Origin of the sequence: Amycolatopsis thermalba (genome assembly GCF_003385215.1) — a bacterium.
Taxonomy (GTDB): domain Bacteria; phylum Actinomycetota; class Actinomycetes; order Mycobacteriales; family Pseudonocardiaceae; genus Amycolatopsis_E; species Amycolatopsis_E thermalba.
This window is the reverse complement of record NZ_PQHW01000032.1, coordinates 1-55370: the sequence shown is the minus strand read 5'-3', so window position 1 is coordinate 55370 and position 55370 is coordinate 1. Positions and strand designations below refer to the sequence as shown.

Sequence of the window (55370 nt, the reverse complement as noted above, 5' to 3'; positions counted from 1 at the left end):
TGGACGATGGTGTGAATTCCGCTTTGCGTGCCCGGGGTGAAAACCGCTGCCTTCGACACGTCGTCGCGATCACTTGTAATGTCACGCTCCGACACCCATAATTCAGCACGCCTGGCGGGAACGAGTGGCAGTGGGAAGTGCTCGGGTGTCCTGGTTGCTGTGCACCGACCCGTCGACGTGTTTTCGCGACGAGGATTCCAATTTATGCCAGGTCAAATTGATGTCGCTGCCGGACCCGTTCCCGAACTCATTCCGCGACCGCGGAAACTGACCGCCGCGAATGGGCGGCCCACCTTCCCCTGTTCTGCCTTCGGCGGATTGGAGATCCCGGTCGCGCTTGCTCCGTGGGCGGAGCACGTGCAGGGCGTCCTCGGAACAACGGAAGTGGCGGATGGCTTCCCGCCGCGCATTTCCTTCGAGCCGGCGGCGTTGCCCGCCGAGAATTACCGTCTTGCGATCCGAGCAGATTCGGTTCGGGTGGAGTTCGCGGATCCGCGAGGTGCGCTGCACGCCGTGCGAACCCTGCTCGACCTGTGGGACGGATATCAGCGTACCGCCTTGCCGGTCCTCGACATCGAGGACGGGCCGGACCTTCCTACGCGGGGCGTCTTCATCGAGTCGTTCACGGGTACCGACCGCATGGATCTGCCCGACTGGCGGGACCTCATCGACCGTTTGGCCCAGCTCAAGCTGAACACGATCGGGCTGTCGATCTACGGCTGCTGGGACATCCGGCACGGGCAACGGCCCGCCGAGTACATGTTCACCCCCTTGACCGGCTTTCCGGAGTTGGCGTCGAGTACTCGGATCACCACCTGGGACGCCGAGAAGGGCGCTGAGGTTGAACTGGAATACGTCCCGGTGATCTTCGAGAAGGACCTGTTCTCGGAAATCTGCGCCTATGCTGCGGAACGCGGCGTCGAGTTGATCCCGCACCTCGGCGGCCCCGGCCATTCCACGTTGATCCCTCGGGTCGTGCGCGTGCTGTCGGCCGTGGACTCGGATGGTACGCCGACCGGCTACGGGTACTGCGTCTCCCGGCCGGAGGCACGCAACGCGCTGGCGCGCCTGGTCCGCAATTTGGTCGACCAACACCTGCGCCCCAACGGACTTCGCCGACTCCATGTCGCCGGGGACGAGTACTATCCGATCCGCAACGTCGACCCGCGCGATCGGCAGCGGTTGGTCAGTCCGTACTGCGCATGCGAGGGTTGCCGCGACCTTTCTCCCGGACACCTCTTGATCGAGTACCTGATGCTCGTCGGAACTGTCCTCGCGGACGACGGTATCGAAATGGTCCACTGGCAGGACACGCTCGTCAGGGAAGGGGTGCTGGACGAGTACCTCGATCGAGTCGCCGAACGCGGTCTGCCCGAACCGGTGATCGTTTGGTGGAAGTACAACGATCCGGTGCCGGAGCCGCGCGCGGAGCGCACCGAGACGTGGGTGGCACCGACCACCGGGCTCTTTCCGCACCTGTTCGGACAGGATTTCACGGAGAACATCTCCACCGCGATTCGGAAAGGCGCACTCGCCGGTGCGACAGGCGTTCTCGCGTACTGGATCCCAGACCCGGCTGACCACCAGAACGTGGCTTGCCTGGCCGATCTGGCGTGGAACTCGTCGGGCTCGGCCGGCGCAGCCGGGTTCCGCCCTAGGTGGGCCAGGTATGTGTCGCCGTGCTCGTCCGCCGAAGCGGAGCAGGCTTTCTCCTTGGCGGGCACCATTACGGCTTCGTATCCATCCATGATGTACGTGGTCGACCAAGTACTTCCCTATTTCGCGGATTCCGGAGTACCGGGATCCCGGTACCCGGATGACCAGCTTCGCGCGTTTTCAGTGACGCAGCCGCCGCTCGCCGAGGCGTTGCGCCAGATCGCGGCCACGCTGCGCGAGGCGATCACCCTCATGCCGTCGGGAAGAGAGGTCAGGTTCTGGCCGAACCCGGTCCAACAGTGGCGTGACGAGACACACCGGACTGCGGCATCCCTCGAACTCTTCCTCGATGTGCTGGCTCTCACGTATCACCACGGGGACGACCGGGAAGAAACGGCGGAGGTGACCCGGAAAGCGCATGCGCTGTTGAGACACGTGAGCCGTTCGAAGCCCGCCTACCTGGCTCCGGCGGCGTTGCGCGAGCACTGGCTCTTCGTGAAGGAGATAGGGCCGTCCGTGCGGCGGCTCCGAGAGGCCCCTGGTGTCGGACCGCGTGGATCCTGGCACCCCTGGATCGTGTGAGGGTGAGGCTGTGCCGAGTGAAGGCGTCGTCTGGCTACGGGGTGGCCTGGTAGTCGACGGTACTGGTGGACCGCCGGTCGAAGGGGATGTTGGCATTCGAGCCGACCGCATCCTCGAGGTGGTTCCCGGTGGTGTTCCTCCCGGCACCGCAGGGGACGAAGTCGACTGCCGGGGCATGGTGATCACTCCTGGCTTCATCGACATCCACACCCACTCGGACGCCAGCTTCCTCCTGCACCACCAGGCGCCCAGCAAGGTCATGCAGGGTGTGACCACGGAGGTGGTCGGCAACTGCGGGTTCTCGGCATTCCCGGTTCATCCCGGCCGACGGAGCTTGCTGGAGGAGTTCCTCAAGGGCCTGGGCATACCTCGGCTGGAGACGGCGTGGGTCGATTTCGCGGGGTACGCCCGCGCTCTGGAGGACGCAGGTCCCGTCATGAACATCGCCGCGTTGGTCGGGCACGGGGCTCTGCGAATAGCCGCGATGGGGATGGGAAACACCCCTTCGACCGCGGAGGCGCGCGACACCATGTCCGTCTTGTTACGCACCGCGCTGGACCAGGGGGCATTCGGTCTGTCGACCGGGCTCACCTACGTTCCCTCCGCGTTCGCCGCGCCCGACGAACTCCACACACTCGGACGGGTGATCGCCGAGGCAGGTGCCCTCTACGCCACACATGCCCGGGTGACTGACGGGTTCGGTGCATTCGAGGAGGCGTTCGAGTTCGGCCGGCGGACAGGGGCGCGCGTGCAGTTCTCCCACATTTCCCTCAACGACCCCCGGAGCTGGGGCCGCGCTGACGACGTTCTCACGCGGTTCGAGGAGGTTGCGGGCGAAGGTGTCGACATCATGTTCGACATCTACCCCTACGACGCTTCGGCATCATCGTTGACCCAGTACTTGCCCGCCTGGCTACAAGCGGACGGGGAAGAGGCGATAGCTGTCCACTTGCGCGATGCGGCACGCCGCGAGCGTGCGCGCGCAGAACTTTCGACAGGATTGTTCGGAAGCATTCCCTGGGAATGGAGCCGGGTCCTGCTGTCGCTCACGGGGCCGGGGGATGAGGACCTGGAGGGGCTGACGGTCGAGGAGGCGGCGGACAGGGAGTCCGTGACCCCGGAGGATCTGTGCCTGCGGTTGTGCGGGCGGCACGGCAACCGCGTACAGGTGGTCCTGTTCTACCGGAGCGAAGACGACGTTCGGGCGTTCCTGCGCCACCGGATGGCTCTCATCGGGAGTGACGGTAGTGCCCTTCCGGAGTCCGCGCCTGGGCGGCCGCATCCCCGCAACTTCGGCGCTCATGCGAGATTGCTGCAGAAGTACGTGGTCGACAACCGGATGTTGAGCCTGCCGGAGGCGGTTCACAAGAGCACGCTGGCCGTTGCCGAGCGGCTCGGCCTGTCCGGCAGGGGGCGCCTGGCGTCTGGGGCGATGGCCGACATCACGGTGCTCGATCTGCCGAAGACGCGGGAAATCGCAACCTGGACGGATCCGTGTCGGGTGGCGCGCGGTGTGCGGGACGTTTGGATCAACGGAAGCAAGGTCGTCTCGGACGGTGCGCTCACCGGCGCCTGCCCGGGCCGAGTGCTGAGGCGATGAGGCGGCGGCCCCGCGGAATCAGTCCGCCGCCTCCTGGGGTTGCGGGTTGGTCGCGATGCCGGCGGCCACCTCGATCAGCGTCTTGGCCACCCGCTTCACGTCCTGCATCGTGAAGCGGGATGCCGGGCCGCTTACGCTGATCGCCGCGGGGAGGTGCGTCGCCAGCAGCGGGGCGGCCACGCAGCGGCCGTCCTCCTCGTTCTCGCCGTTGTCCACCGCGTAGCCGAGCCTGCGGACCTTCGCGAGCTCGTCCAGGTAGTCGTCGAGCGAGGTGATCGTGTTCGCCGTGCGCGGGGGCAGCCCGGTGGACTCGAGGAGGTTCCGGACGCGGTCCGCGGGGAGGTGAGCCGCGATCGCCTTGCCCAGCGCCGTCGAGTGCAGCGGGTCGCGGTCGCCGCGGGACGCCGCGAGCCGGACGCCGCGCCGGCTCTCCACGATCTCGATGTAGATGATGTGGTCGCCGTCCAGCAGACCGAGGTTCGCGGTCTCGCCGAACTCGTCGCGCAGCGACTCGAGCGACGGCCTGGCGCGTTCGCGCAGGATCTCCAGGTGCCGGGACTGCATGCCGACGAACCCGAGCCCCAGCCGGAACAGGCCGCGCTCGTCGTCGCGCTCGACGTACCGGTGGTTCTCCAGTGTCCAGAGGTAGCGGAACGCCGACGACTTGGGCAGTCCGGTGGTCTGGGCGACCTCGTTCAGGGTGATGCCATCGACCGATTCCTGGAGCAGGTTGAGGATCAGGCAGACCCGTTCGACCGCGCGCACCGAATAGTCGCGCTCCTCCTCCGCCGAGCCGTTGTCCGACGGGTTGATGTCTTCCGGGTCCTGCTTACGGCGCCGTGCCACGGCTCCTCCTCGTTTCGGTCGGCAAGTTCGGTGTTTCAGATCCTAGTCCCGCGCGGAGAAGGGTGTCAGGGGGCCAAGACGCAGGTCGTGGGCCGAACGCGACCCCTTGACGGTGCGGTCACCACGGTCGTACCGTGAGTCGCATCTTAGACTCGTAGTTTCACTAGATGAAACTAATCGAAAGGCTCGGCAACGTCGGCCCTGGCCGCTGCCGGGCTGTGGGAGGGATCTGCATGCCCAACGATTCGACCCGGCTCGGCCCGCGGTCGGCGGAGCTCAGGCGGCGGGCTGCCGCCCGGACCCCGGGCGGGGTCCACTCGAACGTCCGCCTCACCGGCGCACAGGAGTTCATCGAGCGCGCCAAGGGAGCCTGGCTGTACAGCGTCGACGGGCGGGACTACGTCGACTACCTGCTGGGGCAGGGGCCGAACTTCCTCGGGCACGCACCCGACCACGTCGTCGACGCGGTCTCCGACGCCTGCCGGCGTGGCGTCATCTTCGGCGGCCAGCACGAGCTCGAGGTCCAGGCGTCGGAACTGGTGTGCCGCGCGGTCGGCTGGGCGGACATGATCCGGTTCGGCGTGTCCGGCACCGAGGTCGTGCAGGGCGCGCTACGGCTGGCGCGGGCCGCGACCGGCCGCACCAAGGTGATCCGGTTCGAAGGGCATTACCACGGCTGGCTCGACAACGTGCTGACCGCGGCGCGGGACGGCCACTGGGGCGTGGCCACGAAGGGGCAGGTCGCCCGCCATCTCGACGATTTCATCGTGCTGCCCTGGAACGACGCCGAGCAGGTCGCCGACGCGCTCGACCGGCACGGTGAGCAGGTCGCCGCGGTGATCATGGAACCGGTGATGATCAACGCCGGGGTCATCGAACCACTGCCCGGGTACCTCGAGGCCGTCCGGCGGTTGTGCGATCGGCACGGGGTCGTGCTGATCTTCGACGAAGTGATCTCGGGCTTCCGGCTCGGCCTCGGCGGTGGCGCGGAACGCTACGGGGTCCCCCCGGACCTCGCGACGTACGGGAAGGCCATCGCCGGCGGGTTCCCGGTGGCCGCGCTCGTCGGCCGCGCCGAGCTGATGTCCCGGTTCGGCACCGGGGAGGTCAACCACTCCGGGACCTTCAACGGCTCGGTGATGGCGACCGCCGCGGTGGCCGCGACGGTGACGAGCCTGCTGGAGGATCCGCCCTACGAGCGGGTCGCCAAGCACGGCAGGACGCTGATGGTGGGACTGCGGGATCTCGGTATCGAGCACGGCCTCCCCCTGCGGGTCGAAGGTCTCCCGGCGGCGTTCCACGTCTCGTTCGGCGACGCCGAGGTCCGGGACTACCGGACGTTGCAACGACTCGACCTGGCGCGGTACGAACGTCTGTCACGGGTGCTCGTCGAGCACGGCCTGTGGGTGACCGGCCGTGGTGTCTGGTACGTCTCCGCCTGCCACGGCGAGGAGGAGCTCGACGCCGCGCTCACGCGGTTCGAGAAGGCGCTGCGCGACGGGGCGGGACGATGACCGGCACGGTGAGCCGGGACGGCAACACGTCGAAGTTCTCGTCGTTCGTGCGGGCGGGCGATCTGGTCTTCGTCTCCGGCCAGGCGTCGGTGGACGAGAACGGGTCCATCGTCCCGGGAACCTTCGCCGAGGAGATGCGCCGGTCGTTCGCCAACATCATCCGGGTGCTGGCGGACGCCGGACTCGAACTGTCCGATGTGGTCAAGGTCGGCGCCTACCTCCGGGACGCGGGGGATCTCCCCGAGTTCAACCGGCTGTACACCGAGTACTTCACGGATCCGTTGCCCGCGCGGACCACGATCACCGGCTGCCTGCCGGAGAGCATCCGGTTCGAGGTCGACGTCGTCGCCCACGCGGGAGACAGATGATGCGCTTCGCGACGCTCGGGCTCTACCACGAGGCGAACACGTTCTCACCGCTGAAGGCCGACCGGCGACTGTTCGGCAACGGCGGCGTGGTGCGTGACGGGGAGATCGTCCGCGACTACGCGGAATCGGCGACGACCCTCGGCGGATATTTCTCCGCGGCGCGGCGGATGGGCATCGAGATCGAACCGATCCTCTTCGCGTTCGTGACACCGATCGGTGCGATCACCGAGGACGCGTTCGAGTGGCTGGTGGGCGAGATGCTCGCCGAACTACAGGCTCGCGGGCCCTGGGACGGCGTGCTCCTGAACCTGCACGGGGCGGCCGTGGCCGAGCACCTGCACGACGCCGATGGTGAGATCGCCACGCGCGTGCGGCGGGTGGTCGGTCCGGACGTACCCGTCGGAGCGGTGCTGGACCTGCACGCGAACGTGTCCAAGCGGCTGGTCGACGCGCTCACGGTGACGCTCGTATACCAGACCAACCCGCACGTGGACGCGAAGGAACGCGGCATCGACTGCACGAGGCTGGTCGCGGCCGCGGCACGCGGTGAGATCCGGCCCGTGCAGGCGCTCGTCCCGCTGCCGCTCGTGGTGAACATCGCGCGGCAGGACACCGCCGAGGAACCGATGGCGGAACTGGTGGCCAAGGCGCGGGAGGTGGCAGGCTGGCCGGGCATGCTCTCCGCGAGCGTCGTCGAAGGATTCCCGTACGCCGACGTCCCGCAGATGGGGATGTCGTGCATCGCCATCCACGACGGCGACGAGTTCGAGGCGACCGTGGCGGCGCAGGAACTGGCCAACCAGGTCTGGAAACGGCGCTCCGGTCTGCAGGCGCAGGGGCTCGCGGTGAGCGAAGCGCTCGACATCGCGGTGCGTGAACCGGACGGACCCGTGGTCCTGCTGGATGCCGGGGACAACATCGGCGGTGGGGCGCCCGGTGATTCGACCGTGATCCTGCAGGCGGCTCTCGACCGCGGGGTGCCGCCGCTGGTGCAGACGCTCTGGGATCCGCACTCGGCGCGGCAGTGCATCGAGGCTGGGGAGGGTAGCGAGGTGCACCTTCGCGTGGGGGCGAAGCACGTGCACTCCGCCGGGCGGCCGGTTCCGGTGCACGGGACGGTTCGCGCGGTGTCCGACGGCCGGTTCGAGGAGCCGGCCGCCACGCACGGCGGGTTCCGCTTCTTCGACCAGGGTCCGACGGCCGTCCTGGACACCGCCGAGGGACACACGCTGGTCATCGGCTCCAAGGCTGTCATGAACTCGAGCCTGCAACAGCTGCTCAGCGTCGGCGTCGACCCGGCGCGCTACCACATCGTGGTGGCCAAGGGCGTCAACTCGCCCCGCGCGGCGTATGGCGCCATCGCGCGGCGGATGGTCGTCGTCGACACCGAGGGCATCACCGCGATGAACCTCGGCCGCTTCACCTACCGGCACCGGCGCAAGCCGTTGTACCCCTTCGAAGCAGCGGAATTCCCGGAGTAGACGGATGAAACTGATGCAGGTGGGCGCGCCCGGCCGGGAGCGCCCCGTGGTGCTGGAGGACGGCCGCCACTACGACCTGTCCCCGTTGACGCCCGCCGTCGACGGCGCCTTCCTGGAGCGGGGCGGCCTGCGCCGGACGCGGGAGGCGCTCGACGACGGGCCGCTGGCCGAGATCGACATCGTCGGGCTGCGGATCGGGGCTCCCATCGCGCGGCCGGGTGCGGTGCTGTGCATCGGGCAGAACTACGCGGCCCATGCGGCCGAGACCGGCAATCCGCCACCCGCCGAGCCGATCCTGTTCCACAAGTCGCCGAACACCGTGGTCGGGCCGTACGACGAGGTGCTGATCCCGCGCGGTTCGGAGCGCACCGACTGGGAGGTGGAACTCGGCGTGGTCATCGGGAAGCGCGCGCGGTACCTCGAATCGCTCGGCGACGCGCGGGACTGCATCGCCGGGTACGTCACCTCCAACGACGTGTCGGAACGCGCCTTCCAGCTCGGCAGGCCGGGCGGGCAGTGGTCCAAGGGCAAGTCGTGCGAGACGTTCAACCCGCTCGGGCCCTGGCTCGTCCCCGCCGACGAGGTGCCGGATCCCCAGGTGCTCGAACTCCGCTCCTGGGTCAACGGCGAACCGCGCCAGGACTCGAAGACCTCGGACATGATCTTCACCGTCGACGAGATCATCTGGCACCTCTCGCAGTTCCTGGTGCTCGAACCCGGCGACCTGGTGAACACCGGCACGCCCGAGGGGGTCGCCCTGTCCGGGCGGTTCGAGTACCTGCGGCCGGGCGACGTCGTCGAAACCGAGGTGGCCGGACTCGGCCGTCAACGCAACGTGTGCGGGCAGGCCTGATGACCCTCGACCGCGATTTCGCCGCCGCCCTGGCCGACGTGGTCGGGGCCGATCACGTCCATCAGGCGCCCGGCGATCTCGCGGTCTACGCGCACGACGCCACGCCGCTGTTCCACCACCCGCCGGACGCGGTGGTCTTCCCGGCCACCACCGAGCAGGTCGCCCGCGTCCTGAGGCTGGCCACCGAACACCGCGTGCCGGTGGTGCCGCGCGGCTCCGGCTCGAACCTCTGCGCGGCGACCGTCCCGCTGCGCGGCGGGATCATCCTCGCGCTGACGCGGATGACGCAGATCCTGGAGATCAGCTCCGAGGAGCTGCTGGCGCGGGTGCAGCCGGGGGTGACCACGGCCCGGCTCGCGGACGCCGCCGCGGCGCGGAACCTGCTGTACGCGCCCGATCCGGGCAGCCGGACGACCGCCACGATCGGCGGCAACATCGCCACCTGCGCCGGCGGCCTGCGTGGCCTGAAGTACGGCGTGACGCGCAACTACGTGCTCGGGCTGGAGGCGGTGCTGCCGACGGGCGAAATCGTCCGGACCGGCGGCCGGTTGTGGAAGGACGTCGCGGGCTACGACCTGACGCGGCTGCTCACCGGGTTCGAGGGCACGCTCGCGGTGATCACCGAGGCCACGGTGGCGCTGTTGCCCGCACCGGCCGAGAGCAACACGGGCGTGGCCTACTTCGAATCGCTCGCGGACGCCTCGCGGGCGGTCGGCGCGATCCTCACGTCCGGAATCGTACCGGCCACTTTGGAGTTCCTGGACCGCAAATGCGTCGCCGTCGTGGAGGAGTACGCCGGGCTCGGACTGCGGCTGGACGCCGGTGCGCTGCTGCTGTTCGGTGAGGACGGTCCGATCGAGGTCGTCGCCGGGAACATGGTGCGGATGCGCAAGATCTGCGCCGAGGCCGGGGCGCTCGAGGTCACGGTGGCGGAGGACGTCGCGCGTGCCGAGGCGCTGCTGACCGCGCGCCGGTGCTCGCTGCCGGCGCTGTCGCGGCTCGGCTCGCTGACGATCCTGGAGGACGTCACGGTCCCGCGGCCGCGGATGCCGGAGATGGTCGAGCGGATCGACGAGATCGCCGAGCGGTTCGACCTGCAGATCGCGACGTTCGGGCACGCCGGGGACGGCAACCTGCACCCGACGTGCGTGCTGGACCCGGACGACGAGGATGCGGTGGTACGGGCGCACAAGGCGTTCGCCGAGATCTTCCGCACGGCGATCCGGCTGGACGGCACGATCACCGGCGAACACGGTGTGGGCGCGGCGAAACTGCCGTTCCTCGCCGACCGGCTCGGGACCGTCCAGCTCGGGTTGCTGCGCCGGATCAAGACCGCGTTCGACCCGGCCGGCGTGCTCAACCCCGGGAAGCTGGGTTCATGATCTTCGCGAAACCGCTGCTGGACCGGTGCATCTCCTGCGGCTACTGCCTGCCGGCCTGCCCGACGTACGCGATGACGGGGGAGGAGGCGTCGTCGCCACGGGGGCGGATCTCGCTGATGCGCGCGCTGGAAACGGGGCAGCTGCCGGAGGACGATGGCACGCTGGCCGAGCAGGCGTCGTTCTGCCTCGGGTGCCGGGCGTGCGAACCGGTGTGCCCGGCGGGGGTGGAATACGGGAACCTGCTGGAGCAGTGGCGGGACCACCAGTGGCGTGGCAGGCGGGGGCCGCTGCGCGCCCGGCTGCTGATGGCCGCCGTCGCGCGCCCGTGGCTGCTCCGGGTGCCGCGCCAGGTGCGCCGGCACGCGCGGACGGCCGCGCGCGCGAGTGGGCCGTCGCTGATGCTCGGGTGCGCCGAACGTGCCTTGTTCCCACGGGTTTCGCGCGCGGCGCGGAAGCTGGCGCCCGAGTTGGCGGCGCCGCCGCGGCAGGGGTGCTGCGGGGCGTTGCACGCGCACAACGGGGATTCCGCGGCGGGTGCGCGAATGGCGAAGGAACTCGGCGAGGTCCTCCCCGGCACGATCGTGACGACCTCCGGGGGCTGCGCGACGCACCTGGCCGCCCACCTCGGCCGGCCACGAGTCCGCGAACTGAGCGAATTCGTCGTGGAGACCGACGTTCTGCCCGCCGTGCCGTTGCTCGTCGACGGCCGTCCGGCGCGGGTCGCGCTGCAGGACTCCTGCCACCTGCGCAACGGGCTCGGGGTGTGGCGCCAGCCGCGGGAGCTGATCCGGGCGGTGGCGGAGTACGTCGAGCTGCCGTCGGCGGCCACCTGCTGCGGCGCGGCGGGCACCTATTCGATCTTGCGGCCGCGGGACAGCGCGAAAATACTGGCGGTGAAAATCGCCGAGATCGAGGCAGCCGGGGTCGACTTCGTGGTCGCGGTGAACCCGGGGTGCCTCCGGCAACTGCGTTCTGGCCTGCGGAAACGGGGTTCGTCGGTGCGGGCGGTCCACCTGGCGGAACTGCTCGAGATCGCCTCGAAATAGGCGGGACCAGATCTCCAGACAGACTTGTCTGGAAGCTGCTTCTGAGTACTATAGGCGTCCTGAAACGTGAGTTTCAGTTTACGACACTCGGATGACCCGACTGGTCCGGGGTGTCGAACATCTTGCCAACGGCGACGAAACGTAGACCATGTTGACGCGACCCCTGGAGCAGTACGAACTATTTCATTCCTACGACATCGACCAAACCCGCGACCTGATGTCCCGGGTGCTGTGCGAGCACTACCTCGATGTGCTCGACCCGGCCGCACAACTCGACGCGCGAATGAATTCTACATGTCTGAGCGAGGTTCTCCTCAATTATGTGGAATACGGCGCGCCGGTGTTCGTGGATCCGGGCCGCACGCGTCAGTTCTTCGTGGTACAGGCGCACCTGCGGGGAAGCGGCGTCGTGCGCTCCGGCCGCGAGCAGGTCGCCGCGAGCCGGAAGCGCATCGTGGTGACTTCCCCGGAGGAGGCGCTGCGGATGTCGCTGACCGGCGACACCGAACTCGTCCTCGTCAAGATCGGGACGAACCTGGTCGAACGGGTCCTGTGCGACCTGCTGGGTGCCGAACCCGGCCTCCCGATCAAGTTCGAGCTGGGGATGGACGTGGCAGGGGGACGACCGCAACGGTGGTACCAGACGCTGGTCCGGGAGATCGTTTCCCTGGGCCGCCCGGGCCAGTGGACCGCGAGCCGGTGGTCCGCGAGGTTCGAGGAGTGGCTGGTCACCCACCTGCTGGTGCTGCAGCACAACAACTACTCGGAGCGGCTCGCCCGGATCGCCGCGTACCCCGCACCCGCTCGCCTGGTGACCCGGGCGACCGAGCTGGTGCGCGCCGATCCGCAGGCGGAGTGGACGCTGTGCTCCCTGGGGGGTGCACTGGGCGTGGAGCCGGGCCGGCTGGATTCCGGCTTCCGCCGACACCGGGGCCTGGCGGTGCCGGAGTTCCTCGGCCGCGAGCGCCTGCGTGCCGTCTACCACCTGCTGCGGAACGGCAATCCCGACGAGATCCGGCTGAGCGAAGTGGCCCGGTGCTGGGGCTTCCATGACCACTACCGCTTCGCCAGCAGGTACACCGCGACGTTCGGAGAGACCCCCGACCGGACTCTCCGCCGATGAACACCCGCCGCTTGACCCCGAACGGAGATCCCGAGCAATGAGCGGCTTCCACTTCGCCTACATCCGCACCGCCGACCCCGTTCTCGCCGTGCAGGCCGCCGAGCCGGTCCTCGGACCGCACGAACTCCTGCCGGAGGGCTTTCCGAAGGAGATGGATCTACGAATGCATCGTCACGAGGGCGACCATCTGAGCTCGGCCATCGTCACCTACGGCCGGGACGTCGTGGTCCGACTCGGTGTTCCGCGCACCGCGTACACGACCGGCATCGTGGTGAATGGCCGGTGCGTATTCCGGGTCGGATCGACCTACCTCGAGGCCGTTACCGGAGACGTCGTCACCGCCTCGCCCGGGGACGCCTTCGGCTTCCAGGCCGGGGCGAACTGCTACCTCAAACTCGTGCGCGTCGAGCAGCGGGCGATGCACGTCCGGCTCGCTCGGATCACCGGCAGCTGGCCGGCCCGGCCGATCCGCTTCCACCCCACCATCACCCGGCTCACTGGCCGCGGTCAGCCGCTTATCACCAGTGCCGAACGGTTCTTCGGCCGGTCGAAATCCCGGTTCGCGCGCCACTCCGACGAGATCTTCGTCAACTGGCTGCTGCGTCACCAGCCGCACGAGTACAGCGAGCTGATCGGTCCACGGGCGGCCGAGGTCGGCCCGCTCGTCAGCGACTTCGGCAAGGTGCTCCTGCAGGCCGCGGACCCGGACAAGGAGGTGAGCGTGACCGAACTCGCCCGCGACGCGGGAGTCTCCGAAGCGGAGTTCGTGCGGATCTTCCGCCACTACGAGGGGTGCCTGCCGGAGGACTTCCGCCAGGGGATGCGCTTGGAACAAGCCCGGCGGATCCTGGTGGTGGGCCGTGAGCCGCTGGTCACGGTCGAGTACGCGGCTCGGCGGTCCGGATTCGGGGACCGGGAGGAGTTCTGGATCCGCTACACGCAGCGCTTCGGCGAGACCCCACTGGAAACCCTCGACCGATTGGAGTGACTGTTGCGGCCGCTTCGGGTGCCCGATGTCGTCATCGCCCACCACCACAAGGGATTTCCGCCGGCCTCGCCAGGGGTGGGGGTGAGGGGCCTGCGTGGGCTCGACGTGCTCGCCGGCGACTTCCTCACCCCGCTGCTCGTGCTCCGGAAACCTGAGCTCGACCACAACCTCGCGGCGATGCAGCGGTTCTGTGAGCAGCACGGGCTTTCCCTCGCCCCGCACGTGAAGACCACGATGTCCCCGGAGATCGCGCAGGCGCAGATCGAGCACGGCGCCTGGGCGCTCACCCTCGCCACGCCCACCCAGCTGGCCGCGTTCCGCCGGCTGGGCGCGGACCGGCTGCTGCTGGCCAACGAGTTGTGCGATCCGGTGGCGATCGAGTGGCTCGGCGGCGAGCTGGACGACGACCCCACGTTCACCTGCTACTGCTACGTCGATTCGATCGACAGCGTGGAGGTGCTCGAGAAGGAGCTCGCCCGTGGGGTACGCGCACGCAGGTTGCCGGTGATCGTCGAACTGGGGGTGCCGGGTGGGCGGACCGGCGCACGCGGTGTGCCCGCGGCCTGGCGAGTCGCCGAGCGGGTCCTGGCCTCGTCTTGGCTCGAGCTTGCGGGTGTCGGGGGGTTCGAAGGTGTGGTCCCCGGTGCCTTGGGCGCGCACCTGCTCGATGACGTGCGTGCCTGGCTCCGCGGGCTGACAGAACTGGCGGATCGCGTTCTCGCGGAGCATCCCGCGTCCGGCGAGTTCGTCGTGACGGCCGGCGGGACCCAGTACATCGAACTCGTCGCGGCTGAGCTGGGGCCGGGCTGGCGGAACGGCCGTCCGATCCGGGTCGTTCTGCGCAGCGGGTGCTACGTCACGCACGACTCGCTGGGCTACGAGCAGTACCGGAAGCTGCTGGCGACCGAGTACCCGCTGATGCCGTTGCGTTCGAGCCTCGAACTGTGGTCGCGCGTGTTGTCCCGGCCGGAAGCGAACCTGGCCATTGTGGACTTCGGCAAACGGGACACCGGCATGGACTCCGGCTTCCCGGTGCCGTTGCACCGGATCCGCCGCGGCACAACCGGTCTGGCGAAGGCGCCACCTGGTGAGGTGGTGGCGATGAACGACCAGCACGCTTACTTCCGCGGTGCGAACGACCTGGAAGTCGGCGACCGCATCGGGTTCGGCATCTCGCATCCGTGCACGACCTGGGACAAATGGCGGGTGGTGCCGATCGTCGATGACCAGTACGTGCTGACCGGCCTCGCACAGACCTTGTTCTAGGCCGGTCAATCCACTTCCTGGCCGGGCCACCACTGGTCCAGCAGCTCCATGCGCGCGTCGACCAGGGCGGGGTTTCTCAGGTCGACCAGGTGGACTCCCCGCCAGCGTTGGAAGCCGATGCGCTCCAGCATCGCGCCGGCGCGCAGGCTGCACAGTTCCGCGGTGATGCGGTCCGCGCCGGGGAGGGTGAAGTCGAGCGGCGAGACCCGGCACGCCGCCAGGCGCGCGTTCGGCGACAGGATCCGGAGCGCGCTCGCGATCAGTGCGGCGCCCAGACCGTGCCCGCGCCACGGCTCGGTCAGTTCGACGCGCCGCAGGACCACCATGCGCGGCGGTCCCTGGCTGATGCGCGCGTCCAGTTCGGGGTGCAGCTTGCCCTGGTCCGGATCGATCACCGTCTCGGCGATGAACTCCAGCGCCCACTCCCCGAGCACGACCGAATCCAGCAGGTTCCGTTCCTTGGTCAGATCGGCGATGACGAGGGCGATGTCGCCGACGTGCCGGAGCTCCTCGGGGCAGACGTCCAGCTCCGAGACGTCCGCCGAGACGTCCCATTGTTCCGGTTGCTCGTCCTCGTCGTCGATCTGCCACCAGAATCGGCGGTGGGTCAGCTCGAGTTCGATCGACAGAGGGTTCGCAGGCAGATCAGGAACCACGAGCCCTCCTCAGCGTCGCGCGAATGCAGATGCACGTGCATCCGCACTCTAGATGACGGCGGCGGGAAATGCCGCTTGGGCGGGAGGAGTTGTCGCGGTCCTTTTCCGGCGCGGTTCGCAATTCCGCCCGGAAGAACGAGTGAAAAGAGTTCACGAATCCCCCGAAGCCGCTCTTCTGCGGCCCTCGTCGGCGATGAAGGTGCCCTTTGAGCGGATGGTGAACACCAGGCCGCGCTCGCGGAGGATGTGGGTTGCGTGGCGGGCCGTGCCGAGTGACACGCCGTACTCCGCCGCCAGCCGTCGTTCCGCGGGGAGTGGCGTGTTGGGGCGCAGCTCACCGGCCTCGATGCGGGCCGCGAGGTGGTCAGCCATCATCTCGTAGATGTAGCCCGGAGCGTCTGGATCGAAGTCTGGGACGGTCACGGGAGGAAGGTAGAACGGCGTTAAAAGGCGGGGATTTCACGGTTGCTCCAAGATGCGCCTGTGCGCGCTATGACGGGGTTGATCACGGGAGGACGCGCACTGTCACCCTACCGGGCGGGGAAATGCGAAACGGGTGCCGAATTCGTCAGTTGTTCACTGACGTCACCCAGCTGGGTTAGCCAAAATGGGCGCACATTTCTCACCGGACTTGATTCGGCGCCCGCAATGGGTCATGGCCCTGTCCGCGCAGGATCTCGAAACGGTCGGTGCCCGGCCAGCTGTTCACCCAGCTCGACCCGGGCACGTCCTTCGCGCGCTTCTTCAGCGGCGCCAGCAGCCGCGAGACCTCGCGGTAGGACTTCGCCGCCGTGCCCGCGCACACGACCGTCGCCAGTGACACCGTGACCGACAGGTGCTCGGCGGTCCACGGGGTGCCCAGCAGGGTGTCCGCGACGGCCGGGATCTCGTCGATGTCGCACGCGATCAGGAAGTCGTCGCCGCCGACGTGGCTCACCGTGACGCTGCGCAGCTTCGCCGCGAGGTCCGTCAACGCCCGCCCCAGCGCGCGGATCAGGTCGTCGCCCGCCGCGAAGCCCACCGTGTCGTTGATGCGCTTGAACGAGTCGACGTCCAGCCACGCCACGACCAGCGGGCGGCCCGCGGCGATCCGCCGGTCGACCTCGCGGGCGACCGTGTCGCTGCCGGGCAGCCGGGTCAGCGGGTTCAGCGCGGCCGCCTCCTCGATCTTCGCCTCGGCCATCGCGCGCACGATCTCGGTCACGAACACCACGCCGAGGCACTCGCCGTCCGGGCCGACCACGATGATGTCGTCCCCGCTGCGGGTCAGGCCGGCGTCGGCGACCAGGTCGAGCAGCTCCAGCGCGCCCGCGCCGGTGCGGATCGTGCGCGGCGGGTCGGCCAGCCGCGCGGCCGCCTTGTTCGCGTGCAGCGCGTGCCCGAACGGGCCGGTCAGGTCCAGCAGGAACCGGGCCCGGTCGATCGACCAGCGCGGCCGCCCGGCACGGTCCAGCCCGACGATCCCGCTCGGCGCGTCCTGGTCGAGCAGCACCCGCCGGACGTCGTCGCACGTCGCGTCCTCGGGCAGGGTGGTCGCGGGGTGCCGGAAGTCGTCCACGCGCGGCGCCGTCGTCGGGGTCAGCGGCACCGGCAGCGCCGGCTCCGGGGGAGCCGTGACCAGCCCGGCGGGCATCGCGCCGGCACGGGCCGGGGCGAACAGGTTGCCCTGCACGATCCGCACGCCCAGCCGGCGCACGGTGGCGAGCTGCTCCTCGGCCTCGATGCCGGTCGCCGTCAGCCGGATGCCGGTCCGCGAGGTGAAGTGCACGAGCGATTCGACCAGCGCGACCGTCGCGTCCTCGCCGGGCAGCCGGCGCAACGCCGTGCGGTCGAGCTTGACCAGGTCGACGCGTGCCTCGGCGAGCAGGTTCAGCGGCAGGTCGCCCGCGCCGAGCCCGTCGAAGGCCAGCCGGAACCCCAGCTCGCCGAACCGCTGCATCCCGGCCAGCAGCGCCTTCGGCGACACCCCGTGGAACGGCGCACCGATCTCCAGGACGATCTCGCGCGGGCGGCGCCCGGTGTGCCCGAGCGACTCCAGCAGCGGGTCCAGCACCAGCTGCGGCGCCGCGGCCGACAACGCGGTCAGGTTCAGGTGCAGGGGCAGCAGCGTCTCGTGAGCCGCCTCGGCGCGTACCGCCTGCGCGGCCAGACCGGCGTCGACGGGGACCAGCCGCCCGCGGCGCTGGGCGGCCCGCAGCAGGTCGTGGACGCGCCCGGCGGCCGGCCGGGCGAGGGCTTCCACACCGACGACGCCGCCGGTGTTCAGGCTGTAGAGCGGTTGGAAGGCGAAGCCCACGTCGTCGGCCGCTGCTGGCACACCGTGAATCCTCCGCCGCCGCGGGGCCGGGACGGCCGGATCGCGCGCCGATTGTGGCCCAGCTCACCACGGGAGGCGAACTGGCCCCTACCGTCGCGGCCCGCGATCGCACCAGGCTGGTCTGGTTGTCCGAATTGACCAGCGAGGAGCTGCCCGTGCCGCCCTTCATGGAGCCGTTCCGCATCAAGGCCGTCGAACCGATCCCGTTCCCCACCGCGGCGGAACGCCGGGACGCGCTCGTGTCGGCCGGCTGGAACCTCTTCCGCGTCCCGGCCCGTGCGATCACCATCGACCTGCTGACCGATTCCGGCACGGCGGCGATGTCAGCCGCGCAGTGGTCCGCGCTCATGCTGGGCGACGAGTCCTACGCGGGCGCCCGCTCGTTCGAACGGTTCGAGGCCGTCGTGCGCGACCTGACCGGCTACGCCGAGATCCTGCCGGTCCACCAGGGGCGGGCGGCCGAGCGGATCCTGCTCGGCCTGCTGCTGCGTCCCGGTGACATCTCGGTGAGCAACACGCACTTCGACAGCACGCGCGCGGCCGTGGAAGCCGCCGGCGCGCAGGCCGTCGACCTGCCGGTGCCGGTCGGGCCGGGCGAGCTGAACCCGTTCGGCGGGGACCTGGACACCGGCCGGTTGCGGGACCTGCTGCGCCGCTCGGCCGACCGGGTGAAGTGCGTCGTCCTCACCATCACGAACAACGCCGGCGGCGGGCAGCCGGTCTCGGTGCGCAACGTGAAGGCCGTCCGCCAGCTCTGCGACGCCCACGGCATCCCGCTGTACCTGGACGCGTCGCGGTTCGCGGAGAACGCGTACCTGATCACCGAGCGCGAGGACGGCTACGCGCACCTGACGCCGCGCGAGGTCGCCCGCGTGGTCTTCGAACTCGCGGACGGCTGCTGGGCCAGCCTCAAGAAGGACGGGATGGCCAACATCGGGGGGCTCGTCGCGTTGCGCGACGCCGGTCTGGCCGCCCGGGCCCGCGAGCAGCTCATCGCGTTCGAGGGTTTCCCGACCTACGGCGGGCTCGCCGGGCGTGATCTGGAAGCGCTTGCACAGGGGCTGCTGGAGGTCACCGAGCCGGACTACCTGCGCTACCGCGCCGAGTGCGCGCGCTGGTTCGGCGAGCAGCTGGGCCTGGCCGGCCTGCCGGTGCTGCAGCCGACCGGCTGCCACGCGGTCTACGTGGACGCGGGCGCGATGCTGCCGCACATCGCGCCGCAGCAGCTGCCGGCCACCGCCGTCGCCAACGAGCTCTACCTGGCCGGCGGGGTGCGGGTCACCGAGCTGGGCACGCTGGTCTTCGGCCGCCGGGACCCCGACGGCGGGCCGGACGTGCCCGCGCCGCGCGAGCTGGTGCGGTTCACGTTGCCGCGCCGGGTCTACACGCTCAGCCACCTGGAATACGTCGTCGACGTCGCCGAGACCGTCTGGTCGAAGGCGGACCAGTTGACCGGTTACCACATCGTGGAGCAGGGAGGTGCGCTACGACAGTTCACGGCGGTCCTGCGACCGGCCGCCGAGTAGTAAAACCCCTGATCAACGGGGTGCGACGCGACGGATGCAAATTGCAGTCAGCAAATTCGCCCGTTCGTCGGTAGCAATTGAACGGCCAACAACGGAGAGTGGTGCAGTGGAGGTGTATGGGAGTCGGCGCCACCGTACGTTGATCTTTTTCGACTGCCCGGGACATGACAGTACTGCCGTTGGACAAGTACCGGCTCTTCCACTCGCGCGATGTCGACGACACCCGCGAGCGGGTGGGCCGCATATTCTGCCCGCACTCGATGAACACCGTCGGCCGCAACCCGCGGCTGAACACCAGGGTCAACTGCCGCCGTCTGGAGAACGTGGCGATCGCGGTGGTCGCCTACGGCACCGACGTGCGCGTCGAGCCGGGCGAGCTCGGCTCCTTCTTCGTCGTCCTGGCCCCGGTGATCGGCCGGGGCATGGTCCAGTGCGGGCGGGAGCAGACCAGCACCGCACCGGACACGGCCGGCGTGGTGGGCGCGGACGATCCGCTGCGGATGCGGTTGTCCGGTGACTGCGCCCAGTTCGTCATCCGGATCGAGCGGCCGGCGCTGGAGGCGCGCCTGGCCGAGCTGATCGGCGGCTCGGTGCCGGAACCGGTGCGGTTCCGGCTGGGCATGGACATCACCCGCGGCTACGGCCGCAGCTGGTACCGGGAGCTGGCCTACGGCGTGTCGGAGCTGGACCAGCCGGACACGATGCTCACCCACCCGGCCGCCGTGGCGCAGTTCGAGCGCAACCTGATCACCGGGCTGCTGCTCGCGCAGCCGCACAACTACACCGCGATGATCGAGGGCCGGGACCGTCCGCTGCCCTCGCGCTCGTTGCGGGAGGCGCTCGATCTGATCCACAGCCGCCCGGAGGCCCCGCACACCCCGGCGAGCCTGGCGCACGAGGCCGGGGTGAGCGTGCGGGCGCTGCAGAAGGCCTTCCGGGAGCAGCTGGGCAGTTCGCCCAGCGAGTACCTGCGCGGGGTGCGGCTGCAGCGGGTGCACGACGAGTTGTCGGCCGCTCAGGTGGAGGTCACGACAGTCGGGGAAGTCGCGAGCAAGTACGGGCTGATGCACCACGGCCGCTTCGCGGCGGCCTACCGGGACCGGTTCGGTGAGTCACCCAACGCGACGCTGCACAGACGGCCTGGCCGTCCGACTCGAGTGTGAAGGGGCGAATCGTGTGTGATTTCGAGACTGCGCGCCGGACGGGCCGGGCCGGCCGGATGGCGCGCCGAGTTTCCGTGTCATGAGCGGCGAGATTGCCGTGGCTGCCCGCGACTCGATGCCGATCGGCCGGCTGATCCGGTCCGCCCGGCACGAGCGCGGGCTCACCCAGTACCAGCTCGCGGACGAGCTCGTCACGGTCTCGGGCAACGAAAGCCTGGGCCGTGGCGAGGTCTCGCGCTGGGAACGGGGCAAGCGGGTACCCGGCCCGTACTGGCAGCGCCACCTGAGCCGGGTGCTCGACGTGCCTCCGGACGAGTTGCGGGCGGCGGCGCGAACGGCGAAACAGTGGCGACGGCTCCAGTGAAACACAACCCCTGATTTCCCGATCCCGCTTTTGCCATTTTTGCAGCGACCGTTTCGCTGTTCTGGTGCAGGAGTGGGAGTCGCCATGGGAAAGTCGTTGGTCACGCTGGTCAACCCGAATCTCGTCCATCCCCCGATCACGCCGTACGCATTGGACATCCTGACCACCTCCCTGGAGGCCGACGGGTTCGATGTGGACGTCGTGGACCTGACGTTCCGGCGGGACGACTGGGGGACCGTCCTGCGCGAGTACTTCGGGCGCCACCAGCCGATGCTGGTCGGCGTGACGGTGCGCAACACCGACACGATCTACGCGCAGCAGCAACGCGGTTTCCTGGCCGACCACCGGGCGATCATCGACGAGATCAAAACGCTCAGCGCGGCCCCGATCATCGCGGGCGGTGTCGGATTTTCCTCGATGCCGTTCGCGTTGGTCGACTATTTCGACATTCCGTTCGGGGTGAAGGGGCCGGGGGAAGGAATCATCGTCGGTCTGGCGAACGCGTTGCTGTCCGGGAATTCGCCGGACACCGTGCCCGGGCTGCTGGTCAACCGCGGCGGCGGGCGCGTGGAGAAGATCGTGCCGAAGCTCGGCCGCCGCGGCCGTCCGCTGGCCTCACCGCTCAACGCGACCACGAGCTACACCCGCCGCTCCGGCGTGCCGTGGAAGGTCGACAACCTGCGGTACTACCGCGGCGGCGGGCTGGGCAACATCCTCACCAAGAACGGCTGCGCCTACTCGTGCGCGCACTGCGTCGAGCCGGACGCGAAGGGCACGTACTTCACGCGCCGCGCGGTGGAATCCGTGGTCGACGAGATGGAAGCGCTGACCGCACAAGGTGTATACGACCTGCACACCACGGACAGCGAGTTCAACCTCGTGATCGCGCACAGCAAGAACGTGCTGCGGGAGATCATCCGGCGCAAGGACACCGATCACTCCACGCCGCTGCACAACCTGAAGCTGTGGATCTACGCGCAGCCCACGCCGTTCGACGACGAGCTGCTCGACCTGTTGGTGCGGGCCGGGTGCGCGGGTATCAACCTCGCCCCCGACCACGTGCGTGACGACGTCCTCGACGGCTGGAAGGTCTCCGGCGGCGGCCGCCGGTTCTACACCTTCGACGACGTGCGCGCGCTGTGCGCCCGGATCGCGAAGGCCGAGCTGCCGGTGATGGTCGAGGTCCTGCTCGGCATGCCGGGGGAGACGGCCGCGACGATGACCGACGCCGTCCGCCGCACCCTCGACCTGGACGTCGCGGTCGCCGGCTACAGCCTGGGCATCCGCGCGTTCCCGTACTCGCCGCTGGGGATCCGGATGGCCGAGCGGTGTGCCGGCCGGCGCACTCTGCCCGGTCTGCAGTCGGACTCGGCGGTCGAGCCGATCGTGCTCAAACCGCGGGCGATGTGCGCGTCGATCGTCGAGTACGAGCGGCAGTTCGCGTTCGACGACGCCGGGCGCTTCCGGCCGGTCTACTTCCTGTCCCCGGACCTGCCCGAGGACCCGGCGACGATCGCCGCGCCGAACGGCCGGTGGGTCAACAGCGTGCGGTTGCTGTGGGACCTCGTGCCGTCGTCGGAGTACCACCGCGTCATGCTGCCGACGCTGCCCGGCCTCACCGAGGACGACAACAACTACGCGGACAACCCGTTCCTGCTCAAGCTCATCGAGCTCGGCTACACCGGCGCGTTCTGGTCGCACTGGCCGCACCGGCACGCGATCATGTCGGGCGCGGTGGCCTGACCAGGGACTATTTCGATCCGAACACGAGACCTTGAGCTGCCGCGAAGGTTACGTAGACTTTGCCGCGGCGATACGCCCCAGATCCCGCTGCGTCGGCCGGTTCCTCAGCGTCGAGGAGCCGGCCGGCGCAGCCGCCCCGCTCTCAGCACACGTGCTTGGCGCGCAGGACCGTGGTGAGCGCGTCGGTCACCCGGTCCGCGGACAGCGTCCCGTCGGCCGCCGCCTTCTCCATCGCGTCCAGCACGGTCGACACCCGGCCGCCCGAGGACCACAGCGCCTGGTCCGCGCCGGACTGCACGGCCTTCACCACCGCCTGCGGCAGCGGGTAGCGCTGGGTCACGGCCTTCATCGCGCCCAGGTCGTCGGTCAGGACCGGGCCGTCGAAGCCGAACTCGCCACGCAGCAGCCGATAGGCCGCCGGGGACAGCGACGCGGGTTCGCCACCGGTCAGGCCCGGCACGTCGAGGTGGCCGACCATCACGGCGGCGTCGCCGAACTCCGCGAGGTGCCGGTACGGCCGCAGGTCGTTGTCCCGCAGTTCGTCCAGCGGCGGAGTGGTCACCGAGCCCTGGTGCGAGTCGCCGGTGGCGCGTCCGTGGCCGGGGAAGTGCTTGAGCACCGGCTGGATCCCGGCGTCGGCCAGGCCGGCCGCGAAGGCCTGGGCGTAGCGCCGGGCGGTGTCCGGGTCGGAGCTGAACGAGCGGTCGCCGATGACCTCGCCGGCCGCGGCGTCGGTGAGGTCGAGGACCGGCGCGTAGTCGACGGTCACCCCGCGCGCGGCCATCGCCCGGCCGCGCTCGCGGGCGAGGTCGCGGACCTCGTCGGTCGTCATGGTCGCGGCCATCTTGCGGGCGCTGGGGATCGAGCCGTCCAGGTCGTCGAGCCGCTGGACCCGGCCGCCCTCGTCGTCGATCGCGACGGAGACGGGCAGCCGCGCGGCCTGCTGGACCTGGTCGAGGGCCTTGTTCTGGAGCAGCGCGGTGGCGTTGCCGCCGAGGAAGATGCCGCCGATCTGCTCGGCGCGCACCAGGTCGGCCGCACCGCGCGGATCCGACGCGTCGACCCCGACGACCACCAGCTGCGCGAGCCGCTGGCGGGGCGTGAGCTGGCCGATCACGGTCGCGCACGCGTCCGGCCCCTCGGCCGCGGCGATGCGCGGCTGCGGTGTGGGCGGGGCGGTCGGCGCGGCGGCCGGGGGCTGCTGCTCGGCTTCGTCGCCGCTGGCGTAGACGACCACGGCGGCGAGCAGGGCCCCGGCGGCCAGGACGAGCAGCAGTCGCCGGGTCAGGGGCTGGGCCGGCCTCATCGGCTGTCGGTGTTCCTTCCTGGCGGAATGGGGTTCGCCGCCACGGTAACCCAGCGGGTGGCGGGTCAAACGGGCCGTCGCCGGACCGGGTGAGGCCGGGCACGTGTGTGCTCACCCACGCACGGGTAGCCGGGAAGCATGCGAATCCCGCGTGACCGGCCTCGCACCCGCGAGGAATACCAGCGGGGCCTGCCCGGCTACCACGATCCGACCGCCGGGTTCGGTGGCGCCGCGCCCGCCTACAGCGCGCTGACGCTGCGGATCTGGCTCGCCGCGATCGGCATCCTTCTCGCGGCCGGGGCCGCCGTCCTGTTCGCCACGATCGAGATGTGGTGGGTGACGGTGCTGATGTCCCTGGTGGCGGTGGGGCTGGTGATCGACCTGGTCTGGGTCGTGCACCGCAAGCGCCGCGGCGAGCCTGGTTGACGCGCCCGCGCCCGGGTAGACCTGTGACATGAGGCGGCGATACGAGTTCCGCGACCGCCGGGAGGCGGCCGTGCAGCTGGGCGAGCTGCTCGGCGAGCGCGAATGGCGCGATCCGCTGGTGCTGGGGCTGGCGCGGGGCGGGGTGGTCGTCGGGCACGCGGTGGCCGAGGTGCTGGGTGCGCCGCTGGACGTCGCGGTCGCCCGCAAGATCGGCGCTCCCGGCCAGCCGGAATTCGGCGTCGGCGCGGTCACTCCGGACGGTCCGGCGTACTACGAGGAGCGGTCCCTGTCGATGCTCGGCCTGCGGCCGGCGCAACTGGTGGACATCTGCGCGGCGGAACGCGCCGAAGCTCGCCGGCGCGCGGTCGTCTACCAGCGCGGACGCCCGCCGCAGCCGCGGGCCGGACGGGACGTGCTGGTGGTCGACGACGGGCTGGCGACCGGCGTGACCGCGCGGGCGGCGCTGCGGGCGTTGCGGGCGGACCGGCCGCACAGCCTGGTCTTCGCCGCGCCGGTGTGCGCGCCGGACGCGGCGGCGGCGCTGAAGAGCGACGCCGACGAGGTGCTGTGCCTGCTGGCGCCGCACGGTTTCCGGTCCGTCGGCCAGTGGTACGCCGACTTCCGCCAGACCGAGGACGACGAGGTCATCGAGTTGCTGGAGACGCCATGACCGTTCCGCTCACCGTCGATCCCGGGCTCGAAGGCGACCTGACGGTGCCGTCCGACGCGATCGGCGTCGTCGTGTTCGCCCACGGATCGGGCAGTTCGCGGCGCAGCGCCCGCAACATCGCGGTGGCGCGCGAACTGCAGGACAACCGGTTCGCCACGCTGCTGTTCGACCTGCTCAGCCCGGACGAGGACCACGGCGACCGGCGGTTCGACATCGAGTTGCTGACCGAACGCCTGCGCGCGGCGATGGCCGAGCTGTCCCGGCGGCCGGACACGGCGCGGTTGCCGCTGGGCCTGTTCGGCGCGAGCACCGGTCCGGTGGCCGCGCTGCGGGCCGCGGCGGCGGAACCGGAGCGCGTGCGGGCGGTCGTCTCGCGCGGCGGCCGCCCCGACCTGGCCGGCGACGCCCTGGCGCGGGTGCGGAGCCCGACGCTGCTGATCGTCGGCGCCCGCGACGGGGAGGTGCTGCGGCTGAACCAGCAGGCGGCCACCGAGCTGGGCGGCCGGTACGACATCGAGATCGTCCCGAAGGCGACGCACCTGTTCGAGGAGGAGGGCGCGCTGGAGCGGGTGGCCCAGCTGGCGGCCGCCTGGTTCAGCGACCACCTGGTCGCCTAGGGTGGCAGTGCTTCAGCCGGGGCCTTCACGCACCTGCCATCGCGTGCGCGATGTGTGCGCGGCCCATCCGGCCGGGGACCGCGGAAGCGCGCCTAGGGCTTGCGCGCCACCGCGGCGAGGATGCGTGACTTCGACGGCGCCTCGGCGAACAGGGCGTGCTCGTCGGGGTGCCATTCGGGTGCGTAGACCAGCCCCGGCTCCACCAGTTCGAAGTCGCCGTAGAACTTCAGGAACTCCTCCCGCGAGCGGTACTGCCCGGGGTTCGTGGTGGTCTCGTAGTAGGCCTTGAGGTCGTCCAGCGCCCGGCGCTCCTCGTCGTCGGCCGGGTTCTCGTCGGTCAGCTGGCACATGATCAGGTACGAGCCGGGCGCGAGCTGGTCGCGGTAGAAGTCCAGCGCCGGGTGCGGCCGCTGCTCGTCCTTGATGAAGTGCAGCACCGCGTTGATCACCAGCGCCACCGGCTCGTCGAAGTCGATCACGCCCGTCTCGCCGACGCGCTCCCACAGGTCGATCGGCTCCAGCAGGTCCCCGGCGATCGCCCGGTGGCGGTCCGGGTCCGCGGCGTCGGCGAGCAGCAGCTGCGAGTGCGCCAGCGCGATCGGCTCGTTGTCGATGTAGACCACGGTGGTGTCCCGCTCGGGCCGGGCCTCGTCGGCGACCTCGTGCACGTTGCCCGCCGTCGGCAGGCCCGAGCCGATGTCGACGTACTGCCTGATCCCCGCCTTCGACGCGTACCGCACGGCACGGCCCAGGAACTGGCGGCACGCCACCGCGGAGTCCGGGATCAACGGGAGCCGGGCGCGCACCTTGTCGCCGAACGCGCGGTCGATCGCGTAGTTGTGGTTCCCGCCGATGAAGTAGTCGTACACCCGCGCCGCGGACGGCCGGTCGAGGCTTCCCTCGACGGCCCGCAGCACCTCGTCATCTGCCGCCATGTGACGAGTCTGCCACAACGCGTAAAGCGTTCACGGAAGGCCGACCAGATCACCCAGTTGCCGTGCGGTGTAGGCGAAATAGGCGTCCGCGGGATCGGCCGTGCCGGCGTACTGGCCGAACAGCTCGAAGCTGATCGCGCCGAAGAGGTGGGTCCACGCGGTCGTCAACCGGACGAGATCCGCCTCCGCGAGCGACGTGCCGAGCGCGGCCCGGACCCGGCGGGCCTGCTCGGCCAGTTCGCCGGACAGCGGCGGACCGGGCATCGCCGGCGCGAGGTCGGCGGCCTCCATGACGCGGACGAGCGCCTGCGCGACCCGGCTCGCGGGCGTGATCGTGTCCTGCGGCGCCTGGTAGCCGGGCACGGGGGAGCCGTAGATGAGCGAGTACTCGTGCGGGTTCCGCTTCGCCCAGTCCCGGGTGCCGTGCCAGATGCGCAGCCAGCGGTCGCGCGGCTCGGCGGACGGGTCGTCGGCGCGCTCGGCCGCTTCGCCGATCTCGTTGTAGGCGTCGATGATCAGCTCGGTCAGCAGGTGGTCGCGGCTGGGGAAGTAGCGGTACAGCGCGGACGACACCATCCCCAGCTCGCGGGCGACGGCGCGCAGGGACAGCCCGTGCGGGCCGACCTCGGCGAGCTGGCGTCGCGCCTCGTCCTTGATCTCGCGGGTCAGTTCGGCGCGAGCCCGTTCCCGTGCGGTCTTGCTGGCTGGCATGCCGCCGAGTCTGCCACGTGGGGAGATCGCCGCACAAATTAGAGAGCGCTGCTCTTGACAGTGAGATGCGAAGGCGTGTTCACTGATCTCAACAGAGAGCACTGCTCTCGCCGAAGGGAGATCCGAATGAACCGCTACCTGAAGCCGGGCAAGGGTGATGGCATCGCCAACGTGGTCGTCCAGTTCCTGACCAAGCTGGGTGTGAGCCTGGCCGGCAGCCGGGTGCTGCTGGTGCGCGGCCGCAAGTCCGGGGAGATCCGGTCGACGCCGGTGAACCTGCTGAAGATCGACGGGCAGCGGTACCTCGTCGCGCCGCGCGGGCACACGCAGTGGGTGCGCAACCTGCGCGCGGCGGGCGAGGGGCAGCTGCGGGTCGGGCGCCGGGTCGAGACGTTCCGGTTCGCCGAACTGGCCGACGAGGACAAGCCGGTGATCCTGCGCGCCTACCTGAAGCGGTGGGCGTGGGAGGTCGGCCGGTTCTTCGAGGGGGTCGACCACACCTCGTCCGACGAGGTGCTGCGGAACGTCGCGCCCGGCTTCCCGGTCTTCCGGATCACAGAAAGCGCTTGAGGTGCGCGAGGACGGCCTCCGGTTGCTCCTCGGCGAGGAAGTGTCCGCACTCGGGCAGTCCCTCGCCGGTGACGTTCTCGGCGTAGTCCCGCCAGATGTCCAATGTGGGCAGTGTGCCGAGGAGCCCGGTCTGTCCCCACAGCGCGAGGACCGGCATGGTGAGCTTGCGTCCGGCGTCGGCGTCGTCGTGCTCGGCGTCGTCCGGGAAGGACGCGCGGTAGTCGTCGAACCCGGCGCGCAGGGCGCCCGGCGCGGAGAACGCCCGGACGTACTCGGCGACCGCGTCCGGGGCCAGGCCCTGCCGCTGGTAGGTCCAGCGCTCGAAGAAGTACCCCAGGTAGGCGGGGATGTCCTTGCCCGCCAGCAGTTCCGGCAGGTCCGGCTGCAGGTGGAACAGCCAGTGCCAGTAGCCGCGGGCGACGCCCGCGTCGAGCCGCCGCCACATCTCGCGGGTCGGGATGATGTCGAGCACGGCCAGCCGCTCGACCTCGTCCGGGCGGTCCAGTGCCCACCGGTGCGCGACCCGGCCGCCCCGGTCGTGCCCGACGACGCTGGCCGACGTGAAGCCGAGTTCGTGCAGCAACGCCGAGACGTCGGCGGCCATCGTGCGCTTGTCGAAGCCCGTGCGTGGCTTGTCGGTGAGCCCGTAGCCGCGCAGGTCGGGCGCGATGACGGTGTGGTCCTGCGCGAGCGCGCCGAAGATCCGGTGCCAGCAGTAGGAGGTCTGGGGCCAGCCGTGCAGCAGGACGACCGGCGGTCCCTCGCCCGCTCGCCGGTAGTGCATGCGGATGCCGTTGACCGTCGCCATGTGCGAATCCATCTCTCACCTTTCTAACCGGTTATAGCGGTTAGAGTACCCTGGTCGTGGTGAGGACGCAGTGGGTTTTCGACGGTGGCCGTCCGTGTGTGGACCTGGTGAACACGCTCCGGGACCGGCACCGTGGCGGCCGTGAGCTGCTGACCTCGCCGTCCGCGCTGGTGGAGTGGCTGGTGCTGGCGGGTCTGCTGCCGCGGCCGGAGCCCGCCTCACCCGAGGCGCTGGAGGCGGCGATCGCGCTGCGGGAAGCCGTCGACCGGGTGACCCGGGGCGAGGGGCGGCCGGTCGACGTCCTGCGGTTGAACCGGCACGCCCGCGAGGCCCCGGTGCCCCAGTTGCGCATCGACGGGGACGGTGTCCCGCGCCGGCGGCTGGACGCCCGCGATCCCGTGGAAGGCGCTCTCGGTGCCCTCGCCGTCGACGCGATCGACCTGGCGGCCAGCGATGCCGACGTCCGGATCTGCGCGTACGACGACTGCGGCTTGCGGTTCGCGGACACCTCGCCGAAGCGCAACCGCCAGTGGTGCTCCATGTCGAGGTGCGGCAACCGGGCGAAGGCCCGCGCGCACTACGCCCGCACCCGCGGCCGTTGACGCTCGTCCTCCCCGCCTTGTAGTTTGAAACGCACGTTTCAGAGAGGCGGTGGCGGGGATGGGTGCGCAACGGACCGCCCTGGTGACCGGCGGCGCCACGGGCATCGGCGCCGAGATCACCTCCCGGCTGGCCACCGAGAAGATGACCGTCTACGTGGTCCAGCGGACCGAAGAGGACGCCAGCGTCGGCCGGAAACTGTTCGCCGAGCACCCGTTCCACGAGCTGATCCAGGTCGGCGCGCACGACCTCGCCACCGGAACCGGTTGCCGCGACGCGGTGGCCGAGTGCGTGCGGCACTTCGGGCGGCTCGACGTCCTCGTGAACAACGCCGGCATCAGCGGCTCCGCGGCCTTCGGCCCGGTGGAAAGCGCCGCCGACGAGCTGATCGACCGGGTCATCGACACCAACCTCAAGGCGCCGCTGCGCCTGGCCCGCGAAGCGTTCACCCAGCTCGTCCTGAACCAGGGCGTGATCGTCAACATCAGCTCGATCGCCGAATTCCAGGCCCAGCGCGACGTGCCGGCGTACGTGGCGAGCAAGGCCGGGCTCGGCGGACTGACCCGCGCGCTCGCCTGCGACCTCGCCCCGCACGGGGTCCGGGTCGTCGGCATCGCGCCCGGGGACATCGCCACAGGGACCAGCCGCAGCCCGGACTACACCGCCGCCGTCGGGCCGGTGAAGGAGACGCCCCTGGGCTTCGCCGGGGAACCGGCGGACGTCGCCGATCTCGTCGCCTGGGTGATCTCGGCGCAGGCCCGCTACGTCACCGGCACGACGATCGTCGTCGACGGCGGCCGCACCGCGTACTGACGCGGCAACCGGCGGCGCCCCGCACCCAGGGACGCCGCCGGCCCGGTCACCTCAGTGACCGCCCCCATGAGAAGCCCCGGGGTGGACGTGGAACCGCGCCACCTCGGGCGGGTGCACGACGAACGGCCGCATCATGCCTTCGTCCTCGTGGTCGAGGATGTGGCAGTGGTACATGAACTCACCGGTCGCCCCGGTGTGGTGCCCGGCCACGCTGACCCACTCGCCGGCCTGCACCTGGAAGGTGTCCTTCCAGCCCTCTTCGTACTTCTCCAGCGGCCTGCCCTCGCCCGGCACCGGCAGCGGCGCGGGCGTCCCGCCGGCGACGGTGTCGAACCCGATCACGTTCCCCGCCGCGTCCAGCGGGTAGGCGCGGCGCGTCAGGACCTGGAACTCGGCCAGGTGGATGTGCATCGGGTGGGTCGGCCCGCCCAGGTTGACGAAGTTCCAGATCGCCCACCGGTCGTGGTCGATGAAGAACGTGGTCGTGTCGTCGAACAGGCTCGCGACCATCCGGAACGTCCGCACCGCGCCGTCGGCCGGGTCGGTCAGCTGGATGAACCCCTCGGCCGGGAACCGCGCGGGCATCTCCGCCGGATCGGTGACCTCCTGCAGCTCCCACATCTGCGGGTGCGCCTCGCCCGCCGTGCCGGGCGGGACGAGCGCGACGAAGACGTGGTCGTGGTCCTCCGGCACCGTCGTCCCGTGGTGCAGCCGCACGTACGACGGTGAGATCACCTCCGGCAGCGTGAACGAGTCGTGCCGCTCCCGGTTCTCGACCCGGAACTGCATGACGTCCGGCTCGGTGCGGTCGGCCAGCGTGTCCCGCAACGTCAGGTTCTGCCCCTGGTACCGGCTGAAGTCGATCAGCACGTCCTCGCGCTCGGCGGGCGCCAGCACCAGGCCGTCCGCCGGGAACGCGGCCGGCGCGGGCAGCAGACCGCCGTCGGTGCCGATGATCCGCACCCCGTCGTTGTTGACGGTGCCGGTCTCGTCGATGAGGTTGAGCCGGCAGAACCGCGAGTTCGACGCGTTCAGCACGCGGAAGCGGTACCAGCGCGCGTCGACTTCGAGGTGCGGCCAGATGACGCCGTTGACCAGCGTGAACGGCCCGGTGAACGGGATCGGCACCTCAGGCCCGTCCGGTCCGGCCGGCGTGATGAACGGGATCTTGAACAGCAGCTGCCCGGTCAGCGCGCCGGTGGCGGGGTCGGTGTCGAGGTTGCGGTCGGTGATGATCAGCGGGATCTCCCGGTCCCCGGCGGGCAGGCCGGGCCCGTCCTCCTCGGCGTCGCGGATCAGGTACATCCCGGTGAGCCCGGCGAAGACGTTGAACCGGGTTACCGCCATCGCGTGGTCGTGGTACCAGAGCGTCGCCGAGGGCTGCCCGTTCGGGTACTCGGCGAGCTGGGCGGCCGGGCGCAGCACGCCGTTGTGCGCCCAGCCGTCGTTGCCACCGCCGGTGCGCGCGCCGTGCAGGTGCACCACGGTCCACGCGGGCAGCGCGGACACCCCGTCGATGATCTCGGCGCCGGGCAGCGGTGTGCCGTCCGGGTTGCGCCAGCCGGGCGTGCGCACCGGCGCGGTGATGTCGGTGAGTTCGGCGTGCTGCTGGACGGCGACCACCGGGATGGTGCCGTCGATGCCGTTGCTCCAGTTGACGCGCAGTTGCTTGCCGCTGCGCACTTCGATGGTCGGGCCGGGGAACTGGCCCTCGTAGGCCCACACCTCGGTTTCCGGCAGCTGGCTGTGCAGCCGGACGCGCGCGCGGACCAGGTCGATGGTGATTTCGTCCTGGTGCCACCACGAGTGCGGCCGGATCAGCGGCGGCACCCGCAGCGGGTCGGCGAATTTGGTGAGGCCGAAGTCCGGCCCGGTGACGGTCGTTGCTGGTTGCGTGATGACGTCGGTCATGAAGTCTTTCCCCCCAGAAAGCCCCCGGTGTCGGCCGGGTCATCCCGGCCCTTGCTGACACAGAGGGCGCCGGGGGTCAGCTGGATACACGCTCCCGCGGTTTCGCGGGAAACGGCGCCGGAACCGCGACCGCGCGGGCGATCGTGATCAGCAGGCCGATGTCCGCGGCGAGCGCGAGCCGCTGGGCCAGGCCGACGGGCAGCACGCCGGGCACCAGGTAGCTCACGCCGAACAGGAGCACGCCGCCGAGCGTCAGCAGCGTGAGCCGGGTGATCGCCGGGTGGGTCCGCAGCCGGGCGGGCAGGGTCCAGCCGAGTGCGGCCAGGCTCAGGAACGCGATGGCGCAGGCGTATTCGTGGATCTGCCCGCTGACCGGGTCGAACCGCTCCGGGTAGCTGGCGGGGAACAACGCGGCCGCGACGAGCCCGGTCGACCAGGCCCAGAACAGCACCTGGGTGGTCCGGCTGAGCCGGTGGCCGGCGGCCTTGACGGCGGTCAGCAACGCGACCGACCCGACGGCGATCGCGATCATGCTCGCGCCGAGCAGGCCGACCCCACCCTCCGCGAGCGCGTAGCTGGACAGCGTGTCCCACACCGGGTTGCGACCGCTGACCACGTGCAGGATGACGGCGGTGAACAGTCCCCAGCCGATCGCCACGTTCGCAACGAGCAGCCAGGGCCGGGCTCTTTCGCCCGGTGAAGCTCCGGAAATCCCCATGTGAACAGCTTTCCGCCGCGCGGGCCGCGGAAGATCCGGAGAAGTCCCCGATCTTTCCCCTAGGGCCGCCCGAACTCGACCAGCACCAGCGCCTGGTCGTCGTGGCGCTTGGCCCGCGGCCACCGCGCCCCGTCCGGATCGCCGTCCTCGGCCGCGCGGACGCCGTCGAGCACCGCGTCCACGCCCTGGGTGCGCGCCAGGTGCAAGGCTTCGGGCCAGGTGAACAGGCCGTAGTCGTCGACGCCGCAGGACACGCCGTCGCTGGCGAGCAGGACGGCGTCCAGTTCGGCGCGCGGCCAGCTGCGGGTCAGTGCGTGGGCGGCGGCCGTGGGATCGGCTTCGGCGACCCAGAACCCGCCGGGCTGGTTGCGCAGCGCTCGCACGGCTTCCTGCGTCCGCAACCGTCCGGTCCTCCGGAGCGTGTCCAGCCGCTCGTCGGCGAGCACGTCGACGGACCGTCCAAAGGCGACGATCGGACTGTCGGCCAGCACCAGGGCGTCCACGCGCTCGGTGTCCCAGCGCAGCATCGCGACCGTGCTCGACGGAGCCGATCCGGGGCGTAGGTCGTGTTTCCGCGTGACACCGGTGATCGCTCTGCGCAGAGCCGCGCGCAGGTCGCCGTCGCCGGTCAGTTCGTGGGCGAGTTCGGCCGCCAGGTGCTCGGAGTACCAGCCACCGGAGGGCTGGTCCGGATCGGCCGAGGTGGCGCCGTCGAGCACCGCGACGGCGTGGCCGAGCACGACCACGCGGTCCTCCGTGGGGCGGGGCCGGCCGTCGAGGCCGACGCCGGACCGCTCGGCGACGTGGATCACCCGCCCGACCCTAGCTGTCAACTTAGGTTGACGACATCCGGATGTCAACGTAGGTTGACATCATGACGAAGGCAACCGACCTGGCCGCCCGCGCCGGCGACCGCGATCCGCGGGTCGGCCTGCGTGCCGTGGCCGCGCTGCGGCGGCTGCTCGAACAGCTTGAAGCCGTCCAGGTGCGCAGCGCGCGGGCGCAGGGCTGGTCGTGGCAGGACATCGCGGCGGAGCTGGGCGTGAGCAGGCAGGCCGTGCACAAGAAGTACGGGAGGCAGTGATGTTCGAGAAGTTCACCGCGGACGCCCGCGAGGTGGTCGTCGAGGCGCAGCAGGACGCGATCCGCCTGGATTCGCCGCGAATCGATCCGCTGCACCTGCTGGTCGCGCTGCTGCGCTTCCCGGACAGCGGGGCCGGCCGGCTGCTGACCCGGTTCGGCGTGGCGCTCGACGACGTCGCCGCCGAAACCGCGCGGGTGCGGCGCCGGGGCGGCATCACCGAGGCCGACGCCGAGGCGCTCGGCGAGTTCGGCATCGACGTGGACGCGATCCTCGACCGCGTCGAGCAGGCGCACGGCCCGCACGCGCTCGCCGGCCGCACCGGCGGGCGGAAACGGCGGCACATCCCGTTCGCCGACGAGTCGAAGAAGGTGCTGCAGGTGTGCCTGAAGGAGGTGATTTCCTTGGGCGGCAAGGAACTCGGGTCCGAGCACATCCTGCTCGCCCTCACCGCGCTGCGCGGGCCCGCCGCCGACGTGCTCGCCCGGTTCGACGTGGACGCGCCGCGGGTCCGGCAGGCGTTAGCGTGACTCGCGCCAGGTGACGTGGCGGAGCAGGGCCTGGGTGAGCGGCCCGATGGCGAGCGCGTAGAGCACGGTTCCGGCGCCGACCGTGCCGCCGAAGAACCAGCCGGCCGCCAGCACGGTGAGTTCGATGCAGGTGCGCACCGCCCGGACGGACCACAGGTTGCGGGCGGCCACCCCGGTCATCAAGCCGTCGCGCGGGCCGGGGCCGAGCCGGGCACCCACGTACACCGCGGTCGCCACGGCGTTGAGCACGACGCCGCTGACCAGCAGCGCGATGCGCCAGCCGAGCGCGTGCTGGTCGGGCAGGACGGCGCGCACCAGGTCCACGGCCACCGCGACGACCAGCACGTTCGCCACCGTGCCCAGCCCGGGGCGCTGGCGGAGCGGGATCCACAGGGCGAGCACGCCGACCGACGTGAGCGCGACGACGGTGCCGAAGGTGAGGCCGGTGCGCTGCGCGAGGCCCTCGTGCAGGACGTCCCACGGGGACAGGCCGAGCCCGGCGCGCGTCATCATCGCCATGCTCGTGCCGTAGAGGGCGAGGCCGGCCATCAGCTGGGTGAGCCGGCGCGCGGGGCTGACCGAGACGCGCACCGGCCGTAGATCGATTGCAGTCACGGCGTCCACTTTGCGGGCCAGTGGACTGGATAACCAGAGCCAATCTGCAATAATTGGATTTCATGGACCCTATCGGCCGCATCTCGGCTCGCAGATTGGCTCTCGTCCTCGGGGCTTGGCGGCGCAACGGCTCACGTCAGGGCGCGGCGGACCTGGCGGCGGCGATCGAGCTGGGAGTCCTCGACGGCCAGCTGCCGGTCGGCACCCGGTTGCCGGCGGAACGGGAACTCGCCGAGGCACTGGACGTCAGCCGCACGCTCGTCGCGGCCGCCCTGGACCGCCTGCGCGAGGCGGGGCTGGTCGCCAGCAGGCGGGGCGCGGGGTCGTGGATCACCGCGCCCCGCGGGCGGGTGCTCGACCCCGCGCCGCCCGACAGCCCGCAGGCGATCGACCTGGTCCGCGCGGCGACGCCGGCCGTCCCGGGCGTGATGGCGGCGGTCGACCGGGCGCGGCTGCTGCTGGTCGACGAACTCGGCGGGCACGGCTACACCGGCCGCGGCCTCCCGCTGCTGCGCGAGCGCATCGCCGACCGGTACACCGCGCGCGGCCTGCCCACGTCACCGGCGCAGATCATGATCACCAACGGGGCGCACCACGCGTTCGTCCTCGTGCTGCGGATGCTGACCCACCCCGGCGACCGGGTCCTGGTGGAACAGCCGACGTACCCGAACGCCCTGGAGGCGATCCGCGCCGCGCACACCACGCCGGTGCCGGTCGCGCTGGGCGAGCACGGGTGGGACCTGGCCGGGCTGGAGGCCGCGGTGCGCCAGACCGCGCCCCGGATGGCGCACCTCATCGTCGACTTCCACAACCCGACGGGCGCCCGGCTCGACGCGGCCGGCCGGGAGGGGCTGGGGGCGCTGCTGGCGCGCACGCAAACGCATGCGGTGGTCGACGAGACGTTCGCCGAGCTGGACCTGGACGGCGATCCGCTCGACGGTCCGCCGCCGCTGGCCACGTTCGCCGGCGACTGGGCGATCACCGTGGGGACGGCGTCCAAATCGCACTGGGGCGGGCTGCGGATCGGCTGGATCCGGGCGTCGGAGGACCTGGTGACGCGGCTGTCCTCGTCCCGGTTCGCGTCGGACCTCGGGTCGCCGGTGTTCGAGCAGCTGGTGGTGGCGGAACTGCTGGACGCGGGCGACTCCGTGCTGACGTTGCGCCGTGCCGACCTGCGTGCCCAGCGGGAGGCGCTGGCCGAGGCCGTGCGGCGGGACCTGCCGGACTGGCGGTTCCGCGTGCCGGCCGGCGGGTTGTCGCTGTGGTGCCGCCTCCCGGAGCCGATGAGCACGCGCCTGGCGGTCGCCGCGGCCAACCACGGGGTCCAGGTGGCGCCCGCGTCCCGGTTCAGCGCCCAGGGCGGGCTCGAACACTGGCTGCGGCTGCCGTACGCCCAGCCGGCGGAGCGCCTGACCGAGGCCGTCACGCGGCTGGCGCTGGCCGCCGCTTCGGTGCGCGGCGCCCCGGCCGACGATCTGCCGGTGGCCTGAAACAGCCGGTGCGCTGGTCGTCTGCCTGCCGTCCCAGGGAAAGTACGGCTGACGACGTCCAGCGCACCGGCTGCGGGGCACCCGGCCCGGATCGCTCCGGGCCGGGCTCCACGGTGACCCGCCGGCACCGCCCCTCGACGTGCCGGCGGGTCATCGCGGCTAGGCACGCATCCGGCTTCCGCTCGGCGCGGTGAGCGGAAGCTCCGGACACGTGCCCGGTTGGGGCCCCGGCGTCGCGGGGGCATCGCGACGCCGGGACCAGCACCCGACCGGCCAGGCGCGGTTGGTCGGTCGGGAAGTCTGAAGTGGCCGTCGAACGGCGCTTCGGAACGGGCGCGCTAGTTGATCTTGTTGTGGACGCGGGTCGCCTGTGTGACCGTGTCTCGCGTCAGTCGGGCGAGGTGGGCGGTAGGCCCGCTTCCGTGCCCATACCCACAAAACCGCTGGTCAGCGCTCCCACGATCGGCTGAACCGGCTCGGCGGCGGCGCGCGGGCCGAGAACGGCCATCAGGTCGCGGCCGCCGTTGCCCGAGTCGTGGGAGACGGTGATGACGACGCCGGGGTCGCCCGGGTCGGTGGGTGCCGGGGGCGGCGGGCCGTTGTCCGCCCGCACCGGGACCGGGAGGTCCAGGTGCCGAGGTGGCGCCGGCGCCTCGGCGTGCTTGACGGCCGGGGCGTGGTGGGCGACGGCGTGCACCGGTTCCGCGGGAGTTGGTTCCGCGGGAGCCGGCGGCGCGGATTTCGGGGCGGCCGCCGCCGGCTGGGTGATCACCGGTTCGGCCTCGGTTTTCGCCACCGGTTCCGGCTCGACCGGTTCGGACGGTGCGTCCGGAGCGACGGTCTGAACGGTCTGGCCGACGATTTCGACGATCGGGTGCGTGGCCTGATCCGCCGTTTCGGTGACGGTCGTCAGTGTTGTTTCAGCCGTTTCGGTGACGGCCGAAAGTGTCGTGCCGACCGTGCCGGTGACGTCGCCGACGAGTCCGGTCATCGCGCCGAGCAGGTTCGGCTGCTGCTGGGCCGCGACGGTGTCCGGTTCGGACGGCGCCTCGTCGGCCGCGGCCGGCGGTGCCCCGAGGACCGTGGTGAGCAGCCAGCCGGCGAGCACGAATCCGCCCGCGAGCAGCAGTTTGAGTTCGACCGGAAGTGGCCGCGCGGAGTGGCGCACGCGGATCGCGTCGCGCATCGCCACCACCACCGTCCACGAACGACTACGGGAAGTTTGTTCCGGCCTGGTCATCGGGTGTGCTGATCCCGGCCTGATTTCTCCTGCCGGTGGCGAGTGTTTCACCTCGAAAGCGATCGATCCAGCCCCGTACGGCGGAACCCTGGTTCCGCCTTCCGTGTGGCTGTTCGTTAGTTGATCACGGTGCGTGTGCGTAGTTTTACTCAACTTCTCGCCTACCAGCGGTTTTCGGGAGCTGTCCGCGTGGCGGTGCCATCTGAGTCGGGACCGGTGATCACGAGGGGTTCCATGACCGAAATCGAACTGATCGACTTGCTGGCGCGCGCGTGGCGTGGTGACCAGGGCGCGTGGTCCGCGTTGGTGCGGGGGCTGTCGGTGGTGGTCCTGCGGGTGGCGCGGGCGCACCGCCTGGGGGAGGCCGATGTGTCCGACGTCTGCCAGAACACGTGGGTGTCCCTGGCGCAGCTGCGGGAGCTGCGCGACCCGGCCCGTCTACCCGGCTGGCTGGCGACGACCGCCCGGCGGCAGGCGTTGCGGGTGCTGGAGTCGCGGCGTCAGGAGGTGCCCGCGGAGTGCGACCGGGCGGACGAGGGCCTCGCCCCGGAGCGCCAGGTACTGACCGCCGAACGGGACGCGGTGTTGCGCCAGGGGGTGGCCGCGCTGCCCGGCCCGCAGAGGCGCCTGGTGGAGCTCCTGCTGCAAGACCCACCCGCGACGCACGCCGAAATCGCGGCCGAGCTGGGCGTCGCGGTGGGCAGCGTGGGTCCGCTGAGGCGCCGAGCGCTGGACCGCCTACGCCGATACCTGGAGGCACGCGGCTACGACCACCCGTGATGGGGTTTGGGCCACGTGGACGTGGTCGGGTGGTGCTCGTCGCGGCCACCGCGCGGGCACCACCCACCGCGGCTCTTGCGTCGCTGTGTGCGCGCTTGGCGCGGTGGCCGGGGTTGGTGGTGGGGCTGTGTGGGCGTTGCCGGTGGAGTTCGCCGGAGCGGTTTCGCGCACCACCCACCCCGGCTCTTGCGTCGCTGTCGAAGCGCGCGCTTTGGCGCAGTGGCCGGGCGCGCGGCGGGGGCGTCCTGAGCGTGTTCCGGTGGACTTCACCGAGCCGTCGCCCACCACCCGCCGAGGCCGCCGTGGCGCTCTCGAAGCCGCGCTCTTCGCCCCGCGGGCCGTCGCGCCTCATGGCCCACCTGGGCGTGGCTCGATGGTGCTCGTCGAGCCGGGAGAGAAGCGCACCCTCGGCCGTGTCCACACGACCACCCCCGAGGGTGCGCCTCCCCACGCCGTCCGTCGCCGCTCGCTGGTCAGGTCCGGGGTCAAGCCAGCTTGTGCAGCCGCTCGATCGCCTCGTCCAGCACCTCGTCCCGCTTGCAGAACGCGAACCGCAGCACGTGGCGCCACTCCGCCGGGTGGTCGGTGAACACGCTGACCGGCACGGCCGCCACCCCGACCCGCTCCGGCAGCTGCCAGGCCAGCTCGGCGGCGTCCGTGAAGCCCAGCGGCCGCACGTCGGCGCACACGAAGTACGTCCCGAGGCTCGGCCGCACCGCGAAGCCCGCCGCCGCCAGTCCCGCCGACAGCCGGTCGCGCTTGGCCGCCAGCGACGTCCGCAACGACTCCACCCACGGCAGCTCGTGGTCGAGCGCGTGCGCGACCGCCGGTTGCAACGGCCCGCCCGACACGAACGTCATGAACTGCTTCGCCGCCCGCACCGCCGCCACGAGCTCGGGGCTGCTGCACACCCAGCCGATCTTCCAGCCCGTGCAGTTGAACGTCTTGCCCGCGCTGGAGATCGACACCGTCCGATCGCGCATCCCGGGGAACGCGGCCAGCGGCACGTGCTCGGCGTCGTCGAAGACCAGGTGCTCGTACACCTCGTCGGTCACCGCGATGAGGTCCCGCTCGCAGCACAACTCCGCGATCGCCGAGAGTTCCTCGCGCGTGAAAACGGTTCCGGTGGGGTTGTGCGGCGAGTTCACCAGGACCGCCCGGGTCGCCGGGGTGACCGCGGCCCGCAGCGCGGCGAGGTCGAGCGCGAACCGCCCGTCGGCGCCCTCGACCAGCGACACCACCCGCCGGGCCGCGCCCGCCATCGCGACCGCGGCCGCGTACGAGTCGTAGTACGGCTCGATCACCACGACCTCGTCGCCGGGCTCGGTCAGCGCGAGCAGCGCGGCGGAAATGGCCTCCGTGGCTCCCGCGGTGACGAGGATCTCGCTGTCCGGGTCGTAGGACAACCCGTAGCGCGCCCGGTGCCGCGCGATCGCCGCGCGCAGCTCCGGCCGGCCGGGGCCCGGCGGGTACTGGTTCGCGCCGCCGAACAGCGCGTTCTTCGCGGCGTCGAGCATTCCGGACGGTCCGTCGGTGTCCGGGAAGCCCTGGCCGAGGTTGACCGCTCCGGTTCGCACCGCGAGTGCGGTCATCTCCGCGAAGATGGTCGACGTGAACGGCCGCAGCCGGGGGACGAGAGCTGGTTCGCGCATAATGGCCGATCCTCACGGACAATGGGGTCGTGGAGCAACTGACCCCCGCTGACGTCAGCCTTCCCCCGGTCCCGGACCAGGAGGGCAAGCGGCGGGCGCTGCGCCGGATGAAGCTGGTGGCGCTCGCCTTCCTGCTCGGCGCGACCGTGATCTTCCTGCTGGCCACGTGGGCCCAGTCGGCCGGCTGGCCGGGCTGGGTCGGGTACGTGCGTGCCGCCGCCGAGGCCGGGATGGTCGGCGCGCTGGCGGACTGGTTCGCCGTGACCGCGCTGTTCCGGCGGCCGCTGGGTCTGCCGATCCCGCACACGGCGATCATCCCCAGCAAGAAGAACATGATCGGCAGCAGCCTCGGCGAGTTCGTCGGCACGAACTTCCTGTCCGAGCACGTGGTCCGCGACAAGCTGCAGCGCGTCCAGGTCTCCCGGCGGTTCGGGGAGTGGCTGGCCAAGCCGGAGAACGCCGAGCGGGTCACCTCCGAGCTCGCCACCGTCGTGCGCGGCGTGGTGACCGTGCTCAAGGACGAGGACGTGCAGGCCGTCATGGAGCAGGCGGTCGTGCGGCGGGTCGTCGAGCAGCCGTGGGGCCCGCCGCTGGGCAAGCTGCTGCAGCAGGTCTTCGCCGACGGCGCGCACTACAAGCTCGTGGACCTGATGTGCGACCGCGCGTACGAGTGGGTGCGCGACAACCACGCGACCGTGCTTCGCGTGGTCTCCGACCGCGCGCCGAGCTGGTCGCCCAAGTTCGTCGACGCCATGCTGGCCGACAAGGTCTACGGCGAGGTCCTCTCGTTCGCGTGGGCGGTGAAGACCGACGTGAACCACCCGATGCGCCTGGCCCTGGACAAGTTCCTCGGCGAGTTCGCGCAGGACCTGCAGAACGACCCGGAGACCATGGCCCGCGCCGAGCAGGTCAAGCAGCAGATCCTCGACCACCCCGACGTGCAGAAGCTGATCGGTTCGGCGTGGAGCACCGCGAAGGGCATGCTGCTCAACGCGGCGGAGGACCCGTCCAGCGAGCTGCGCCGGCGCGTCCGCGAGGGCCTGCGGACCCTGGGCGAGCGCCTGGTGTCCGACGAGGGCCTCGGCGGCAAGGTGGACGGATGGGTCCAGGGCGCCGCCGCCTACGTCGTGCGCAACTATTCGACCGAGATCACCACGATCATCACCGACACCGTCGAGCGCTGGGACGCCGAGGAAACCTCGCGCAAGGTCGAGCTACAGGTCGGCCGGGACCTCCAGTTCATCCGGATCAACGGCACCGTCGTCGGCGCGCTCGCCGGCCTGGTGATCTACACCGTGGCGCAGCTGCTGTTCTGACCAGCCGCCTGGTGGTCCCCGGCCTGCTGTCCCGCCCGGCCTGCTGTCCCGCCCGGCCTGCTGTCGCGCCCGGCCTGGTGTTCCGCCCGGCCTGGTGTTCCGCTCGGCCTGGTGTTCCGCCCGGCCTGCTGTTCCGCCCATCCACGGTCGCGCCCAGCCGGGTTGCTGCGCCGGCCAGGGTTGCGCCCAGGCGGGTAGCGGCGTGCGGGGTAGCGGCGTGCCGGGCTTGTGGCCGGCCGGCGTTGTAGTCGCCGGGGTAGCGGCCAGCCGGGGCGGGGTAGCGACGCGATGGGCTCGCGGCCGGCCGGGGCTGCGCCGAGCCGGGGTTGCGGCTCGCCGCGGTTACGCCGAGTCGGAGTTGCGCAGAGCGGCGTTACCTCCGGTCGGCGTTGCGCCCAGCTGGTTTGCGTCCCGCCAGGGTTGCGTCGAGCCGACGTTTGCGTCCCACTCGGTGTGGCGCCCAGCCGGCCGTTTCGCCGGCCTGCTGCCACGCGGCCCCGCCGGTGTTGCAACCAGCCCGCCGGTGTTGCAACCAGCCCGCCGTTGTGCCAAGCAGCCTGTTCTGTCAGCCCGCTGTTGTGCCCATGGGTGCGCCCCGTCAGTTGTCGCGAGGAGCCAGCCCCCGTTGCGATCAGTCGGTCCCTGTTCCGAACCGCCCGGTGTCAGCCAATCCGCGACCGGCGCGGAGTTCTGCCCAGCCCTGCCCCGGTTGTCCACAGGTGGATGAGTTGTCCACAGGTGCGCTGTGGGCAACTCGACCGGCAATTCAGGCTTGACGTTGCCGCCAGCTGCGCGCCTTCTCCCGGTTGCCGCACACCCGCATCGAGCACCAGGTGCGCGACCGGTTGCGGGACTCGTCGTAGAACGCCCAGCGACAGTCGTCCGCCGGGCAGATCTTCACGCGTGACCACTGACCGAGCACGGCCAGGCGGGCGGCCGCGGCCATCACCGCCCCGACGGCGTCGCGCGCGACCAGAGCCGGGCCGTCGGGAGCCAGTTGGACCGTGACCGGAACCGTCAGCGGCGACGGCCTCAGGGTGTCGCCTACCGCGGCGCGCAGGGCCGCGCGGGCGGACCGCGCCGCGGACACCGGACCTGCTTCCAGTCCGCGTTCGTGGCTCCATCCGCGCCAGCCGGCCGCGTTCGTGAGCACATCAGTGTCGTCCTCCACGTCGAGGGTATTGAGGAAATCCACCACGAGGGACACGTCCGCCGAGCTCACGTGACCAGTGTAAGCCGAACGGTGGTTGCGGACGTATCGCGTAACTCTCATACTCCTTTCACTGGTTATCCGACATCTCTGGGAGGATCCGTCATGAGCGCGGTGACGAAGCTGGGTGCGATCGTTCTCGACTGTCCGGATCCCGTGGCGCTGGCCGGGTTCTACGCGCGCCTGCTCGACCTGCCCGAGCCGAAGGTGGACGACGACGGCAGCTGGGTGGTTCTGGAGGACCCGAGCGGGGTTCGGGTCTCCTTCCAGCGGGTGGAGTCGTACCGGGCGCCGGAGTGGCCCGGGCAGGACGTCCCGCAGCAACTGCATCTCGATCTGGACGTCACAGATCTCGAAGCGGCGCACGAGCACGCGGTGTCGCTCGGCGCGGAACTGCTCGACGACGCGAAACGGTTCCGCGTCTACGCCGATCCGGCCGGTCATCCGTTCTGTCTTTGTGCCTGTTGACCTCCTGGAGCGAGTAACTGGGGCGTGATGGCGGCCGGGTGGCCGATCTGCCGGCTCGGCCACCTGAACCACCTCTGTTCACACCGGCGGCTGTTGCTATACATGGGGTGTATAGACAACGACTATACATCGTGTGTATAGTCGTGTCCATGGCGATCGGACAAACACTTCTCGGTCTGCTCGAGGCGGGTCCTCGACACGGCTACGAGCTCAAACGCGCCTACGACGAGCGCTTCGGGCACGACCGGCCGCTGCACTACGGGCAGGTGTACGCCACCCTGGCGCGCCTGCTCCGCAACGGGCTGGTCACCGAGAGCGGAGTCGAACCGGGTGGCGGGCCGGAACGCAAGAGCTACGCGATCACCGATGCCGGGATCACCGACGTCGAGCGGTGGCTCGCGACCCCGGAAAAGCCGGAGGTGTACCTGCAGAACACGCTGTACACCAAGGTCGTTCTCGCACTGCTGTCCGGCCGGGACGCCGCGACGGTGCTCGACACCCAGCGCGCGGCGCACCTGAAGGTGATGCGCGAGCTGACCCGGCGCAAGGCCGAGGGCGATCTGGCGGACACGCTCATCTGCGACCACGCCCTGTTCCACCTGGAAGCGGACCTGCGCTGGCTCGAACTGACCGCCGCCCGCCTCGACGAACTCGCCAAGCAGGTGGGGGCATGACTCTGCTCAGGGCCACCGGCCTGCGCAAATCCTTCGGGCCCACGGAAGCGTTGCGGGGCGCCGACTTCGAGATCGAAGCGGGCGAAGTCGTCGCCGTCATGGGGCCGTCCGGGTCCGGCAAGTCCACGTTGCTCCACTGCCTCGCCGGGATCGTCCCGCCGGACGAAGGCTCGGTCGTCTACCGGGAGCGTGACCTCGCGAGCATGTCCGACGCGGACCGGTCTTCGTTGCGCCGCAGCGAGTTCGGATTCGTCTTCCAGTTCGGTCAGCTGGTTCCGGAACTGTCGTGCCTGGAGAACGTCGCGCTACCGCTGCGCCTGGGCGGGATGAGGCGCAAACCCGCCGAGGCGTCGGCCCGGCAGGCGCTCGACCGGTTCGAACTCGGCGACCTCGCCGCCAAGCGGCCCGGCGAGGTGTCGGGCGGTCAGGGGCAGCGGGTGGCGATCGCGCGAGCCCTCATCACCACGCCGAAGGTCGTCTTCGCCGACGAGCCGACCGGTGCGCTCGACTCGCTCAACGGCGAGCACGTCATGCGTCTGCTCGTGGCCACGGCGAAGGAGTCGGGCGCCGCGGTCGTGCTGGTCACGCACGACCTCCGGGTGGCGGCTCACTCGGACCGAGAGGTCATCGTCCGCGACGGCCGGACGCCGCAGCGGGTGGCGGTCCCGTGAGCCTGCTCAACGACTTCGCGCTGGGCTTCCGGCTGGCCGTCGGGGGTGGCCGGACCTTCCGGGCCAATCTGCCCCGGATGGTGCTGACGACGGTCGGCATCGGATTGTCGGTGGCGATGCTCCTGTTGCTCGCGAGCGCGACCCACGCGCTCAGCGAGCGGAGCGACCGCATCGACGGACGGGAACCGGTGACCGTGGGCGGGCCCGCGTCGTTGTACGTGTCCTCGCAGACCACACCGGACGGTGATCGGACGTTGACGGCCACCTGGCTGGAGGCCGCCGGTCCGGATGCGCCGGTCCCGCCCGGGCTGGCCGCGATCCCACAGCCAGGGGAAATGGTGGTGTCACCGGCGCTGGCCGAGCGGATCGCGGCAGACCCGCTGCTGCGGGAGAGGTTTCCCGAGCGGGTGGTCGGCACGATCGCACCGGACGGGCTCGACGGTCCGGACGAACTGTTCGCCTATGTGGGAGCCACCGGTATCCGTGCCGCGAGCTGGGGGTTCGCGGTCAGCGGTTTCGGCGCGGGCGCGGCGACGGACAGCGCTTCACCACAGTTGATCTTCCTGCTGGTCGTCAGCGTCGTCGTGCTGCTCATCCCGATGCTCGTGTTGCTGAGCGCAGCGAGCCGGATCGGTGGTGCGGAGCGGGAGCGGCGGCTGTCCACCCTCCGTCTCGCGGGGGCGCGTCGTGGGCAGGTGCACCGCATCGCGGCCGGCGAGTCACTGGCCGGTGCCCTGGCTGGGGGAGGGCTGGGCCTCGCTCTCTACCTCGCCGTGCGCCCAGTGGCGATGGAGCTGGAGTTCGACGGGATCACCGTCTTCCACTCCGACTTCGTCCCGGGCTGGCCACTGGGGGTGGCGGCGGCCCTGCTCGTTCCGGTGCTCGCGATCGGGCCGGCGTGGTTGGGGCTACGGCGGCTCGTCGTCGAACCGCTCGCGGTGCTGCGCAACGCGAAGTCGGAGCGGAGGCGGCTGTGGTGGCGGCTGGTCCTGCTCGCGCTCGGTGTCGTGCTGTTGCTGCCGGACAAGCTCCTGGGGGTGTCGGCCAGCCCGGGCAGCACCCTGCCGTTCCTGCTCGCCGGGTCGACCTTCCTGCTGATCGGCGTCCCCGCGGTCATGCCGTGGTTCACGGAGTTCGTGGTCCGGCGGATCCGGGGCGGAAGCCCGGCGTGGCAGCTGGCCGTTCGTCGACTGCAGCTGGACAGCGGCACGCCGAACCGGGTCGTGGCGGGCGTGGTGGTCGTGCTCGCCGGGGTGATCACACTGCAGACGATGATCGGCTCTACCGCCGCGCACGCGAACCGTGCACAGATCGCCACGGGCATCGCGTACCTCAACGTCACCGAGTCCGCCGAGGCGGAGTCGGTGCGCCTGGTCGACGGGACGCCAGGGGTGACCGGCGCGTATCGCGTCCAGAGGCTGTCGGCGAGCCTCGAGAGTGGGAGGCCGGTCGAGTTGCTGGTCGCCCCGTGCCCCGTGCTGACGCACCTCTTCGGCGTGTCCGGGTGCGCGGACGGCGACGCCTACGTGGTGGCCGGCTCGGATGTTCAGGCGGGTGCGCCAGCGACGGTGGACGGGGTGCGGTTCGTGGTCCCGGCGAACGCGGCTTCGGTGGCCCCTGGGAGCGCCGTTCTCGCCAACGGCGCTGGGGTGGCGGTCACGCCGGAAGTCGCCAGGGCACAGCAACTGCCGGACGGCGGACGGATGATCGAACTCCTGGTGACCCCCGGCGATCACGGCGCTTTGGATCGAGCCCGGGCCGCGCTGGGGCCGTTCGGGTGGCAGGTGGCCGTCCACAGCGAGGACGAGTACCTCGGCGGTGGGAGCGACGACTTCCTGTCGGCGGTCAACAGCCTGCTCTACACCGGCGGCCTGCTGGGACTCGTCATCGCGGCGATCAGCCTGCTGGTGCTGCTGGCGGGGCAGCTCAGCGAACGCCGGAGGGCCTTCGCGGCGATGCACGCCTCCGGTGTGCCGCTGCCGGTCCTGGGACGTTCGCTGCTCTGGCAGAACGCGATCCCGCTGGTGTTCGGCGTGGCGGTCGCCGTGGGGGTGGCGATCGGCACGGGCGCCCTCATCGTGCGGCTGCTGAGCCCACACATGGTGCTGCACGTGGACGCGGGCTTCATCGGCATCGCCGCGGTGGTGGCCGTGGCCCTGGTGTTCGCGGTGACCGGCGCGGCGTTGCCCGCGCTCCGGGGGGTCACCAGAGTGGAGGCGCTACGGGCCGAGTGACACGTTCTGGGCAGGAAACCGGCGGACACCACTCCCGGCAGGCCGGATCATGCGTAGGGTGGCATACGTGATTTGTCCGAAGTGTCAAAACGTGATGCGCACCGTCAACAAGAACGGCATCCACATCGAGCAGTGTGAAGGCTGCCGGGGCATCTTCCTGGACCGTGGCGAGCTGGAGCAGATCGTGGGCGCGGAGAGCGCTTACTACGGCGGGCCCGCCGCAGCTCCGCCGTACCCAGGAGCCGGGCATACCGCGGCTTACCGGGATTCGCCGCGGCCGTACGGCGGCCACGGCCACGGCGACTCGCCGCGTCCCTACCGGGGTGGGCACGGGTACTCCGACTCGCCCCGGCCGTACCAGGGGGGCGGCCACTACTCCGATTCGCCGCGGCCGTACGGCGGCCACCGGGGGCACCGCAAGCGGGGCTTCCTCGAGCAGCTCTTCGACTGACGCGGTGCCGGAAGCGATGCTGGATCCCCGCATCTGCCCTCGATGCGGGGACCTGGCTGAGGTCCCGGCCGTGGAGGGCAACACGCGGTTGTGCCACCAGTGCGGTCACCGCTGGCCCTTCCGCCGGTTGCCGCTGTTCGCGTTGACCGGGCCGAGCGGGGCGGGTAAGTCGACCGTCGGTCCGGCCCTGGTCGAGCGGCTCGGCGGGCGGGTCACCGTGCTGGAGCAGGACGTGCTGTGGGTGGCGGGCCTGCGCGACGACGTGAACGGGCACCCGACGTTCCGCGGTACCTGGCTGCGGATGGCCGCGATGGTTCACCAGAACGGCCGCCCGGTCGTGCTGTGCGGCACCGTCGTGCCCCCGGAGTTCGAGACCCTGCCCGAGCGTGCCCTGTTCAGCGAGATCCACTACCTCGCGCTCGTCGCCGACGGTGAAGTGCTCGCCAGGCGCCTCCGGGCCCGCCCGGCCTGGCGCGGCTGGGACGAGCCGCGCATCGCCGAGATGCTCGAGTTCAACGAGTGGCTGCAGAAGAACGCCGACACCCTCGACCCACCGGTCACCCTCTTCGACACGACGAGCGCAACTTTCGAAGAGAGTGTCGAGCACGCGGCGGAGTGGGTCGAAAGCCACCTGCCTTGACCCAGCTGCGCGGGCTGCTTCACCGTCGACGCGTGGGCCTGCCGTGGGATGGTCTGGGGCCGCGCGCCAGGCTTTCCGGGAGGATCGCGAATCGCGTGCGGTGGTCTGGCTGCCAATCGCAGGAGCGGAAGGGGCTGCGTGGCCGTCCGGCCTCCCCTCCCGCGGCGCGGGGATCGTGCGGCGGTTGGCCGTCCTGCTGCTGGTATCCGAGGCAGGTAGGGGGCGCCGCCACCACGTTGCGTCGTTGCCGTCGGTTTCACCGGCGGCGTCGCGGCGAGCCGCACCCCCGCGTCAGGTCAGCGGCCACCGGTGGTCGCCATCCGGATCGTCGAGCCAGATTTCCTGCTGCTGGGGCGTCACCGTCAGCCCGAACCGCTCACGGCCGGGCTTGCCGAGCGACTTCCACAGCCGGTGGGCCCCCTCCGCCAGGTCCCACAGCCGTCGCGGGCCGCCCTGTGCCACCATCGTCCGGCCGGCGTGCGTCGCCACGCGGGCCCATGATCCGTCGCCGTGCAGGAGGAACGTGTCATCGCCGCGGACGACCGGCACCACCTTCGGCAGCGCCAGCCCCGCGAAGAACTCGAACCGGCTCGACGGGTGCAGGACCAGGTCGGTGCTGAGCTCCGTGGGACGCACCGGGCCGGAGATCTCCGGCAGCGACACCGGATCGACGAGGCGGTGCGCCCGCAACGGCATGAACCGCCCGTCGCGGCCCAGGATCCGGCCGCGCGCGACCGGGCCCGGCATCACGATCAGCCGCACCAGGCCGGCGCCGATCGGGCGGTTCAGAGTCGTCACCACGATCCCGCCGGGTGCCGTCTGATCCAGCCATGCGACCGGCACCTCCGACACCGCACACGTGCACAGCACGCGGTCGAAGGGCGCCTGCGCCGGAAACCCCTCCACCCCGTCCTGGACCGCGACCGCCGGGTGGTACCCGCACAGCGACAACCGCTCCGCGGCGAGCCGCACCAACTCCTCGTCGACATCCACTGTGGACACCAGCGACGAGCCGAGTCGTTCGGACAGCAGGGCGGCGTTGTAACCGGTGCCGGTGCCGATCTCCAGGACCCGGTGCCCGGCGCGCACCGACAGCTCCTCGAGCATCACGGCCATGATCCCCGGCATGCTCGACGAACAGGTCGGGCTGCCGCGCACCACGCCCTCCCGCCGGGCGCGTTCCCACGCCTGCGGATCGCCGTCGAGCTGGGTGACCAGCACCTGGTCGGCGTAGACGTGGTCGAGCCAGTCCTCGTCGGTGCGGTCGACGGCCCGCCAGCCACCCGGCCGGGACAGGAAGTACCGGGGCACGAACGCATGCCGCGGCACCCGCCGGAACGCGTCGAGCCAGGCCGGATCGGTGATCATCCCGTCCCGGCGCAACGACTCGGCCAACTGGTGCCGGCGGCGTGCCGTGCTGTGCACACCCCCACCGTAATGGGTGACTCAAGTAACACCCGATGGTTGCAAGCAGGGTGCTTGCAATAGCTAGCACCCCGGCGTACTGTTGGAATCGTCGCGAGGAGATGGACTGACATGTCGGAGGACAACGGCCACGAGAACTCGGCGGGCGGACCGGTGGAGAAGGTCGCCGACATCGCCTCCGGGATCGGCGAGTACATCCGCCAGCAACGCAACAACGCGAAGATCTCCTTGCGGCAGCTGGCAAAGCTCGCCGGAGTGTCCAATCCGTACCTGAGCCAGATCGAGCGCGGGGTGCGCAAGCCCAGCGCGGAGATCCTGCAGCAGATCGCCAAGGGACTGCGGATCTCCGCGGAAGCGCTCTACGTGCAGGCCGGAATCCTCGACCTGCCCACCGGTGGCCCGGTGACCGACGCGATCCGCGCGGACACCGAGCTGACCGAGCGGCAGAAGCAGGTCCTGCTCGACGTGTACGAGTCGTTCCGCCGGGAGAACGCGGCGGCGGGCGGCGATCGAGGACAAACCACCGTCATCGCCAAGGAGTGAGCACAATGCCCAGCACCAAGACCGCCATCGAACAGCTCCGCACGCCGCTGCTGGCCGCCCTGGGCGCCGGCAACCTGGCCGGCCAGGCCGTCGTCGAGGCCGTGGGGAAGGCCCGCGAGCGGGTCGTCGAGGGCAGCGAGGTCGCGCGCAAGAACATCGAAGAGCTGCCGACCGAGGTGACCACCCTGCGCGAGAAGCTCGACCCGAACGAGCTGCGCAAGGTCATCGACGAGTACACCGAGGCCGCGCTGAAGCTGTACAACAAGCTGGCCGAGACCGGTGAGCAGGCGTGGGACAAGTTCCTCGCCGAGCCGCGCGTGAAGGGCGTGCTCGAGCAGGTCGAGGAGGCGCTGTCGACCGCGCAGGAGCGTGTCGGCGAGGTGAGCACCGAGGCACGCGAGAAGGTCGAGGACGTGCTCGGCCTGGTCGCGAAGCGGACCCGCGCCGGTGGCGAGAAGGTCGCCGAGGCCGCGGACGAGGTCGCGGACAAGATCGAGGACGAGGTCCAGGAGGAGCAGGCCAAGCCGGCCCCGAAGACCGCCACGACGAAGGCCCCGGCCACCCGCCGGAGCACGACGCCGGCCAAGCGCCCGGCGAACGCGACCACGCCGAAGACGACCAAGTAGGACAGGCACCCGGCGGCTGCGTCGGGGACTGCTGAGGCGCGGCTGGGGCGCGGGGTCGAGTGAGCAAGGTGCCCTGCGAGCCCGGCCGTGCCGGTTATTGCTGAGTGGGCTTCGAGGGGCTGAGTGAGCAAGGCCCCGCGAGCCCGGCTGTGCCGGGGGCTGCTCCGTGGTGTGGCTGGGTTGCGGGGTGAGTGAGCAAGGTGCCCTGCGAGCCCGGCTGTGCCGGTGATTGTTGAGTGGTGTGGCTGGGCGCGGGGTAGAGCGAGCAGGGCGCCTCGCGGACGCGGCCGTGCCGGTGGCTGCTGAGTGGCGTGGTTGGGTCGCGGGGTGAGTGAGCAAGGTGCCTAGCGAGCCCGGCTGTGCCGGTGGCTGCTGAGTGGGCTTCGAGGGGCTGAGTGAGCAAGGCCCCGCGAGCCCGGCTGTGCCGGGGGCTGCTCCGTGGTGTGGCTGGGTTGCGGGGTGGGTGAGCAGGGCGCCCTGCGAGCCCGGCTGTGCCGGTGATTGTTGAGTGGCGTGGCTGGGCGCGGGGTAGAGCGAGCAGGGCGCCTCGCGGACGCGGCCGTGCCAGTGGCTGCTGAGTGGTGTGGCTGGGTCGCGGGGTGAGTGAGCAGGGCGCGCTGCGAGCCTGGCCGTGCCGGTGGCTGCTGAGTGTCGCGGTTGGGTTGTGGGGTTGAGCGTGTAAGGCCCTGTGAACTCGGCTGTGCCGGGGGTTGCTGAGTGAGTGGCGTGGCTGCGTGGCCGGGTTGAGTGAGCAGGGCGCGCTGCGAGCCCGGCTGTGCCGGTGGCTGCTGAGTGTCGCGGTTGGGTTGTGGGGTTGAGCGTGTAAGGCCCTGTGAACTCGGCTGTGCCGGGGGTTGCTGAGTGAGTGGCGTGGCTGCGTGGCCGGGTTGAGCGAGCAACGTCCCCGGGAGCCTGGGCGTGCCGGTGGCCGTTCAGTGGGCGTGGCTGGGGCAAACAGCTGAGTGAACAAGGTGCTCCGCGGACGCGGCCCTGTCGGTGATTGCCGGGTCGGGAGTGCGGAGTGGGCCGCGTGTCCGGTGAGGGCGGCCGTGCCGGGGATTGTCGAATGGACAGTCAGCCGGCCGGTGCGTGCCCGTCCGGCAGGAGCGGCCTGGTCCCAGGGACCGGGCCGCTCCATGCGTTCGGGGGTGAGTGGGGTGCGGCGCGGTGTCTCGCGAGGTGAGCGGGCGCCGGTGACGGGTCGGGGTGGTCGTGGCATTCTGGACACGAGGGATTCCGACGGCGGGGGCGAAGGGACGTAGGCTAGGGACGTGCCGTTCATCGCGTACTGGATCATGCAGGTCATCAGCTGGGTGGGTGCGCTGGTGGGCCTCGGCGCGTTCGTGCACGCCCTTCTCCAGCGCTCGGACGCCTACCAGGCCGCGGACCGCAAGACGAAGCCCATCTGGCTCGCCATCACCGGTGCCGGCACGGTCGCCATGGGGCTCTTCGGCTTCGGCGGGGCCGGCACTCTCTTCTGGCTGGCCGGCATCGTGGCCGTTCTGGTCTACCTGGTCGACGTCCGGCCGCGGCTGATCGAGGTCCAGCGCGGCGGCAAGAACTGGTGACCCCGGCCGACTGCTTATCCTGACGGCGTGAGGACCTGGACCATCGCCGGGACGTTGACCGTCCACCCGGCCACCGAACGCACCGACCTGCTGGCCGAGCCCGTCGCGAAGGCGCTGGCCGCCCTCGACCCCGACAGCGTGGGCGCCGTCGAGATCGACCCCGAACTCGCCGACACCGCCGCGTTCTGCGAGGCCTACGGCTCGCCCCTCGACGCGTCCGCCAACTGCGTCGTCGTCGCCGGGAAGCGGGCCGGCGAGGTTCGCTTCGCCGCCGCGCTGGTGCTCGCCACCACCCGCGCCGACGTCAACGGCGTCATCAAGCGCCGCCTGGACGTGCGCAAAGCCTCCTTCGCCCCGATGGACGAGGCCGTCGCGCTCACCGGCATGGCCTACGGCGGCATCACGCCGGTCGGGCTGCCCGCGGACTGGCCCATCCTCATCGACAAGGCCGTCGCCGACTCGCCGGAACTCGTCATCGGCAGCGGCATCCGCGGCGGGAAACTCCTGGTCACCGGCGACCTCCTCGCGTCACTGCCCGGCGCCGAGGTGATCGACGGCCTGGCTAAACCGGTCGCGTAGACAGCGTCTCCCGGCGCGACGACGTCAGCCCCCGCGGCACGGCGAACCGCTCCAGCAGGGCGAACACGCCCTCGCACACCAGGGCCAGCGCGATGACCGCCAGCCCGCCGGCCAGGATCTCGCCGTAGCCGCCCGCGCCCTGCGCGAACCCGTCCACGATGAACCGGCCCAGCCCGCCGCCGTCGTTGACGATCGCGCCGATCGCGACCGTCGCCACCAGCTGCAGGAACGCCACCCGCGCCCCGGCCAGCACCACCGGCAACGCCAGCGGCAGCTCGATCCGCAGCATGATCTGGCCCTCGGTGTGCCCGATGCCGCGGGCGGCGTCCACCGCCTCCGGTTCGAGCGACACCACGCCGGCGTAGGTGTTGGTGAACAGCGGCGGCAGGGCCAGCGCCACCAGGGCGAGCAGCAGCGGCCAGAACGACGTGTCCACCTCCCACCGGCTCGCCAGGTACCAGAACAGGATGATCAACCCGAAGCTCGGGATGGCCCGGCCGATGTTCACCGCGCTGCTCGCCAGGAACGCGCCCCGGCGGTAGTGCGCCAGCACCAGCGCCGGCGGCACCGCCAGCGCGGCCGCGATGACCAGCGACAACGCCGAAAAACCGAGGTGCTCCAGCGTCCGGTACGGGAGGCCGGCCGGGTCGGTCCAGCTCCACCGGTTCGGCTGGCCGAGCCAGTCCAGCGCCTGCTCGAACGCGTTCACGCCCGCCCCGCCTTCCGCGCCCACGGGGCCAGCGCCCGCTCGCTCAGCCACAGCAGCGCGTCCACGAGCACCGCCAGCACGATCGACAACCCGACGCCGACGATGATCGCCGTCGGGTTCGGTGTGGTCGTCTGGATGCCCTGCCGGATGAAGTAGCCCAGCCCGCCCATGCCGAGCATCGCGGTGACCGTGACCAGCCCGATCGTCGTCACCGCCGCGACCCGCAGCCCGGCGATGACCACCGGCAGCGCCAGCGGGAACTCCACGCGCAGCAGCAGCCGCAGCCGCGTGAAGCCCATGCCGATCGCGGCCTCCCGCACCTCCGCGGGCACCTGCTGGATGCCGGTGACGATGTTGCGCAGCAGGATCAGCAGCGTGTACGTGGCCAGCGGGATCACGGCCGTGGTGAACGACAGGCCGAAGAACGGCACCAGCAGCGCGAACGCGCCCAGGCTCGGGATCACGTACAGCGCACCGGCGGCGCCCAGCGCGATCGCGTAGAACCAGCGCCACCGCAGCGACAGCACGGCCAGCGCGACCGACACGACCAGCCCGATCGCGAGCGCGGCCGCGGTCAGCGCCAGGTGTTCGCCCAGGCGCTGCGCGATCTCGTCCGCGTTGCGCTCGACCCAGCGCCACTCGAACAGCGGCCGGTCGGAGGCGGCCAGCAGGTACTCGCTCACCGGGCGAGCATAGAGGCGGTGACCGACACTTTCCGGCCGGCGATCTCACGATGTGAATTTTGTCGGTGGGTGCGGATAGGGTCGCGGGCGACGAACATTCGGGAGGGTGAACAGGTATGCGGTGGACACGGAGCCTGCGGGTGGCAGGGGTGCTCGCGGTGGCGGTCCTCGGGCTGACGGCCTGCGGTGGCGGGGACGACGGCGGTTCGGCGGCGCCGGCCAAGGGGGGCGCGCCGATCGTGGTGGCGTCGTTCAACTTCACGGACAGCCAGATCCTGGCGGAGGTGTACTCGCAGGCGCTGGAGGCGAAGGGCTACCCGGTCCAGCGGAAGTTCAACATCGGCTCGCGGGAGCTGGTGTACCCGTCGCTGAAGTCCGGTGAGCTGCAGTTCATCCCGGAGTACCAGGGCGCGGCCATCAGCTCCGGGTTCAACGAGCAGGCGCCGAACGACGCCGCGTCGGAGCACGCGAAGCTCGCCGAGCTGTTCGCGCCGTCCGGGGTCGGCCTGCTGGACTACGCGCCGGCGGAGAACAAGAACACCTACGTGGTGAAGTCCGACCTCGCGCAGCAGCACGGCCTGAAGACGATCAGCGACCTGAAGAAGCTCGACAAGGTGATCCTGGCCGGGCCGCCGGAGTGCGGCACCCGGGCCAACTGCTTCGTCGGGTTCCGTGACGTCTACAAGCTGAACGTCACGTTCTCGAGCATCCAGGAGTCCGGTCCGCGGGTCGAGCAGCTGCGTTCCGGCGCGGTCACGGTGATCCCGCTCGACTCGGTGAACCCGCTGGTGGGCAACCCGGACTTCACCGCGCTCGAGGACGACCAGAAGATCGTGGCCACCGAGAACATCGTGCCCGCGGTGAACAAGAAGGTGCTGGACGAGCGCGGCGCCGACTTCGCGGCGGCGGTCAACGCGGTGAGCGCCAAGCTGACCACCGAGCAGCTGCGCGAGCTGAACAAGCAGGTCGACGAGGACGGCGACCAGGTGGCGGACGTGGCGAAGGACTGGCTGTCCCAGCAGGGCCTGATCTGATCGCTAGAGTCGCGGGGACAGGGTTCGAGCAGATCAGGAGGGGTTATGGCGAAGGTCACCGCCAGCGCGGAACGAACGATCGACGCACCGGCCGAGAAGGTGCGGGCGCTGGTCGCGGACTACGCCGAGACCCGGCCGAAGATCCTGACCGAGCACTACCGCGACTACGAGGTGGTCGAGGGCGGGACCGGCGCCGGCACCAAGGCGAAGTGGAAGCTGCAGGCCACCTCCAAGCGGGTGCGGGACGTCGCGGCGAGTGTGTCCGAGCCGGAGGCGGGCACCCTCGTCGAGACGGACGCCAACTCCAGCATGGTCACCACCTGGACGGTGCGGCCCGCGGGGGAGCGCAGCGTCGTGCGGATCGAGACCAGCTGGGAGGGCGCCGGCGGCATCGGCGGCTTCTTCGAGAAGACCTTCGCGCCGGGTGGGCTGCGCCGGATCTACGACGGGGTGCTGGGCAAGCTCGCCGAGCTGGTCTAGCCGCGCTGCTCGGGTACCGGCTGCCGGTGGGTGGCCGGGCCGGGTGGGGCGGCTGTCGGGCCGGGCGGATGGTTGCTGGGCGCGTGGGGCGGTAGCGGGCCGGGCCGTGGCT

57 protein-coding genes (1 of these 57 running past the window's edge) are annotated in these 55370 nt (G+C 70.8%); 39 read left to right on the top strand and 18 right to left on the bottom strand.

The window, feature by feature from the left end; all coding sequences use genetic code 11:
- From D0D15_RS15425 to D0D15_RS15415, 3 genes are all read left to right on the top strand, one after another.
- Positions 1 to 15, top strand: partial view of an SDR family oxidoreductase gene (locus D0D15_RS15425; protein WP_115944523.1) — the 3' portion only. 1176 nt of this gene lie to the left of the window's left edge; the window shows 15 of its 1191 coding nt (coding positions 1177-1191); its start codon lies off the left edge, out of view; it ends in the stop codon at positions 13 to 15.
- 63 nt (positions 16 to 78) lie between these two features.
- The gene (locus D0D15_RS15420) at positions 79 to 2238 is read left to right on the top strand and encodes a glycoside hydrolase family 20 zincin-like fold domain-containing protein (RefSeq protein WP_094003638.1); all 2160 of its coding nucleotides are present in this window, start codon (positions 79 to 81) and stop codon (positions 2236 to 2238) included.
- 10 nt (positions 2239 to 2248) lie between these two features.
- A complete protein-coding gene (locus D0D15_RS15415; protein WP_143266140.1) occupies positions 2249 to 3838 on the top strand; it encodes an N-acyl-D-amino-acid deacylase family protein in 1590 nt (529 codons plus the stop codon).
- An 18-nt stretch (positions 3839 to 3856) separates the two neighbouring features.
- Here the strand turns inward: D0D15_RS15415 and D0D15_RS15410 are convergent, their stop codons facing one another.
- Positions 3857 to 4684 (bottom strand): IclR family transcriptional regulator, encoded by an 828-nt coding sequence (locus D0D15_RS15410; protein WP_233157071.1) that lies wholly within the window; start codon positions 4682 to 4684, stop codon positions 3857 to 3859.
- Positions 4685 to 4917: 233 nt separating this feature from the next.
- On the opposite strand from D0D15_RS15410, the gene D0D15_RS15405 reads away from it, so the two are divergent.
- The 9 genes from D0D15_RS15405 to D0D15_RS15365 all read left to right on the top strand — a co-directional run bounded on the left by D0D15_RS15405 (position 4918) and on the right by D0D15_RS15365 (position 14705).
- Positions 4918 to 6198 carry an aspartate aminotransferase family protein gene (locus tag D0D15_RS15405; protein ID WP_094003640.1) on the top strand — a complete coding sequence of 427 codons (1281 nt, stop codon included), beginning with the start codon at positions 4918 to 4920 and terminating at the stop codon, positions 6196 to 6198.
- A complete protein-coding gene (locus D0D15_RS15400; RefSeq protein WP_094003641.1) occupies positions 6195 to 6566 on the top strand; it encodes a RidA family protein in 372 nt (123 codons plus the stop codon). The genes D0D15_RS15405 and D0D15_RS15400 overlap by 4 nt, the downstream gene beginning before the upstream one ends.
- Positions 6563 to 8047 (top strand): M81 family metallopeptidase, encoded by a 1485-nt coding sequence (locus D0D15_RS15395; protein WP_094003642.1) that lies wholly within the window; start codon positions 6563 to 6565, stop codon positions 8045 to 8047. The genes D0D15_RS15400 and D0D15_RS15395 overlap by 4 nt, the downstream gene beginning before the upstream one ends.
- 4 nt (positions 8048 to 8051) lie before the next feature.
- Positions 8052 to 8900, top strand: coding sequence for a fumarylacetoacetate hydrolase family protein (locus D0D15_RS15390; RefSeq protein WP_115944522.1), 849 nt, complete (start codon positions 8052 to 8054; stop codon positions 8898 to 8900).
- Positions 8900 to 10282: an FAD-binding oxidoreductase gene (locus tag D0D15_RS15385; RefSeq protein WP_094003644.1), complete on the top strand. Its 1383-nt coding sequence runs from the start codon at positions 8900 to 8902 to the stop codon at positions 10280 to 10282. The genes D0D15_RS15390 and D0D15_RS15385 overlap by 1 nt, the downstream gene beginning before the upstream one ends.
- The gene (locus tag D0D15_RS15380; protein WP_115944521.1) at positions 10279 to 11328 is read left to right on the top strand and encodes a (Fe-S)-binding protein; all 1050 of its coding nucleotides are present in this window, start codon (positions 10279 to 10281) and stop codon (positions 11326 to 11328) included. Before D0D15_RS15385 ends, D0D15_RS15380 begins: the two co-directional genes overlap by 4 nt.
- Positions 11329 to 11476: 148 nt before the next feature.
- Positions 11477 to 12451, top strand: coding sequence for an AraC family transcriptional regulator (locus D0D15_RS15375; RefSeq protein ID WP_094003646.1), 975 nt, complete (start codon positions 11477 to 11479; stop codon positions 12449 to 12451).
- A 37-nt stretch (positions 12452 to 12488) separates the two neighbouring features.
- Positions 12489 to 13439, top strand: a complete 951-nt coding sequence (locus D0D15_RS15370) for an AraC family transcriptional regulator (protein WP_158224393.1) — start codon at positions 12489 to 12491, stop codon at positions 13437 to 13439.
- 81 nt (positions 13440 to 13520) lie between these two features.
- Positions 13521 to 14705: a type III PLP-dependent enzyme domain-containing protein gene (locus D0D15_RS15365; RefSeq protein ID WP_143266141.1), complete on the top strand. Its 1185-nt coding sequence runs from the start codon at positions 13521 to 13523 to the stop codon at positions 14703 to 14705.
- Between the two features lie 5 nt (positions 14706 to 14710).
- Here D0D15_RS15365 and D0D15_RS15360 read toward each other — a convergent pair whose 3' ends face one another.
- The 3 genes from D0D15_RS15360 to D0D15_RS15350 form a co-directional block, all read right to left on the bottom strand.
- Positions 14711 to 15361, bottom strand: coding sequence for a hypothetical protein (locus D0D15_RS15360; protein WP_094003649.1), 651 nt, complete (start codon positions 15359 to 15361; stop codon positions 14711 to 14713).
- Between the two features lie 150 nt (positions 15362 to 15511).
- On the bottom strand, positions 15512 to 15784 hold the full coding sequence (locus D0D15_RS15355) for a winged helix-turn-helix domain-containing protein (protein WP_233157072.1): 273 nt from the start codon (positions 15782 to 15784) through the stop codon (positions 15512 to 15514).
- A 199-nt stretch (positions 15785 to 15983) separates the two neighbouring features.
- Complete coding sequence (locus D0D15_RS15350; RefSeq protein ID WP_094003650.1) at positions 15984 to 17678, bottom strand: GGDEF domain-containing protein; 1695 nt, start codon at positions 17676 to 17678, stop codon at positions 15984 to 15986.
- 155 nt (positions 17679 to 17833) lie between these two features.
- Between D0D15_RS15350 and D0D15_RS15345 the strand changes: the two genes are divergently transcribed.
- The 4 genes from D0D15_RS15345 (at position 17834) to tsrT (ending at position 22474) form a co-directional block, all read left to right on the top strand.
- Positions 17834 to 19204: a tryptophanase gene (locus tag D0D15_RS15345; protein WP_094003716.1), complete on the top strand. Its 1371-nt coding sequence runs from the start codon at positions 17834 to 17836 to the stop codon at positions 19202 to 19204.
- A 164-nt stretch (positions 19205 to 19368) separates the two neighbouring features.
- A complete protein-coding gene (locus D0D15_RS15340; protein ID WP_233157074.1) occupies positions 19369 to 20367 on the top strand; it encodes an AraC family transcriptional regulator in 999 nt (332 codons plus the stop codon).
- Positions 20368 to 20446: 79 nt separating this feature from the next.
- Positions 20447 to 20731, top strand: a complete 285-nt coding sequence (locus D0D15_RS15335; RefSeq protein ID WP_094003652.1) for a helix-turn-helix domain-containing protein — start codon at positions 20447 to 20449, stop codon at positions 20729 to 20731.
- An 84-nt stretch (positions 20732 to 20815) separates the two neighbouring features.
- On the top strand, positions 20816 to 22474 hold the full coding sequence (tsrT, locus tag D0D15_RS15330; RefSeq protein WP_158224394.1) for a tryptophan 2-C-methyltransferase: 1659 nt from the start codon (positions 20816 to 20818) through the stop codon (positions 22472 to 22474).
- A gap of 142 nt (positions 22475 to 22616) precedes the next feature.
- Here the strand turns inward: tsrT and D0D15_RS15325 are convergent, their stop codons facing one another.
- Positions 22617 to 23780, bottom strand: coding sequence for a glycoside hydrolase family 3 N-terminal domain-containing protein (locus tag D0D15_RS15325; RefSeq protein ID WP_094003653.1), 1164 nt, complete (start codon positions 23778 to 23780; stop codon positions 22617 to 22619).
- Between the two features lie 138 nt (positions 23781 to 23918).
- On the opposite strand from D0D15_RS15325, the gene D0D15_RS15320 reads away from it, so the two are divergent.
- The 3 genes from D0D15_RS15320 to D0D15_RS15310 are packed head-to-tail and all read left to right on the top strand — an operon-like array spanning position 23919 to position 25493.
- Positions 23919 to 24206, top strand: coding sequence for a DUF6343 family protein (locus D0D15_RS15320; protein WP_094003654.1), 288 nt, complete (start codon positions 23919 to 23921; stop codon positions 24204 to 24206).
- Between the two features lie 28 nt (positions 24207 to 24234).
- Positions 24235 to 24876, top strand: a complete 642-nt coding sequence (locus tag D0D15_RS15315) for a phosphoribosyltransferase (RefSeq protein WP_115944520.1) — start codon at positions 24235 to 24237, stop codon at positions 24874 to 24876.
- Complete coding sequence (locus tag D0D15_RS15310) at positions 24873 to 25493, top strand: dienelactone hydrolase family protein (protein ID WP_115944519.1); 621 nt, start codon at positions 24873 to 24875, stop codon at positions 25491 to 25493. Before D0D15_RS15315 ends, D0D15_RS15310 begins: the two co-directional genes overlap by 4 nt.
- Before the next feature lie 92 nt (positions 25494 to 25585).
- Here D0D15_RS15310 and D0D15_RS15305 read toward each other — a convergent pair whose 3' ends face one another.
- Both D0D15_RS15305 and D0D15_RS15300 read right to left on the bottom strand, forming a co-directional pair.
- Complete coding sequence (locus D0D15_RS15305; RefSeq protein WP_115944518.1) at positions 25586 to 26428, bottom strand: SAM-dependent methyltransferase; 843 nt, start codon at positions 26426 to 26428, stop codon at positions 25586 to 25588.
- 30 nt (positions 26429 to 26458) lie between these two features.
- Positions 26459 to 27139, bottom strand: coding sequence for a TetR/AcrR family transcriptional regulator (locus D0D15_RS15300; protein WP_094003658.1), 681 nt, complete (start codon positions 27137 to 27139; stop codon positions 26459 to 26461).
- Positions 27140 to 27265: 126 nt separating this feature from the next.
- Between D0D15_RS15300 and D0D15_RS15295 the strand changes: the two genes are divergently transcribed.
- Positions 27266 to 27709: a nitroreductase family deazaflavin-dependent oxidoreductase gene (locus D0D15_RS15295; RefSeq protein ID WP_094003659.1), complete on the top strand. Its 444-nt coding sequence runs from the start codon at positions 27266 to 27268 to the stop codon at positions 27707 to 27709.
- Here D0D15_RS15295 and D0D15_RS15290 read toward each other — a convergent pair.
- Positions 27693 to 28529, bottom strand: coding sequence for an alpha/beta fold hydrolase (locus D0D15_RS15290; protein WP_094003660.1), 837 nt, complete (start codon positions 28527 to 28529; stop codon positions 27693 to 27695). The genes D0D15_RS15295 and D0D15_RS15290 overlap by 17 nt on opposite strands.
- A gap of 44 nt (positions 28530 to 28573) precedes the next feature.
- Between D0D15_RS15290 and D0D15_RS15285 the strand changes: the two genes are divergently transcribed.
- Entirely contained in the window at positions 28574 to 29119 is a 546-nt protein-coding gene (locus tag D0D15_RS15285) for a CGNR zinc finger domain-containing protein (RefSeq protein ID WP_094003661.1), read from the top strand.
- Positions 29120 to 29177: 58 nt separating this feature from the next.
- Entirely contained in the window at positions 29178 to 29930 is a 753-nt protein-coding gene (locus D0D15_RS15280; RefSeq protein WP_094003662.1) for an SDR family NAD(P)-dependent oxidoreductase, read from the top strand.
- Positions 29931 to 29981: 51 nt separating this feature from the next.
- Here the strand turns inward: D0D15_RS15280 and D0D15_RS15275 are convergent, their stop codons facing one another.
- From D0D15_RS15275 to D0D15_RS15265, 3 genes are all read right to left on the bottom strand, one after another.
- Positions 29982 to 31841, bottom strand: coding sequence for a multicopper oxidase family protein (locus D0D15_RS15275; protein ID WP_115944517.1), 1860 nt, complete (start codon positions 31839 to 31841; stop codon positions 29982 to 29984).
- 76 nt (positions 31842 to 31917) lie between these two features.
- Positions 31918 to 32559: a DUF998 domain-containing protein gene (locus tag D0D15_RS15270; RefSeq protein ID WP_094003664.1), complete on the bottom strand. Its 642-nt coding sequence runs from the start codon at positions 32557 to 32559 to the stop codon at positions 31918 to 31920.
- Positions 32560 to 32618: 59 nt separating this feature from the next.
- Complete coding sequence (locus tag D0D15_RS15265; RefSeq protein WP_094003665.1) at positions 32619 to 33371, bottom strand: PP2C family serine/threonine-protein phosphatase; 753 nt, start codon at positions 33369 to 33371, stop codon at positions 32619 to 32621.
- Positions 33372 to 33433: 62 nt separating this feature from the next.
- Between D0D15_RS15265 and D0D15_RS15260 the strand changes: the two genes are divergently transcribed.
- Together D0D15_RS15260 and D0D15_RS15255 are read left to right on the top strand one after the other, a co-directional pair.
- Positions 33434 to 33643, top strand: a complete 210-nt coding sequence (locus tag D0D15_RS15260; protein ID WP_094003666.1) for a helix-turn-helix domain-containing protein — start codon at positions 33434 to 33436, stop codon at positions 33641 to 33643.
- Positions 33643 to 34170 (top strand): Clp protease N-terminal domain-containing protein, encoded by a 528-nt coding sequence (locus D0D15_RS15255; protein ID WP_094003667.1) that lies wholly within the window; start codon positions 33643 to 33645, stop codon positions 34168 to 34170. Before D0D15_RS15260 ends, D0D15_RS15255 begins: the two co-directional genes overlap by 1 nt.
- Here the strand turns inward: D0D15_RS15255 and yczE are convergent.
- The gene (gene yczE / locus D0D15_RS15250) at positions 34162 to 34785 is read right to left on the bottom strand and encodes a membrane protein YczE (protein WP_162830578.1); all 624 of its coding nucleotides are present in this window, start codon (positions 34783 to 34785) and stop codon (positions 34162 to 34164) included. The two genes, D0D15_RS15255 and yczE, sit on opposite strands and share 9 nt — an antisense overlap.
- Before the next feature lie 62 nt (positions 34786 to 34847).
- Here yczE and yczR point away from each other — a divergent pair, with 62 nt between their 5' ends.
- Entirely contained in the window at positions 34848 to 36275 is a 1428-nt protein-coding gene (yczR, locus tag D0D15_RS15245; RefSeq protein WP_094003669.1) for a MocR-like transcription factor YczR, read from the top strand.
- Positions 36276 to 36663: 388 nt separating this feature from the next.
- Here the strand turns inward: yczR and D0D15_RS15240 are convergent, their stop codons facing one another.
- Positions 36664 to 37461 (bottom strand): hypothetical protein, encoded by a 798-nt coding sequence (locus tag D0D15_RS15240; protein ID WP_233157075.1) that lies wholly within the window; start codon positions 37459 to 37461, stop codon positions 36664 to 36666.
- A gap of 288 nt (positions 37462 to 37749) precedes the next feature.
- Here D0D15_RS15240 and D0D15_RS15235 point away from each other — a divergent pair, with 288 nt between their 5' ends.
- Entirely contained in the window at positions 37750 to 38295 is a 546-nt protein-coding gene (locus D0D15_RS15235) for an RNA polymerase sigma factor (RefSeq protein WP_094003671.1), read from the top strand.
- Positions 38296 to 38780: 485 nt separating this feature from the next.
- Here D0D15_RS15235 and D0D15_RS15230 read toward each other — a convergent pair whose 3' ends face one another.
- Complete coding sequence (locus D0D15_RS15230) at positions 38781 to 39947, bottom strand: pyridoxal phosphate-dependent aminotransferase (protein WP_094003672.1); 1167 nt, start codon at positions 39945 to 39947, stop codon at positions 38781 to 38783.
- A gap of 29 nt (positions 39948 to 39976) precedes the next feature.
- Between D0D15_RS15230 and D0D15_RS15225 the strand changes: the two genes are divergently transcribed.
- Positions 39977 to 41263, top strand: coding sequence for a DUF445 domain-containing protein (locus D0D15_RS15225; protein ID WP_094003673.1), 1287 nt, complete (start codon positions 39977 to 39979; stop codon positions 41261 to 41263).
- Positions 41264 to 42029: 766 nt separating this feature from the next.
- Here D0D15_RS15225 and D0D15_RS15220 read toward each other — a convergent pair.
- Positions 42030 to 42485, bottom strand: coding sequence for a CGNR zinc finger domain-containing protein (locus D0D15_RS15220; protein WP_094003674.1), 456 nt, complete (start codon positions 42483 to 42485; stop codon positions 42030 to 42032).
- 93 nt (positions 42486 to 42578) lie between these two features.
- On the opposite strand from D0D15_RS15220, the gene D0D15_RS15215 reads away from it, so the two are divergent.
- From D0D15_RS15215 to D0D15_RS15190, 6 genes are all read left to right on the top strand, one after another.
- Positions 42579 to 42941: a VOC family protein gene (locus D0D15_RS15215; RefSeq protein WP_094003675.1), complete on the top strand. Its 363-nt coding sequence runs from the start codon at positions 42579 to 42581 to the stop codon at positions 42939 to 42941.
- A gap of 149 nt (positions 42942 to 43090) precedes the next feature.
- Positions 43091 to 43615 (top strand): PadR family transcriptional regulator, encoded by a 525-nt coding sequence (locus D0D15_RS15210; RefSeq protein WP_094003676.1) that lies wholly within the window; start codon positions 43091 to 43093, stop codon positions 43613 to 43615.
- Entirely contained in the window at positions 43612 to 44286 is a 675-nt protein-coding gene (locus D0D15_RS15205) for an ABC transporter ATP-binding protein (protein WP_094003677.1), read from the top strand. Before D0D15_RS15210 ends, D0D15_RS15205 begins: the two co-directional genes overlap by 4 nt.
- Positions 44283 to 46520, top strand: a complete 2238-nt coding sequence (locus D0D15_RS15200; RefSeq protein WP_094003678.1) for an FtsX-like permease family protein — start codon at positions 44283 to 44285, stop codon at positions 46518 to 46520. Before D0D15_RS15205 ends, D0D15_RS15200 begins: the two co-directional genes overlap by 4 nt.
- Positions 46521 to 46569: 49 nt before the next feature.
- Entirely contained in the window at positions 46570 to 46971 is a 402-nt protein-coding gene (locus D0D15_RS15195) for a TFIIB-type zinc ribbon-containing protein (protein ID WP_094003679.1), read from the top strand.
- A gap of 16 nt (positions 46972 to 46987) precedes the next feature.
- On the top strand, positions 46988 to 47611 hold the full coding sequence (locus D0D15_RS15190) for an AAA family ATPase (RefSeq protein WP_198958121.1): 624 nt from the start codon (positions 46988 to 46990) through the stop codon (positions 47609 to 47611).
- A gap of 291 nt (positions 47612 to 47902) precedes the next feature.
- Here the strand turns inward: D0D15_RS15190 and tgmC are convergent, their stop codons facing one another.
- Complete coding sequence (tgmC, locus tag D0D15_RS15185) at positions 47903 to 49036, bottom strand: ATP-grasp peptide maturase system methyltransferase (RefSeq protein ID WP_094003681.1); 1134 nt, start codon at positions 49034 to 49036, stop codon at positions 47903 to 47905.
- 111 nt (positions 49037 to 49147) lie between these two features.
- Between tgmC and D0D15_RS15180 the strand changes: the two genes are divergently transcribed.
- The 4 genes from D0D15_RS15180 (at position 49148) to D0D15_RS15165 (ending at position 52352) form a co-directional block, all read left to right on the top strand.
- Entirely contained in the window at positions 49148 to 49579 is a 432-nt protein-coding gene (locus tag D0D15_RS15180; RefSeq protein ID WP_162830577.1) for a helix-turn-helix domain-containing protein, read from the top strand.
- Positions 49580 to 49584: 5 nt separating this feature from the next.
- On the top strand, positions 49585 to 50205 hold the full coding sequence (locus D0D15_RS15175) for a hypothetical protein (RefSeq protein ID WP_094003682.1): 621 nt from the start codon (positions 49585 to 49587) through the stop codon (positions 50203 to 50205).
- 1271 nt (positions 50206 to 51476) lie between these two features.
- Positions 51477 to 51773 (top strand): DUF2516 family protein, encoded by a 297-nt coding sequence (locus D0D15_RS15170; protein WP_094003683.1) that lies wholly within the window; start codon positions 51477 to 51479, stop codon positions 51771 to 51773.
- Positions 51774 to 51800: 27 nt separating this feature from the next.
- A complete protein-coding gene (locus D0D15_RS15165) occupies positions 51801 to 52352 on the top strand; it encodes a YbaK/EbsC family protein (protein WP_094003684.1) in 552 nt (183 codons plus the stop codon).
- Here the strand turns inward: D0D15_RS15165 and D0D15_RS15160 are convergent.
- Both D0D15_RS15160 and D0D15_RS15155 read right to left on the bottom strand, forming a co-directional pair.
- Positions 52336 to 53085, bottom strand: a complete 750-nt coding sequence (locus D0D15_RS15160) for an ABC transporter permease (RefSeq protein ID WP_094003685.1) — start codon at positions 53083 to 53085, stop codon at positions 52336 to 52338. The two genes, D0D15_RS15165 and D0D15_RS15160, sit on opposite strands and share 17 nt — an antisense overlap.
- Complete coding sequence (locus tag D0D15_RS15155; RefSeq protein ID WP_094003686.1) at positions 53058 to 53744, bottom strand: ABC transporter permease; 687 nt, start codon at positions 53742 to 53744, stop codon at positions 53058 to 53060. Before D0D15_RS15155 ends, D0D15_RS15160 begins: the two co-directional genes overlap by 28 nt.
- 116 nt (positions 53745 to 53860) lie before the next feature.
- Here D0D15_RS15155 and D0D15_RS15150 point away from each other — a divergent pair, with 116 nt between their 5' ends.
- Together D0D15_RS15150 and D0D15_RS15145 are read left to right on the top strand one after the other, a co-directional pair.
- Positions 53861 to 54778, top strand: a complete 918-nt coding sequence (locus tag D0D15_RS15150; RefSeq protein ID WP_094003687.1) for an ABC transporter substrate-binding protein — start codon at positions 53861 to 53863, stop codon at positions 54776 to 54778.
- Positions 54779 to 54823: 45 nt separating this feature from the next.
- Entirely contained in the window at positions 54824 to 55258 is a 435-nt protein-coding gene (locus D0D15_RS15145; protein WP_094003688.1) for an SRPBCC family protein, read from the top strand.
- Positions 55259 to 55370 lie beyond the last annotated feature (112 nt).

Excerpts from the sequence above, each read along its gene's own strand:
- D0D15_RS15420 (WP_094003638.1), top strand. The coding sequence starts at position 79 with ATGTCACGCTCCGACACCCATAATTCAGCACGCCTGGCGGGAACGAGT.
- D0D15_RS15405 (WP_094003640.1), top strand. The coding sequence starts at position 4,918 with ATGCCCAACGATTCGACCCGGCTCGGCCCGCGGTCGGCGGAGCTCAGG.
- D0D15_RS15400 (WP_094003641.1), top strand. The coding sequence starts at position 6,195 with ATGACCGGCACGGTGAGCCGGGACGGCAACACGTCGAAGTTCTCGTCG.
- D0D15_RS15395 (WP_094003642.1), top strand. The coding sequence starts at position 6,563 with ATGATGCGCTTCGCGACGCTCGGGCTCTACCACGAGGCGAACACGTTC.
- D0D15_RS15390 (WP_115944522.1), top strand. The coding sequence starts at position 8,052 with ATGAAACTGATGCAGGTGGGCGCGCCCGGCCGGGAGCGCCCCGTGGTG.
- D0D15_RS15385 (WP_094003644.1), top strand. The coding sequence starts at position 8,900 with ATGACCCTCGACCGCGATTTCGCCGCCGCCCTGGCCGACGTGGTCGGG.
- D0D15_RS15380 (WP_115944521.1), top strand. The coding sequence starts at position 10,279 with ATGATCTTCGCGAAACCGCTGCTGGACCGGTGCATCTCCTGCGGCTAC.
- D0D15_RS15375 (WP_094003646.1), top strand. The coding sequence starts at position 11,477 with ATGTTGACGCGACCCCTGGAGCAGTACGAACTATTTCATTCCTACGAC.
- D0D15_RS15370 (WP_158224393.1), top strand. The coding sequence starts at position 12,489 with ATGAGCGGCTTCCACTTCGCCTACATCCGCACCGCCGACCCCGTTCTC.
- D0D15_RS15340 (WP_233157074.1), top strand. The coding sequence starts at position 19,369 with ATGACAGTACTGCCGTTGGACAAGTACCGGCTCTTCCACTCGCGCGAT.
- D0D15_RS15335 (WP_094003652.1), top strand. The coding sequence starts at position 20,447 with ATGAGCGGCGAGATTGCCGTGGCTGCCCGCGACTCGATGCCGATCGGC.
- tsrT (WP_158224394.1), top strand. The coding sequence starts at position 20,816 with ATGGGAAAGTCGTTGGTCACGCTGGTCAACCCGAATCTCGTCCATCCC.
- D0D15_RS15325 (WP_094003653.1), bottom strand. The coding sequence starts at position 23,780 with ATGAGGCCGGCCCAGCCCCTGACCCGGCGACTGCTGCTCGTCCTGGCC.
- D0D15_RS15320 (WP_094003654.1), top strand. The coding sequence starts at position 23,919 with ATGCGAATCCCGCGTGACCGGCCTCGCACCCGCGAGGAATACCAGCGG.
- D0D15_RS15315 (WP_115944520.1), top strand. The coding sequence starts at position 24,235 with ATGAGGCGGCGATACGAGTTCCGCGACCGCCGGGAGGCGGCCGTGCAG.
- D0D15_RS15310 (WP_115944519.1), top strand. The coding sequence starts at position 24,873 with ATGACCGTTCCGCTCACCGTCGATCCCGGGCTCGAAGGCGACCTGACG.
- D0D15_RS15305 (WP_115944518.1), bottom strand. The coding sequence starts at position 26,428 with ATGGCGGCAGATGACGAGGTGCTGCGGGCCGTCGAGGGAAGCCTCGAC.
- D0D15_RS15300 (WP_094003658.1), bottom strand. The coding sequence starts at position 27,139 with ATGCCAGCCAGCAAGACCGCACGGGAACGGGCTCGCGCCGAACTGACC.
- D0D15_RS15295 (WP_094003659.1), top strand. The coding sequence starts at position 27,266 with ATGAACCGCTACCTGAAGCCGGGCAAGGGTGATGGCATCGCCAACGTG.
- D0D15_RS15290 (WP_094003660.1), bottom strand. The coding sequence starts at position 28,529 with ATGGATTCGCACATGGCGACGGTCAACGGCATCCGCATGCACTACCGG.
- D0D15_RS15280 (WP_094003662.1), top strand. The coding sequence starts at position 29,178 with ATGGGTGCGCAACGGACCGCCCTGGTGACCGGCGGCGCCACGGGCATC.
- D0D15_RS15275 (WP_115944517.1), bottom strand. The coding sequence starts at position 31,841 with ATGACCGACGTCATCACGCAACCAGCAACGACCGTCACCGGGCCGGAC.
- D0D15_RS15270 (WP_094003664.1), bottom strand. The coding sequence starts at position 32,559 with ATGGGGATTTCCGGAGCTTCACCGGGCGAAAGAGCCCGGCCCTGGCTG.
- D0D15_RS15260 (WP_094003666.1), top strand. The coding sequence starts at position 33,434 with ATGACGAAGGCAACCGACCTGGCCGCCCGCGCCGGCGACCGCGATCCG.
- D0D15_RS15255 (WP_094003667.1), top strand. The coding sequence starts at position 33,643 with ATGTTCGAGAAGTTCACCGCGGACGCCCGCGAGGTGGTCGTCGAGGCG.
- yczR (WP_094003669.1), top strand. The coding sequence starts at position 34,848 with ATGGACCCTATCGGCCGCATCTCGGCTCGCAGATTGGCTCTCGTCCTC.
- D0D15_RS15240 (WP_233157075.1), bottom strand. The coding sequence starts at position 37,461 with ATGCGCGACGCGATCCGCGTGCGCCACTCCGCGCGGCCACTTCCGGTC.
- D0D15_RS15235 (WP_094003671.1), top strand. The coding sequence starts at position 37,750 with ATGACCGAAATCGAACTGATCGACTTGCTGGCGCGCGCGTGGCGTGGT.
- D0D15_RS15230 (WP_094003672.1), bottom strand. The coding sequence starts at position 39,947 with ATGCGCGAACCAGCTCTCGTCCCCCGGCTGCGGCCGTTCACGTCGACC.
- D0D15_RS15215 (WP_094003675.1), top strand. The coding sequence starts at position 42,579 with ATGAGCGCGGTGACGAAGCTGGGTGCGATCGTTCTCGACTGTCCGGAT.
- D0D15_RS15210 (WP_094003676.1), top strand. The coding sequence starts at position 43,091 with ATGGCGATCGGACAAACACTTCTCGGTCTGCTCGAGGCGGGTCCTCGA.
- D0D15_RS15205 (WP_094003677.1), top strand. The coding sequence starts at position 43,612 with ATGACTCTGCTCAGGGCCACCGGCCTGCGCAAATCCTTCGGGCCCACG.
- D0D15_RS15195 (WP_094003679.1), top strand. The coding sequence starts at position 46,570 with ATGCGTAGGGTGGCATACGTGATTTGTCCGAAGTGTCAAAACGTGATG.
- D0D15_RS15190 (WP_198958121.1), top strand. The coding sequence starts at position 46,988 with ATGCTGGATCCCCGCATCTGCCCTCGATGCGGGGACCTGGCTGAGGTC.
- D0D15_RS15180 (WP_162830577.1), top strand. The coding sequence starts at position 49,148 with ATGTCGGAGGACAACGGCCACGAGAACTCGGCGGGCGGACCGGTGGAG.
- D0D15_RS15175 (WP_094003682.1), top strand. The coding sequence starts at position 49,585 with ATGCCCAGCACCAAGACCGCCATCGAACAGCTCCGCACGCCGCTGCTG.
- D0D15_RS15150 (WP_094003687.1), top strand. The coding sequence starts at position 53,861 with ATGCGGTGGACACGGAGCCTGCGGGTGGCAGGGGTGCTCGCGGTGGCG.
- D0D15_RS15145 (WP_094003688.1), top strand. The coding sequence starts at position 54,824 with ATGGCGAAGGTCACCGCCAGCGCGGAACGAACGATCGACGCACCGGCC.